We start from the raw sequence: 57,023 nt of genomic DNA, 5'->3' as shown, positions 1-57,023 counted from the left end.
GTTGGTGCCCTTTTCGTACTTCTGGATCTGCTGGAATGTGATGCCGAGGCTTTCGCCAAGTTTTTCCTGGCTCATGCCCAGCATTGTTCGGCGAAGACGAATACGGCTGCCAACGTGGATGTCGATCGGATTCGGCTTCTTTTTGTTTTCAATCATGGTCGTGCCCTAGCTAAGAATTTCAACCTGTTTAACCGGCATGCCCCTGATCCATCCCAAACGCCACGTTGCAAGCGGTGAGAACCCACCTTTGAACATACGTCCGGAACGCCGATTGTCATCACTATGCAATTTTAGGGGTTTTTGGTCAATTCAACCCGGAAATAAAACCTCTACGAGAAACCAGCGCAATCAAAATGAGCAGCGCCTCGGTCAACCAGAAGTATGTTTGCCGGGGGAATGCCGTCCCCGCTTCTACGCCTAACCTATCAAGAGTTGCATCAATAAAGCCGGTTTGTTCGAGATCGAGGCCGGCAATAATTTCCCCTGTGCATTCACAATTGCTGAAATACCGCTGTTGGCGTCGCGAATCAGCGGCAGTCCGGTTTCAACAGCTCGCACCCGCGCCTGCTGGAAGTGCTGATAGGGGCCTGGCGTCGCACCGAACCAGGCATCATTGGTGATATTGAGGATCGCATTGGCGTCTTCGATGTCGCCGGTCATTTCATCGGGGAAAATGATCTCGTAGCAAATCAGCGGATAAAGATTGAGCCCGCCGGGCAGCGCCAGCAGGTGCCGGCTCACTGCTGCCGAAAACCCTCCTGGTATTTCGACGACGTTCTGGATGCCGAATTCGGTGAGCAGGTCCTCGAAGGGCAGGTATTCGCCGAACGGCACCAGATGCACCTTGTCGGAGGCGGCGATGATCTGGCCGCGGCCGTCGATCACATAGATGGAATTATAGTAGCGCGTCGGCGTGCCGGGCCCCATCTCCTCGGCGCGCACGGCTCCGGCAATCAGGATCTGGTTGTCGTCGAGCGTATCGGCGATCCGCGTCAGCGCATCCTGATTGTCGGTCAGTATGAAGGGGATGGAGGTTTCCGGCCAGACGATAATGTCGGGCTTGCGCCCGCCATTTCTCGGTGCTTCGGCCGACAGCTTCAGATGCGTCTCGAAGATCGCATTGCGATCGGCGTCGTTGTCCATCTTTGCCGCCTGGTCGATATCAGGCTGCACCAACCGCACCACCGGCCGCTTATCTTCAGGCAAGGCTTCGGCCCGCGGCGCGACATAGAGGGCATAAGCGCCATAACCGAGATGGGCGGCAAATAGCAGGACGGCGAGCGCGATGCCGGTGCGTGCGCCTTGCCGGGTGCCGACAAGGGCCGGCGCGGAAAAGACGAATACGGCAAGGGTAGTCACCCCCATCGCCCCGATCACATGCGCCGACTGCATCATCAGTGGAACCGGCATCATGCCATAGCCGATGGCGTTCCAGGGAAAGCCAGTCAGGACAACGCTTCGCAGCCATTCCATCAGCCCGAAGCCGGCCGCCAGTGCGGCGATCCGTCCCATGCCGTCGGACCAGAAGATGCGGGCAAGGGCCACCGCCAGCCCGTAGAAAATCGCCAGACAGGCCGGCAGCCCGAGAATGGCGAGTGGCAGCGCCCAGGCGAATTCCTCCTGATCGACCAGCAGCGCATGGCCGAGCCACCACAGGCCGGCGACGAAATAGCCGAAGCCGAACAGCCAGCCGGTGGCAAATGCCGGCCACAGCCTGCCGATGAGGCCGCTGTCAGGCGAAGCCGCGGCCCCGTCGATCAGCCAGACGAGCAGCGTGAAGGAGACGAACATTGCCGCGAAGAAGCCGAAGGGTGGCAGCGCCAGCACGGCGAATGCTCCGGCGGCAATGGCCAGCAGCGACCGTTTGAAACCCCAGACGAGGATAACCCTGTCCGCAAGCCGCTCCATGCGCACTCCCATCAAACCGCGAATCAACCCATGCGCAGTCTTTCAAAAAAGCGGCTCTTTGTCCTGTTAATGAAGATCGCCCGGAACCGCGCAGCGGGTTCCGGGACAGCATTAATTGGCGGTTGATTCCGCTGGCCGGTCGTCGCCGGCGTCGGAGCCGGGGGAATGTCGCCATCCACCTTGGCGCGGCGGCGGATCGCATGGCGCTTGCGGGTGATGCGCAGCCGCTTGATGCGGCGCGGATCGGCGTCGAGGATGTGGAATTCGAAGCCCGGCAGCGCCTGCACGACCTCGCCGCGCACCGGGATGCGGCCGAGTGCGGAGAAGATCAGACCGCCCAGCGTATCGACCTCGTCGACCTGCTCGCTGATGTCGAAATCCGGCCCGATCGCCGCGGCGATCTCTTCCAGTTCGACGCGGGCGTCGGCAATGAAGACGTCTTCGGCAACCCGCTTGAACATCACCTCTTCGTCGTCGTGTTCGTCGTCGATGTCGCCGACCACCATTTCGACGATGTCCTCATGCGAGGCGAGCCCGTCGGTGCCGCCATATTCGTCGATGACCAGCGCCATCTGCGTGCGGTTCACCTGCATGCGGCGCAACAGGTCCGAGGCCAGCATCGACGGCGGCACGAACAGGATCTTGCGGATGATGCCGGCTTCCGTCAGCGTCTTCTGCAAGTCGACGCGGGCGAGATCCAAATTCGGCTTGGCCGGCCGCGTGGTCTTCTGGATATTCTCGGGCGCAACCTCGATCGCCGGCAGCGCCGGCAGGGCTGCGGCCGGTTTCGCCGGGCCGCGGCGCTTGTTGCGCGCCTGCTTGGCGACATAGGAGAGCAGATCGCGGATATGCACCATGCCGCGCGGATCGTCGAGCGTGTCGGCATAGACGGGCATGCGCGAGCGGCCGGATTCCTCGAACAGGATCATCAGCTCGCCGATGGTGATGTTCTGGTCGACCGCCTCGATATCGGCGCGCGGCACCATCACGTCGGCGACGCGCACCTCGCGAAAGCGCAGAATGTTATGCAGCATTGCCCGTTCGTCGGGTGAAAATGCGTCATCGCCGGCCGCATCGGTCATCAGCGCGTCGGCAAGATCCTCGCGCAGCCGCGAGCCCTGCTGCGGGCGAAGGATGCGCGCGGCGCGCGACCAGAAGGATTGGGATCGGCCGGATGGCCGACTACTACTGCCCGCCTCGTCGGAAGAGGAGGATGGCTCGGAGTCCTTGGCGTCTGCCGCCGGCTTCGTCGTAAAGTCGCTCATGGTTCCATTTTAAGGTCTTGACCCTCGTAAGGATCAGATAGGCCGAGCTGCGCCAAAATGCGAGTCTCCAGCCCCTCCATAATTTCGGCTTCATCACTATTCATATGGTCGTAGCCGAGAAGATGCAAGAAACCGTGCACCAGAAGATGGGTCAGGTGGTCATCGAAACTCTTTTCGAGCTCGATGGTTTCCCGCTCCACCGTCTCCCGGGCGATGATGATGTCGCCGAGCATCGGACCGGGCATTTTACCGGGCCGAACCGGAAAGGCTGGAAAGGAGAGCACGTTGGTCGCCTTGTCCTTCCCCCGCCATTCGGCGTTGATGTCCTGGATCGAGGCGTCGTCGGTGAAGACAAGCGAGACCTCGGGCGGCATCGTCGGGAAGGGCTGCTTCTCGCTGTCGCGGAGATAGACCAGGGCAGCGCCGAGCACGCGCTCGCAAAAGGACAGCAGCGTCTCCTCGCCCGGCCAGCCGATGTCGTCGACGCTGATCTGGATGTCGAGTTCTGCCATCAGTCCTGCCGGCTGACCGCTTCGGCTTCGGCATAGGTGGAATCATAGGCCCTGACGATGCGCCCGACCAGCGGATGGCGGACGACGTCGGTATCCTTGAAGCGCACGATCGAGATGCCCTCGACACCGTTGAGAAGCTGCAGCGCCTCGACGAGGCCGGATTTGACGCCGCGCGGCAGGTCGATCTGGCTCGGGTCGCCGGTGACGATCATCCGCGCATTCTCGCCGAGACGCGTCAGGAACATCTTCATCTGCATCGATGTCGTGTTCTGTGCTTCGTCGAGGATGATGGCGGCGTTGGCGAGCGTGCGGCCGCGCATGAAGGCGAGCGGCGCGATTTCGATGACGCCGGCGGTGATCGCCCGGTCGACCTTGTCGGCGGGAATCATGTCATAGAGCGCGTCATAGAGCGGGCGAAGATAGGGATCGACCTTTTCCTTCATGTCGCCGGGCAAGAATCCGAGGCGCTCGCCCGCTTCGACGGCCGGGCGCGACAGGATGATCTTTTCGACCGCGCCGCGCTCCAGCAGTTGGGCAGCGTGGGCGACGGCGAGATAGGTCTTGCCGGTGCCGGCCGGGCCGACGCCGAAGACCAGCTCGGCCCGCTCCAGCGCCCGGATATAGGCGTCCTGTGTCGGCGTGCGAGCAATGATCGTCTTCTTGCGGGTGGAAACCTGCGCCATCGTCAGCTTGGCCTTGCGCTCCATGGTGGGAAGGCTGAGCTGATCGTCGGCGGCGACCGCCATGCGGATTGCGCCCTCGACGTCGGATCGTTCCACGCTGCCGCCTTTCTGAAGTTTTTCATAGAGATAGTCGAGCGTGCGCCGCGCCTGGTTGGTGGTCACGACATCGCCTGTGATGACGACCGAATTGCCGCGGGCCCGCGCATCGATGTTGAGCCGTTCCTCGAGCAGCTTGAGGTTCTGATCGAATTGACCGAAGAGCTCGCTGGCGAAGCGGTTGTTCTCGAACGTCAGGACGAAGTGATTGGTATCGCTCGGCGTGCGGGGGTGGCGCGGTGAAGAAGAAACCAATTCTTGTCCGTTCAAGCGGTCGGGCTCCTTGAGTTAAACCGCAGCCTCTGCGCGTTCGGCAAACAGGCTGTTGTTTCCGGTTCCTGTGATTCGCACTTTAATAATGTCACCGATTTGCGATGCTTTTGCATCAACATTCACGGATTGAAGCCAGGGAGAACGTCCGATCAGCTGTTCCGGCATGCGACCGGGCTTTTCCAGCAACAGGTCGATCTCTTTGCCGACGCAGGATTCGGCAAATTCCTGCTGCTGCTTCACGAGAAGCGCTTGCAGGCGTTCCAGCCGTTCTGCCTTGATCTCTTCCGGCACCTGGTCCTTCAGTTCCGCGCCGGGGGTGCCCGGCCGTGTCGAGTATTTGAACGAGAAGGCCTGCGCATAGCGCACCTTCTTCACAAGTTCTAATGTATCCTCAAAATCTTCGTCTGTCTCCCCGGAAAGCCGGTAATGAAATCGCCGGACAGGGCGATGTCGGGCCGCACCGTGCGAATGCGTTCGATCAGCGAGAGATATTCGGCCGCTGTATGGCGCCGGTTCATCGCCTTCAGGATACGGTCGGAGCCCGATTGCACCGGCAGGTGCAGATAGGGCATCAGCGCCCGAAGATCGCGATGGGCGTCGATCAGCCGGTCGTCCATGTCGCGGGGATGGCTGGTGGTGTAGCGCAGCCGCGCAAGGCCGGGGATCTCGGCAAGCCGGTAGAGCAGGTCGCCGAGGCTCCACGCCTCGCCCCTCGGCCCGGCGCCGTGCCAGGCATTGACGTTCTGCCCGAGCAGGGTGATCTCGCGCACGCCGCCTTCGACCAGCTTTTCGGCTTCCTCGACGATCTGGGCAACCGGCCGCGACACTTCCGAGCCGCGGGTATAGGGCACGACGCAGAAGGTGCAGAATTTGTCGCAGCCCTCCTGCACCGTCAGGAAGGCGGTGACGCCGCGGGCTCGGATCTTCCGGCTCTCGGCGATCGGCAGATGCTCGAACTTGTCCTCGACCGCATATTCCGTATCGACGACGCGCTGGCCCTGCTTGGCCCGGCGCAGCGCCTCCGGCAGGCGGTGATAGGTCTGCGGGCCGATGACGACGTCGACGGCGGGCGCCCGGCGCAGGATCTCCTCGCCTTCGGCCTGGGCGACGCAGCCGGCAACGCCGATCATCATCTCCCGTCCGTCCGCCGCCTTCTTCTTTTTCATGTCGCGCAGCCGCCCGAGCGCCGAATAGACCTTCTCGGCCGCCTTCTCTCTGATATGGCAGGTGTTGAGCAGAACGAGGTCCGCCTCTTCCATATCCTCAGTCGGTTCGTAACCGTCGCGGGCGAGCGCATCGCTCATGCGCGTGGAATCATAGACGTTCATCTGGCAGCCATAGGTCTTGATGAAGACCTTGCGGCTGTTGGAACCGTCGCGGCGTGTCGGCTCCGGAGCCTGGAGAAGGGCGCTGTCCTGTGTCATGGCGCGCTATTTAGTGGTTTTTGCCGCCTGAGAAAATCGAAATCTTCTTTTAGGAGATTTCGCGCCCGCGCAGGCGGCTGTTCAACAGGTTGCGGATGCGTGAGGCGATAGTCGCGCTCACTTCCTTGCGATTGGTGTCGGCGCGGTATTCCACCGCCTCGCCGAAGGAAACCTCTGCGTCGATGGCGCCGCATCGCACGATATCGATCAGGTGCGGCAAGAGCTCGATATCCCCCGGCCAGGCGGCGAGCGGCCGGTGATAGCGGCCCATGGCGATGCCGTGCACCCTGGTATAGGCAACCGCCACCGGCTGCACCACCACGGTTCCTGTGGGCGAAGCGGGCACGGCCATGGCGGCAGCGCCGAACAGCGAGGACTTGACCTCCAGCAGCCGGTTGCCGTCCGAGGTCGTGCCCTCTGGGAAGAGCACGACGATTTCGCCATCGGCCATCCGCCCGGCGATCTCGTTTGCCTGATGGCCGGTCTTGCGCCTCTCCTCGCGTACGACGAAGACGCTCTTCTGCAGCTTGGCGAGCGTGCCGAAGATCGGCCATTCGGCCACCTCGATCTTGGCGATGAAGGCGACGTCGGCAACCGCCGACAGCACCATGATATCCATCCAGGAGGAATGATTGGAGCAGAGCATCAGCGGCCGGCGCTCTTCCAGCTGGCCGGTGACGCGGACGCGGATGCCGAGGCAATAGCAGATGATACGGTGCCAGACGCGCGGCAGCCGGCGCCGCAGCCGCCAGTCGAAACGGAGGGCGAGCAGTTGCAGCGGCACGAGCACGATGCTGACGGTCAGGATGACGACCGCAGCACAGGCAATGCGCAGCCAGGCGATCAAATGCTGGTCTCCCCGGCGGCCATTGCTTCAGAGGTCTTCCTTCTTCAGCGGAACGCCGTAGAGTTCCAGCCGGTGGTCGACCAGCTTGAAGCCGTGCTCGCGAGCGATGCGCTCCTGCAGCGCCTCGATCTCCGGCGAGCGGAATTCGATCACCGTGCCGGTTTTCAGGTCGATCAGGTGGTCGTGATGCTCTTCCGGCACCGTTTCGTAGCGCGAGCGCCCGTCGCGGAAGTCGTGGCGGGCGATGATGCCGGCATCCTCGAACAGTTTCACCGTGCGGTAGACGGTCGAGATCGAGATCTTCGCATCGACCTTCACCGAGCGGCGGTAAAGCTCTTCGACATCGGGATGGTCTTCCGAATCTTCGAGGATGCGCGCGATGACGCGGCGCTGCTCGGTCATGCGCATGCCGCGTTCGGTGCAAAGCTCCTCAAGGGTCTTGGCTACATCAGGCATGGCCCGCCTTCAAAAGATATTCGTCTTGCGACAATGCCGAAGGGCTTTGGCGCCGATCAGCAAGTCATCTCTCTGTCAGGGAACTAGCGAAGAACGCGCTTCATGACAAGCGCCGTGGAGAGAGCGCCGTTTTCCTGCTTGTAATAACCCTTGCGTTCCCCGACCTTTTCGAAGCCGAGCTTGCGATAGAGGCCAAGCGCTGCCGTATTGCCGTCGTCGACTTCGAGAAACATGCTCTCGCCGCCGCGTGCGCGTGCTTCCCGCATCGCTGCCTGCATCAGTCGCCAGCCGAGCCCGGCGCGAGCGACCTTCGCCTGCACGGCGATCGTCAGGATCTCCGCCTCGCCGGCGACATGGCGGGCGAGAATGAAGCCGGGAAGCGGCTTTTTCAGGATGGCATTGGTCTGGCGGGCGACGAAGCCGAACACGGTGTCCTGCATCAGCAACCCGTGAAATTCACCATCGCCCCAGGGCCGGGCAAAACGTTCGCCGTGCAGGACGGCGACATCGCGGCAATCCTCGCGCTCCATGGCGATGATCTCGAATTCCGGCTTCAGCGTCAGATAGGCTTCCAGCATCGTCATACTCGTCGGGCAATCGCATACCCGGCCTGCGGCTTGGCATCGGGTCCGCGCAGATAAAGGGGCTTCGGCTTTCCGGCATCGGGGGAGGCGGCAGCACCGAGGCGCGCCACGACGGAGATCGGGAAATTGTTGCTGTGATCGCCATGGGCGTCCGCCTTCAGCAGCGGCGTTGCCGATCCGGTGATCTCGCCGTCGAAGCCTGCGGCAAAAGCCTGCGCTTGCGCCACGCTTAACGCCCGTGGCGCGTCGAGGGGCGAACCATCCGATGAAAAGGACTGGAGGTAGATTTCGTCCCGCTTGGCATCCATCGCTGCCAGCACGGCGCGGCCGGGCGTTTTTTCGCGCTGGGCTGATGCCATGACCTCGAGCGTGGTGACGCCGACGGCGGGCACATTGAGGGAAAGCGCAAAACCGCGGGCTGCGGCAACGCCGACCCGGATACCGGTAAACGAGCCGGGGCCGATGGCGACGGCAATGCGGTCGATATCGGAAAGCGCCATATGAGCCTGATCGAGCGCGCGATCGACGATACCGATCAGATGTTCAGCATGCCCCTTGCCGATCATGTCCGATGCCTCCCCCAGCATCGTATTCCTGCCGCTGTCGTAAACGGCGGCAGCGCAGTCTACACCTGCCGTGTCGAGCGCCAGAACAATCATGCCATCAATTTCCGAAAAATCTATTGTCGCCTGATCATAAATTCGTCTGGCCGAACCACAGATGAACGGCCGGACGAACGCCAGAATTTTTAAGCGGCAATCACTTCCTGCACTTCCGGAACGAAATGGCGCAGCAGGTTCTGGACGCCATGCTTCAACGTCGCCGTCGAAGAGGGGCAGCCGGCGCAGGAACCCTTCATGTTCAGATAGACCTTGCCGTCCTTGAAGCCGCGGAAGGTGATGTCGCCGCCGTCCTGGGCAACGGCGGGGCGCACGCGGGTCTCCAGAAGCTCCTTGATGGTCAGCACGATCAACTCGTCGCCTTCGTCAAAAAACTCGTCGCTGGCGTCAACGTCTTCGGAGAGGATGGAAGCATCGCCCATGACAGGCTTGCCCGACATGAAATGCTCCATGATCGAGCCCAAAATAGCCGGCTTAAGATGCTGCCATTCGGCATCGTCCTTGGAGACGGAAATGAAATCATAGCCGAAATAGACACCGGTCACACCCGGTATTTCGAACAGGCGGGCAGCGAGCGGCGAAGCTTCGGCCTCCTCGGCACTGCGGAACTCGGCCGTGCCGCTTTCCATCACCACCTTGCCCGGCAGGAACTTCTGCGTGGCGGGGTTTGGCGTGGCTTCGGTCTGAATGAACATCTGGGTCTCCATGCGGCCGGCCCATGCCTCGCCGTCTTTAGAATTCTTCAAAAGAAGATAAGCCGATTGCCGGTGCCATTCAAGAGATTTTTACTCAAGAAATTGTCAGCAGAGGGCGTCGATTTCCTCATTGGTCAGCGTATCTGGCAGCACGGTGACCGGGATCGGAAACGCCGCCGCGCGGCCGGCGATCGACGAAACCAGCGGTCCCGGGCCTTCCTTCGCCGAACCGGCGGCCAGAACGAGGATCGCCACATCGCGGTCGTCCTCGATCACGGCGTTGATTTGTTCGGCCGCACCACCTTCGCGGATGACGATCTCCGGCTCGATGCCGATCGTCTCGCGCACGATCTGGGCGATCTTGGCAACGACCGCCTCGGCCTCCTCGCGCGCCTCGGCCCGCATGATCGCCTCGACGCCGAGCCATTGCTGGAAATCCCCGTCGGGAATGACGTAGAGCAGCACCAGCCCGCCATTGGAATTCTTCGCGCGCCGGCCGGCATAATGAACGGCGCGCTGGCATTCGGGTGTACCGTCGATCACCGCCATGAATTTGCGGCGATGACCTTCGAGCCGTGAGAGTCGCTTCGATACCATGGCGCGGACTCTGACACCCGAAGCGGAAAATTTGCAAGCCCAGTTTTTTCCTCTTCTCCTCCACGTGGGAGAAGAAGAGATCACTCTCAGTAAAGGAAGCCGATCACATCGCGGACTTGGCGCATCGTCACCTCTGCGCGGGCCCTGGCCCGTTCGCCGCCCCTGCGCAGGATAGCGTCGATATGGCTGGTGTCGTCCATCAGCCGGCGCATTTCGCCGGTGATCGGCGCCAGCACGTGGATCGCCAAATCGACCAGCGCCGGCTTGAAGACGGAGAACTGCTGGCCGCCGAATTCGGCCAGCACGTCCGCCTTCGATTTATCGGCAAGCGCCGCATAGATCGCCACCAGATTGTCGGCTTCCGGCCGGCCCTGCAGACCTTCCACCTCGCTCGGCAAGCCGTCCGGATCGGTCTTTGCCTTGCGGATCTTCTTCGAGATCGCCTCCTCGTCATCCATCAGGTTAATGCGCGAGAGGTCGGAAGGGTCGGATTTCGACATTTTCTTGGTGCCGTCGCGCAGCGACATGACCCGCGGCGCCGGTCCGCCGATCAGCGGCTCGACCATCGGGAAATAGGCATGCACCGGCTCGTTGCCGACGGTGATGTCGACACCGTAACCGGTCTTGCGAATATGCTCGGCATAATCGAGGTTGAACTTCATCGCTATATCGCGGGCAAGTTCCAGATGCTGCTTCTGATCCTCACCGACCGGCACATGGGTGGCGCGGTAGACGAGAATATCGGCGGCCATCAGGCTCGGATAGGCGTATAGGCCGAGCGAGGCCTGCTCGCGGTCCTTGCCGGCCTTGTCCTTGAACTGCGTCATGCGATTCATCCAGCCGATGCGGGCGACGCAATTGAAGATCCAGGCAAGTTCGGCATGCTGCGGCACGGCCGACTGGTTGAAGACGATATGTTTTTCCGGATCGATGCCGGCGGCGATGAAGGCGGCGGCGATCGAACGCGTCTGGCTCTGCATGTCCTCGTGCACCAACTGGGCAGTGAGCGCATGCATGTCAACGACGCAGTAGATGCAGTCATTGCCTTCCTGCAGCGCCACGAAGCGGCGGATCGCGCCGAGATAATTGCCGAGATGCAGATTGCCGGTCGGCTGCACGCCGGAGAATACGAGTTTCTTGAATTCGCTCATGTCGTCCTCAATAGGCTGGTGGAGGGCCCCAGGGCTGTTCGCCCATGTTGCTAACGCCGCGGCTTATGCACGGGCAGCCGATCGCAATCAAGAGGTTCAGGCAGCGTGATGCTGTATCAGATCGAAGCTGTTGCCGTAGGGATCGGCAAACACCGCGACCGTGCCGTAAACCTCATGCCGCGAGCTCCTCCAGAAAGCGCACGCCGGCGGCGCGCATTGCGGCATGGTCGCGGGCGAAATCGTCGGTCTTCAGGAAGAAGCTGACCCGGCCGCCTGTCTGGTTACCGATCGCCGCCCGTTGCGTGTCGTTTGCGGCCTGCGCCAGCAGAAAGGCTCCGCCATCTCCTCCTCTGGGCTTCACCACCACCCAGCGCTTGCCCTCCGGCTGCGGCTCGTCCTGAAGGCAATCGAAACCAAGGGCGCCGCAGTAGAATGCCTTGGCGCGGTCGTAGTCGTCGACGACGAGGGTGACGAGGAAAAGCGACTGGGTCGTCATGTCATATCTCCCGATTGAGATGTTTATTCCAGGCTGGATCGGCAATGTCCGTTATTTTAAGCCGAAGTGATCAAGTCCGTTACTCACAATTGAGTATAAAATTTCACAGAAAAGCTTTTATTGAACTGAAAATCCTCGACCGCGCAGGGGCGTGCGATGGCCGCCCTGTCAACCGCCAGGAGGAACCATGCAGACCGCCAGTTTGCTCGCCATGGCAGGCCTTTTCGCCCTACAATCCGCAACCAGCGCCGTCGGTCAAGACAGCAAACGGCCGGTCATTCATCTTCCCAAGCAGGAGGCACGCCCAGCCTACACCGTCCAGACCGTCAGTGTCCGCACCGGCTGTTTTCCCGCGCGTCTTCAGGCGGTGCTGTCGCATATCGCCGCAAAAACCGGACGCCGGCCGATGATCACCTCCGGCCTCCGGGCGCATCCCCGCCGCCATGGCTCCCTGCATGGAAAATGCCTGGCGGCCGATATCAGGATGCCGGGCCTGTCGGAACGCACCATCATCGCAGCCGCCAGGAGCGCGCCCGGCATCGGCGGCATCGGCACCTATTGCAACGGCATCGTTCATGTCGATGTCGGACCGCAGCGGCGATGGGTGGATTGCTAGACCTTGACGGCGCTACGCATCCTCCGCCGCCGCCGGCTTGCGGTTCAGATTGCGGCGGATCATGCCGAGATCGGCGCCGCCGATCAGGAAGGCGGCGGCGAAATAGACCAGCATGGAAATCGCGATCAGCAGCCCCAGCGTGCCGATCTTGGTTAGAAGCGGCGAGCCGGAGGCGAGCCAGGGTGCGAAATACTGCTTGAGAAAGACGATGGCCGCCCCCATGACCGCCGCCGCGACGATCAGCAGGGCGGTGCGTTTTGCCAGCGCCCATTCCCATGTCAGATGGCCGCGGCGCAACAGCGTGGTGAACAGCAACACGGTGCTGATCCAGCCGGCAGTGGCTTCGGCCACGGCGATGCCGGGCGCGCCCATAAAGGGAAAGAGGGTGAGCGCCGTGGCGCAGTTGGTGGCAACGGCGATCGCCGAAAAGCGCATCGGCGTCTTGGTGTCCTCGCGCGCGTAGAAGCCCGGCTGCAGCGCCTTGATCAGCACGAAGGCCGGCAGGCCGATGCCGTAGATCGCCAGGATCGCGCCGACGACGGCGGTGTTTTCCTGATGGAAGGCGCCGCGCTCGTAAAGCACGCGGATGATCTCGTCGGAGAGGATCCACAGCGCGAATGCGGCAGGGATCGTCAGGAACAGCACGAATTCGATCGAGCGGTTCTGCAGGTTTCCGGCTTCGCGCAGATTGCCGCCCTTCAGCGCCCGGGCAAGTTCCGGCAGCAGCACCACGCCGACGGCGACGCCGACGACGCCGAGCGGCAGCTGATAGATCCGGTCGGCATATTGCAGGGCTGCGATCGCGCCGTCGCGGGAGGAGGCGATTGCCTGGCCGATCAACTGGTTGATCTGGGTGATGCCGCCGGTCACGGCGGCCGGCACCGCAAGGATCAGCAGCCGCTTGACGTTCGGCGTCATCTTCGGGAAGCGGAAGCCGATGCTCATGCCGGCCGCAAGCACGCCGATATAGACGACGGCGAGCTGCAGCACGCCGGCGGCAAGAACACCCCAGGAGAGATACCAGGCCGTCGCCAGCGGATCGGCGCCGGTATAGAGTGCATAAAACAGCGCCCCGATCATCACCACGTTGAGGAAAACCGGCGCGATAGCGGCGGCGAAGAAATGATGCAGCGAATTCAGCATGCCGCTCATCATCGCCGTCAGCGACATGCACATCAGATAGGGAAACATCACCGCCGCCATGCGGATGGTGATCGAGAACTTGTCGGGATCGTCGGCAAAACCCGGCGCGATGACGAAGCGCACCAAAAGCGGCATGGCAAGCTCCATCACGATGGTGATGAGGAGCAGCACTGAAAACAGCACGCCGAAGACTTCCTCGGAAAAGCGCTTGGCCCCTTCCGTGCCGTTCGCTTCGATCTCCTTGGCAAAAAGCGGTACGAAGGCGGCGTTGAAGGCGCCCTCGGCAAACAGCCGGCGAAACAGGTTCGGGAAGCGGAAGGCGGCGTAGAAGACGTCGGCCATCGGTCCGGTGCCGAGTGCGGCTGCCATCAGCGTTTCGCGGGCGAAACCGAAGATGCGGCTGCCGAGGGTGGCGCCGCCGACGGTTGCGAATTTCTTGACGAGGCTCATGCTTGCGGGCTCATGCGGGCGAATCGGCTTTCTTTTCGGCTGACGGCGATGTCCGGGCGGTGGCGGCCGGCGCGATGATGCCGGAGGGCATGCGCTCGCGCAGTTCGTCTTCCTCCTCGGCCATGACTGCCTTCAGCCGGGCGGTGATGTTGGCGCGCTTGCTGTCGCCGGAGATTTTCTGGCCGACCAGGTCGGTGACGTAGAAGGTGTCGATCACCTTCTCGCCGAAGGTGGTGATGCGGGCCGACTGGATGTCGAGCGACAGATCGGAGAGCACGGCGGTGATCTCAGACAAGAGACCCGGCCGGTCGAGGCATTCGACCTCGATGACCGTGAACTTGTTCGACAGGCTGTTGGTGATGTTAACCGACGGCGGAATGACGAAGGCCTTGCTCTTCTTGCGGTTGCGCGCCCGCGTGGCGATGACCTCGGGCAGCCGCTTGCGGCCGGACAGCACGTCCTCGATCATCCGTCCGATCGTCGCGGCCCGGCGCAGCTCGTCGGCATCGTCGGTAAATTCGCGGCTGACATGGATGGTGTCGAGCGCCCGACCGTCCGACGTCGTGAAGATCTGCGCGTCGACGATGTTGGCGCCGGCCGCAGCACAGGCGCCGGCGATAACGGCGAGCAGCCGCGGATGGTCGGGCGACAGCACGGTGATTTCGGTGATCGCGTGGAAACTGTCGGTGCGCACCGTGGTGGCGAGCGCCTGGCCGGCTTTGTCGGCCTGGCGGATGAAATGGGCGTGACGGATCTGGTCTTCCAGCGGCACCGAGAGCAGATAGGGCTGGTAGTGCAGCTTGGTATAGGTATTGCGGTCCTTCTGGCTCCAGTCGGCAAGGGCCGCATGCAGCGCCTCGGCGGCGGCATTGGCGCGCTCTTTGCGGGAGACTTCCGAAAAACCGCCGGCCAGCAGCAGCTCGGTTTCATAATAGAGCGTGCGCAGAAGCTGGCCTTTCCAGCCGTTCCAGACGCCGGGGCCGACGGCGCGGATATCGCAGATCGTCAGGATCAGCAGCATCTTCAGCCGGTCGAGCGACTGCACCCGGTCGGCAAAATCGGTGATCGTCTTGCGGTCGGTGAGGTCGCGGGTCTGCGCCACCATCGACATCGTCAGATGTTCCTCGATCAGCCAAACGACGATTTCCGTCTGCTTCTGCGACAGGCCGAAGCGGCCGCAGAGCTTGCGGGCGACGCGGGCGCCGGCAATCGAATGATCCTCCAGGCGGCCCTTGGCGATATCATGCAGGAGAACCGCGACATAGAGCGCCTCGCGGTCTTCGATGCCTGAGAACAGCTTGTTGGCGAGCGGATGCAGATCTTCGGCGCGTGCCTGATCGATCTCGGAGAGAACGTCGACGGTGCGGATCAGATGTTCGTCGACCGTATAGTGGTGATACATGTTAAACTGCATCATCGCGACGATCTTGCCGAATTCGGGGATGAAGCGGCCAAGCACGCCGGCCTCGTTCATCCGCCGCAGGATCAGCGCCGGATCGCGCTTCGAAGTCAGGATCGACATGAACAGCCGGTTCGCCTCGTCGTTTTCCCTGAGCCGGTTGTCGATCAGGGCAAGCGAGCGAGTGACGCGTTTCAGCGCGTCCGGATGGAATTCCAGCCCGTTGATGTCGGCGACGTGGAAGAGCCGGAGGATGCTGACGGGATCGCGCTTGAACACCTCGGCGTCGGCAAGCGCGATGCGGCCGCGGTCCTCGACGAATTCGACGCTGCCGGCGATCTTGCGGTTGCGATGGGTGAAGCGGCTGATGACGCCGGTCAGGCCCGGGATCGACTTCGCCTGCTGGTCTTCAAGCGCAGCGCAGAGGATGCGCGTGAGATCGCCGACATCCTTGGCGACGAGGAAATAGTGCTTCATGAAGCGCTCGACGGCCGAAAGGCCGGGGCGGGTGTGATAGCCGAATGCTTCGGCGATTTCGCGCTGGATGTCGAAGGACAGGCGCTCCTCGGCCTTGCCTGTCAGGAAGTGCATATGGCAGCGTACCGCCCAGAGAAAATCGTCGGCTTTCTCGAGCAGGCGGTATTCGTGCTTCGACAAGACGCCGAGCTTGACCAGCTCGGCCTGGTCGCGCACGTGATAATAATATTTCGAGATCCAGAACAGCGTGTGCAGGTCGCGAAGCCCGCCCTTGCCTTCCTTGACGTTCGGCTCGACGAGATAGCGTGTATCGCCTGCCTTGCGGTGGCGCTCGTCGCGCTCGGCAAGCTTGGCGGCGATGAACTCAGGGCCGGTACCGGTGACGATTTCCTTGTCGAAGCGGGTCTCGAGTTCGGTTTCCAGCCGCTGCAGGCCGCAGATGTAGCGCATTTCCAGGATGGCGGTGCGGATCGTCATGTCGGACTTGGAAAGCGCGATGCATTCTTCCACCGTACGGGTGGCGTGGCCGACCTTGAAGCCCATGTCCCAGAGCACGTAGAGCATGAACTCGACGGCCTTGTGCGTCTCCTCGGTCGGGCGCGGCGGGAAGAGGAAGAGCAGGTCTATATCGGAGCCCGGCGCCAGCGTGTCGCGGCCGTAGCCGCCGACGGCGGTGACCGCAAACTTGTCCTTCTGCTGCGGAAAGATATGGGCGGTGGCGAAATTGTAGAGGACGGTGATGATCTGGTCCTGCAGCCAGGAAATCCGGTAGGCGCAATTCAGCCCGCCGCCGTCGGCCATAAGTGCGGCCCGCGCCTTCTGCCGGCCTTCCGTGCTCGCCTTCTTGAGCACCGCAAGCAGGTCGGCGCGCAGCACGTCGGGCCGGTTGCGGTTGGCCTCGGCAACGGCGTCGCACTGCTTCTGCAACAACTCGACGTCGAGAATATGGGAAAAATCAAGCTCGCGCATCGCTGTCGCCGGGGCGGTTTCCTGTTCATGCCGGGCGGCCGCATCCGGGCTCGCCTCGTGTTTCGTCCGCATGCGCTATAACCCCTTTATCAGGCGATTGACACGGGCCCTCATACTGCAAGAACCTTTAAATTTGGCGAAATGGTGTTGGTAAGCCGCGCGACGGCTTTCCTGAAAACTCAGGCGGTGGCCCGCGCATTCAGCAAATGCAGCACCTGCCGCGTCTCTCTCATGATCTCCTCAAGCGACTGTCTGTCGCACTCGCGATAGCCGGCCTTGGCGATCGAAGTTCCGAGTTCCGAGATCATAGCGCAGCAGCGGGTAATTTTCAGCATGCCGATCGGCGACGTCCAGCCGCGCGCATTGCGATCGGCGTCGGCGCGCCGCATCGTGTCGAGCATGGAGCAGATGAGCGAGAGGCGCTCCGTTTCGCGTATCAGCTTTTCCATGAACATCGCGTGCCGCTGCCCTATTTCAATTTTTTCTTGAGGTCGTAAAGCGCGTCCATTGCCTCGCGCGGCGTCATATCGTCAAGGCTCATCGCCTTCAGCGTCTCCTCGACCTTGGACGGTCCGCGGGCCGTGTCCTCGCGGCGCACCGCCACCTGGAAGAGCGGCAGGTCGTCGATCAGTTGGCTCGCCGGGTTCTTGCGGTCGGCATCTTCGAGGCGAGTGAGCACATCGCGGGCCCGCGTCACCACCGAGGCCGGAAGCCCGGCAAGGCGGGCGACCTGGATGCCGTAAGAGCGGTCGGCCGCGCCCGGGCCGACCTCATGCAGGAAGATGACGTCGCCGTCCCATTCCTTGACGCGCATCGTCGCGTTCGATAGCCGGCCCAGCTTTTCCGAAAGCACGGTCAGCTCATGGAAATGCGTGGCGAAGAGGCCGCGGCAGCGGTTGGCCTCGTGCAGATGCTCGACGGAGGCCCAGGCGATCGACAGGCCGTCGAAGGTGGCGGTGCCGCGGCCGATCTCGTCGAGGATGACGAGCGAACGGTCGCTCGCCTGGTTGAGGATCGCAGCGGTCTCGACCATCTCGACCATGAAGGTGGAGCGCCCGCGCGCCAGGTCGTCGGACGCGCCGACGCGCGAGAAAAGCCGGTCGACGATGCCGATATTGGCTGAGGTCGCCGGCACGAAGGAGCCCATCTGCGCCAGGATCGCTATCAGCGCGTTCTGCCGCAGGAAGGTCGATTTGCCGCCCATGTTCGGGCCGGTCAACAGCCAGATCGCGCCGTCCTTGTCGCCTGCCTTCGGCGAGAGATCGCAATTATTGGCGACGAAGGGACCGCCCGCCTGCCGCCGCAGCGCCTGCTCGACGACCGGATGGCGGCCGCCCTCGATGGCAAACATCTTCGAGCTGTCGACCTGCGGACGGCAATAGGCCTGCTCTTCGGCGAGCAGCGCCAGGCTGGCTGCAACGTCGATGACGGCAAGCGCCCGGGCGCCGGATTTGATCGCCTCGGCTTCCGCAACCACGGCCGCCGTCATCTTCTCGAAGGCGGCAAGCTCGATCGTCAGCGCCCGATCGGCGGCATTGGCGATGCGGCTTTCGAGATCGGCAAGTTCGGTGGTGGTGAAGCGCATCGCGCTCGCCATCGTCTGGCGGTGGATGAAGCGGGCCTTGGCTTCGGCCGTGTCCGTCATCGGCGAGGCATTGCCGGCGGTCACCTCGATGAAATAGCCGAGGATGTTGTTGTGCTTGATCTTCAGCGACCGGATGCCGGTCTCTTCGGCATATTGCAGTTGCAGCCCGGCGATCACCCGGCGCGACTGGTCGCGCAACGCCCGGACCTCATCGAGTTCGGGGCTGGCGCCGTCGCGCAGGAAGCCGCCGTCGCGCTTCAGCAGCGGCAATTCGTCGGCAAGCGTTTCGGCCAGCAGGGTTTCGAGCGCTGCGGGAAGGGCCTGCAGCCCGGACAGCGCCTGGCCAAGCTCTTCCGGCAGCATCGCATTGGCAAGCATGGCTGCCACGTCGTTTGCCGCTTGAAGGCCCTGGCGAATGGCTGACAAATCGCGCGGGCCGCCGCGGTCGAGCGCCAGGCGCGACAGCGCCCGCGGCATGTCCGGCACATGTTTCAGCGTGTCGCGCAGATTGCCGCAGAGCGAGGGTTCGTCGATCAGGAAGCCGATCGAATCGAGCCGCGCATTGATGCGGGCGGGGTCGGTCAGCGGCGACAACAGCCGCTCGGCCAGAAGCCGCGCGCCGCCGCCGGTGACGGTGCGGTCGATCGCTTTCAGCAATGAGCCGTTGCGGTCGCCCGACAGCGTGCGGGCCAGTTCCAGATTGGCGCGGGTGGCGGGATCGATGAACAGCGTTGACGCCGCACTTTCCCGCTCCGGCTTGCCGAGCGCTGGCCGCTCGGCGATCTGAGTCTTCTCGACATAGGCGACGGCGGCGGCAGCCGCCGCCAGCTCGGCGCGCGAGAAGGTGCCGAAGCCGTCGAGCGTCGCAACGCCGAAATACCGCGCGATCCGACCTTCGGCGCTGGCGCTGTCGAAGAGCACGGCAGGCTGCGGCACGGCGGTGCGACCGAGCACGTCGAACACCGGCTTGAGTTCCGGATCGTGGAAGATCGTCTCGGGCAGGATCAGTTCGCGCGGATCGATGCGCAGGATATCGGCAAGCAGTCGCGAGGCTTCGGTTTCGGCCAGCCGGAAGACGCCGGTGGAAATGTCGATCCAGGCAAGCGCCAGCAAAGGTTCGGCCCCGCCGCGAATGCGGGTCAGCGCCATCAGATAGTTGGATTCCGAGGGCGAAAGCAGCTTTTCTTCGGTGATCGTGCCCGGCGTGACCAGGCGGACGACATCGCGCTTGACGACGGATTTGCCGCCACGCTTTTTCGCTTCGGCCGGATCTTCGACCTGCTCGCAGACGGCGACGCGGAAACCGAGCGAGATCAGTTTCTGCAGGTAATCGTCGGCCGCATGCACCGGAACGCCGCACATCGGGATATCCTGGCCCATGTGCTGGCCACGCTTCGTCAGCGTGATGCCGAGCGCGCGGGAGGCTTCCAGCGCATCCTCGAAGAACAGCTCGTAGAAGTCGCCCATGCGATAGAAGAGCAGCGAACCCGGATTGTTCGCCTTGATCTCTATATATTGCTCCATCATCGGCGTCGCCGAGGCACGACTTTCCGCCGTGGCAAGCTCGGCAGCCGAAAAGGCTTCATTCTCTGTGTCTATTCGTGCGTTCACGGAGGTGCAGTTTTTCCCAAAAAAACAGGTGCCAACCCTATCCGCGCGCCGCTATAGATGACAACAGCATTTGAGGAAGAGCGAAGCGTCGCCCACAGGACGTTGGAGGATTTATGCCCGATATCGATAAGAAGGACCGGCCGGCGACATCAGTTACCGACCAGGAGGCGCTCGATTTTCACGCCACGGGCCGGCCCGGCAAACTGGAAGTCGTCCCGACCAAGCCGATGGCGACGCAGCGCGACCTGTCGCTCGCCTATTCGCCGGGTGTCGCCGTACCGGTGAAGGCGATCGCCGCCGATCCGCAGACGGCCTACGATTATACCGCCCGCGGCAACATGGTCGCCGTCATTTCCAACGGCACGGCCATTCTCGGTCTCGGCAATCTCGGCGCGCTGGCCTCCAAGCCCGTCATGGAAGGCAAGGCGGTGCTGTTCAAGCGCTTTGCCGACGTCGATTCCATCGACCTCGAAATCGATACGGAAAATGTCGACGAGTTCATCAACTGCGTGCGCTTCCTCGGTCCCTCCTTCGGCGGCATCAATCTCGAGGATATCAAGGCGCCGGATTGTTTCGTCATCGAAAGCCGGCTACGCGAGCTGATGGATATTCCCGTCTTCCACGACGACCAGCACGGGACGGCGATCATCGCCGCCGCCGGCCTGATCAACGCGCTCGAACTGACCGGCCGCGACCTGAAGACGACCAAGCTCGTCTGCAACGGCGCCGGTGCTGCGGCGATCGCCTGCATCGAACTCATCAAGGCGATGGGCTTTGCGCCGGAGAATATCATTCTCTGCGACACCAAGGGCGTCATCTACCAGGGCCGCACCGAGGGCATGAACCAATGGAAATCGGCGCATGCGGCAAAGACCGATACACGCACGCTTGAGGAGGCGATGGACGGCGCTGATGTCGTTTTCGGCCTGTCGCAGAAGGGCGCCTTCTCGGCAGAGATGATCCGCTCGATGGCGGATCGGCCGATCATCTTCGCCATGGCCAATCCCGATCCCGAAATCACCCCGGAAGAGGTGGCCCGCATCCGCGACGACGCCATCATGGCGACCGGCCGCTCAGACTACCCGAACCAGGTCAACAACGTTCTCGGCTTTCCCTATATCTTCCGCGGCGCTCTCGACGTCCGCGCCTCCACAATCAACGACGCGATGAAGATCGCCGCCGTCAAGGCGCTGGCAAACCTTGCCCGCGAGGATGTGCCGGATGACGTGGTTGCCGCCTATCAAGGCAACCGGCCGCGCTTCGGCTCGCAATACATTATCCCGGTTCCTTTCGACCCGCGGCTGATCTCCGCGATCCCGGTCGCGGTGGCGGAAGCGGCGATCGAAACCGGCGTCGCCCGCAAGGTCATCACTGATATGGCCGGTTATGCCCGCGAGCTTTCGGCGCGCCGCGATCCGATCGCCTCGACGCTCGCCAGCCTCTATGAGCGGGTGCGCCGCCGCCCGAAGCGGATCGTCTTTGCCGAGGCCGAGGAAGAACAGGTCCTGCGCGCAGCACTCTCCTACGCCAACCAGCAGCTCGGCACCGCCATCCTGCTCGGCCGCGAGGACCTAATCCGGTCGACGGCCGAACGCGCCGGCATCGATCTCAACCGGCCGGGGCTTGAAATCGTCAATGCCCGTATTTCCACCCGGGTCGAAGCCTATATTGACTATCTCTATGCCAGGCTGCAGCGGCACGGTTATCTCCACCGCGACGTTCAGCGGCTAATCCATAACGACCGCAACCACTTCGCCGCCACTATGGTGGCGTTGGGCGACGCCGACGGCATGGTGACGGGTATCACCCGCAACTATTCCACCGCGCTGGACGATGTGCGCCGCTGCATCGATGAAAAGCCTGGCCACCGCGTCATCGGCGTGTCGCTGGCGCTCTGCCGCGGCCGCACGGTCTTCGTGGCCGATACCGCCGTCCACGACATGCCGACGGCCGAGCAGCTTGCCGATATTGCCGAAGAGGCCGCCGGTCTGGCGCGGCGCATGGGCTATCAGCCGCGCGTCGCCATGCTCGCTTATTCCACCTTCGGCCATCCCTCGGGCGAACGTTCGGAGCGGGTGCGCGAGGCGGTGAAGATCCTCGACAAGCGTCGCGTCGATTTCGAATATGACGGCGAGATGGCGGCCGATGTCGCATTGAACCGCAAGGTGATGGAGCAATATCCCTTCTGCCGCCTTTCCGGCCCCGCCAACGTGCTTGTCATGCCGGCCTTCCACTCGGCCTCGATCTCGACCAAGATGCTGCAGGAGCTTGGCGGCTCGACGGTAATCGGCCCGATCCTCGTCGGTCTCGACAAGCCGGTGCAGATCACCTCGATGGGCGCCAAGGACAGCGACATCGTCAACATGGCGGCGATCGCCGCCTATGGGGCGGGTTCGTAACCTGTCCTGCGTTTCTGAGACGCCTTTTGGCCCGGCCGACTGTGCGTCGGCCGGGCATTTATCCGGCTTTAGACTGGCGCCAAGGGGTGAAGCATCATGTGCGCCAAAGCCTGCCAGCCATTGCCGGCCGATCGTGCCTGGCCTCGAGCGCGCCTCCTGAAGATGAGATCAAGTTGAGAAACAAACTTGTCGTTTTAGCCATCGTGGTCGCCAGCTGTTTCGCTTATACGAAATTGATGGCCAGGGTCGGCTCAGGCTCGCCGCCTCCGGATGCGCCATTGGAACAACAGGCTGACCTCATTCGCGTTTATAAATCCGAACGCCGCATGGTCCTTTTGAGAGGCGATGTTCCCATCTCTACATACCGGATTTCTTTAGGCACGGCTGCCGATGCCGGGCCCAAGCAGCGAGAAGGTGACGAGAGAACACCTGAAGGGCGTTATGAAATAGACTGGCGAAATCCAAAGTCCATGGCCTATCTGAGCCTGCACATTTCCTATCCAAACCCGGATGATCGGCGCAACGCTGAAGCAGGAGGTTTTCCTGCCGGGGGCGATATCATGATCCACGGGCTTCCCAATGGCTGGGGCCTCTTCGGAAACGTCCATCACCTGTGGGATTGGACGGATGGCTGTGTTGCAGTAACCAACTCGGAGATGCGCGATATCTGGGCTCGCGTCCCCAACCATACACCGATAGAGATCATGCCCTGAAACATTGCCGGGGCCTGGCGACTAGGAAAGGCTCTAGCTCGCGAAGCGGCCGGCGTCGGCGCCGTAATAATTCAGGTAGCGGTCGGAAATGCTGGAGATCGGCAGCACGATCAGCACGTCGGTCGTGTTGAAGGCGTGGTCGACGACGGCGCTGGAGCCGACCATCGCGCCCAAGCGCATGTAACCCTTGATCAGCGGCGGCAGCGCCATCAGCGCGCGCTTCGGGTTGACGGCCTCGATCGGCATCAGATCCATGTTGCGGGCGAGATGCGGCAATGCGCTGACGGCCCATTCGTTCTTCGCCAGCACATTGTGGTAGAGGAAGGACAGCGCCAGCGCATGGCTTTCCAGATAGACGCCGGGGAAAGAGGCGCAGCCGAACATGGCGCTGACGCCGTGCTTCAGCGCATAGGCCCAGTTGCCCTGCCACAGAAGCTCGACGGTGCGTTTGGTGCGGTATTCCGGCAGTACGCAGGAGCGGCCGAGCTCCATGAAGCGCTTATCCGGATGTTTGGCGAGGAGGCCCTCGATCTCGAATTCGGAAGCCGAGTAAAAACCGCCATTGGCCATGGCGACATCCTGGCGCAGCAGGCGGTAGGTGCCGACGATCTGGTCTTCCGGGTCGCCCTCGATCGTGCGGTCGAGAACGAGAAGATGGTCGCAAAAGGCGTCATAGGCATCGACATCGCGCTGGCGGCGCATGGCGTCCAGCGGCAGTTGCGCCTTCATTTCGTCGACGAAAACGCGGTAACGCACGGCTTGGGCGGCATCGATCTCGCGCGCCGTGCGGGCAAGCCGGGTTTCCAGATTGCCGATGCGGCCGAGGATGTCGCCGTCCGTCTGCGCAGCCGCCGTCAAGGGCGGTGCAACCTCGGTGGTGTCACGATTCAGGATGTCGATGGCGGACATGGCGATTCTCCCGTTGCCGGCTTATCGACGCCATAAAACACTTCTCTGCGACAGGAAAGTGACATATTGAATTTGTGAACGCAAGAAGCATGCCGGCCCCGCGGCACGTTATCGCGCCTCTGCCCGGCGGGCGGAAAGTGCGGCCACCGCCTGCACTTCGGTCAGCAGCCGCACCGGGTCGACCGGCTTTACCATCACCCGGTTGGCGCCGTTCAGCAACACCTGGCGGCGCGATTCGTCGCTCTTGTCGGCGGTCAGCACAATCACCGGCACCGAGGCCAGATCGAGCCGTCTTTCGTGGCCGCGCAGGCGTCCGAGCATGTCGATGCCGTTGCCGCCGGGCATCGACAGGTCGCTGATGATGATATCGGGCCGGGCATTCGCCTCGCAAAGGGCGCAATCGAGCAGCGCCTCGAAATCCTCGACATGGCGCACCTTATGCCCGCCCTTCTCCAACACGACGCGCACCAGCATGGCGTTGATCGGATCGTCCTCGCCAAGCAGGATGTTGAGCCCGCTGGCGGCAACCATCGGCTCCGCCGCCGAAAGGCCAAAGCCCGGCTGGTTGTCGTTCAGCGCGTCGCGCTTCTCCATGCCGCGCATGCGCCCGCGCAGCACGTCGATCAGCGACTGTTCGCGCAGCGGCCGGATGAGCCAGGCATCGAAGAGGTCGAGCGGATGGGCGCTGCGCTCTTCCGGATTGACGAGCAGCACCTTGCGCAGGCCAAGGGCGGCGATTTCGGCGCGATCGGCAAGATGGGCGGCAAATTCCGCCGACATGCGATGGTCGATGATGATATCGGTCGGCCGCTTTCCGCTATTGGCCAAGCCGAGCAGCGTCGTCCGCGCGCTCTCGCCGTCGCTGACCAGATGGCAGAGGCCGCCGAGCGCGGTGATCGTCTCGGCGATGGCGGTGCGTGCAGCACCCGTCGGCGCCAGGAGCACGACGCTGTTGCCGGCAAGCAGCGTATTGCGCCGGTCAGGGCGCTCGCTGCCGATATCGACAGGGAAGCGGATGGTGAATTCGCTGCCTCTGCCCTTTTCGCTGGCAACCGTCAGCGTGCCGTTGAATTCGCGCATGATGCGGGCGGAGATGGCAAGGCCGAGCCCGGTGCCGCTGCTCCTGTCGGCAACGGTCCCGCCCTGTTCGAATTCGCCGAAGACTCGCGCCTGCTCCTCCGCCGTCATGCCGGGACCGCTATCCGTAACCGTGATCGACAGGTCGTCCGCATCGAGCGAGACGCGAATGAAGACGCCGCCGACCTGGGTGAACTTCACCGCATTGCCGATGACGTTGAACAGAACCTGGCGCAGCCGCGCCGGGTCGAAACTCATATTCTCCGGAACGTCTGATGACACCGTGGCGCCGATCTCGATGCCTTTTTCATGCGCCCGATGGGCGAGCATCTCGACGACGCTTTCCAGAAGCTTGCGCAGCGATTCCGAGCGCGGGTGCAGCGCGAAGCGGCCGACCTCGATGGTGGAGAAATCGAGCAGATCCTCGACGAGCTGCGTCAGCGCGTGGCCGGACTGGCGGATATTGGCGAGATAATCCTGCTGCTCCTGCGTCAGCCGCGTCTCGGCGAGGAGATGCGTCATGCCGAGCAGGCCGGAAAGCGGCGTGCGCACCTCGTGGCTGACGGTGGCAAGCAGCCTCGACTTGGCGGCGCTGTTATATTCGGCCTTCTGGCGGGCCTCCTCGCGGCCCTGCGCGATCAGCCGCTCGTCGGTCACATCGCGCGCCACGCTCTGCAGCAGCAGCCGGCCGTTTGCCGGGTCGCGGGTGACGACGTCGCGCCAGAGAAAGATGCGCTGGCCGTCCGGCGTCGAGATCTCGACATCGAAGCAGTGGGGTATCGGGCCGGGCCGAAAGGCAAGCCCGATCTCCTCGCAACTGTGCCCTTCGGGACGCAGGCGCCCGGTCAGCCGGCGAAACGTATCGTTGGCGGAAATGATGCGCCGGTCCATGCTGCGGCTGACGGTGATATCGCCGAGCACGTCGTGGACGTCTGCAAACAGCTTGGCGCCGTCGTTCCAATCCGGCAGCGACTTGCCGCCGCTGGGGGGCCTGCGCCGGCGAAACATCAGGACGGCATAGCTGGCGATGACGGCAAGGCCGAGGACCACAAGACCGCCCGAAAGCAGCAGAGGATCGCCGGCATGGGCAAGCAGAGTCAGGATCATCGCGGCAAGCAGGCCAGCGCCGCCAAGCCAGTAGACCAGCAGGCGCCGTGTCGCTGCAGGCCCCATCTTGCCGTCATCGGCCGCCTGAGGCGCCGATGTGCCGGGTCGCGAGAAGAACTCCGCCATCCGCTCTTCACGCGGCTTGGCGGCGGGTCCGCCGAAGGCGGCGGACAATCTTTCCTGCAACTGTCCCAGATTCTGCATGCAATCTGGCTAACATGAGGCCTCTTCCGAATGCCTTCAGGAATTCGATAAGATTTTAGCGGCCGGCCTTTTTCGGCAGCAGCAGCTCGTCGAGAATGACGCAGCCAGCCCCGATGGTGATGAAACTGTCGGCGAGATTGAACACCGCGAAAGACCAGCTGTCGGTGTAAAACAGGATGTAATCGATCACGTGGCCATAGGCGAAGCGGTCGACGAGATTGCCGATCGCGCCGGCGATGATCAGCGCGTAACCGAGATGGGCAAGCCAGCGGTCCTTCGCCGTGCGGTACCACAGCCAGATGACGAAGGCGACGATGACGAGGCGCATGCCGACGATGAACCAGCCATCCATGCCCTCCAGCATCGAAAAGGCAACGCCGAGATTGTAGGTGCGGTAGAGCGCCAGCATCGGAATAACCGGCACGGCCTCCTGCAGCGGCAGGTAATGATCGACAGCGATCTTGACGATCTGGTCGAGGAGAACGGCGACGATGATGAAGAAGAGGATCGGCGCCGGGCGCGAAAACAGCGCGGGGCGGGCAGGCGTCTGTTCGGTCATTTGCCCTCGGCAAGTGAGAGGAGATGGCGGCGCGCCTCGAAAAGCATGACAGCGGTGGCGACGGCGAGATTCAGGGAATCGGCGCGGCCCTGCTGCGGAATGCGGGCAAGCGCGTCGGCTTGCCCGGCCAGTTGGTCCGGCAGGCCGGATTGCTCGTTGCCCATCAGCAGCACGACGGGCTTTTTCCGGTAGTCGATGGTGCGGTAGTCGACCGCGCCGGCAAGATGCGTCGCGACCACGGAAACGCCGCCCGATTTCCGCCAGGCGATGAACTCTTCCAGTGTTGCCCGCGCCACCGGAACGGCAAAGACCGAGCCCATGGTGGCCCGCACCGTTTCGAGCGAAAAGGGATCGGTCGTCTCTCCGATCAGAATGATGCCGGAAGCGCCGGCCGCATCGGCTGTGCGGATAATGGTGCCGAGATTGCCGGGGTCGCGCACCCGGTCGAGCGCCACCCAGGTCTCGCCATCCCTCGGCCGAATGTCCCGAAGCGGCATCCAGCGCTGCTCGAAGATGCCGACGACCATCTGCGGATTGTCGCGCCGGGTGATCGAGGCGATCACCTTTTCGCTGACTTCGAGCACCAGCCCACCCGAGGCGACGGTCTTTGCCGCCATCTGCTCGACCAGCGGCTTGCCCTTGGCGGCCTTGGCATAGACCAGCGTCCGGATTGTCCAGCCGAGTTCGATCGCATCGATGACGAGCTTCAGTCCTTCGGCCAGGAAAGTCCCGCTTTCCTCCCGCGACTTCTTGTTCGTCAGCGCCTTGATGTCCTTGATGATCGGATTGGCAAGCGAGGTGACTTCCTTCACCTGTCCGACCCTGCGCGGTCCCTGATCGTGGAAGTCCTTGCTCATTTCGGCACCCAGCGGGAAAAGAGGGAGGTGGAAAGCGCGCGGCCCGGCGTCTTGCCGTCGAGGCCGGCTTCGCGGATGACCAACTCGCCGGATTCGACCACGCCGCCGGCGCCCCGCATCGTCTCGCGCATCAGCTCGTGGATCGAATAGAAGCTGGCGCGGATCGAATAGGCGGTCAGCACCAGGCCGACGGCCTTCGGCGACAGGATCTCGCGGCAGACATCGAGCATCAACGGCAGATGCTCGAAAAGATGCCAGACTTCGCCGTTCGGGCCGCGGCCGAATTTCGGCGGATCGGTGAGGATGATGTCGTACTGGCTGCCGCGGCGTTCCTCGCGCAGGATGAATTTCATCGCGTCTTCGCAGATCCAGCGGATCGGCAGCTTCTCCATGCGCCCGAGCGCCTGGTTTTCCCGCGCCCAGCCGATCGCCTTCTTCGAGGCGTCGACATGGGTGACTTCGGCGCCGGCTGCGGCGGCAACCAGCGAGGCGACGCCGGTATAGCCGAAAAGGTTCAGCACTTTCAGCGGCCGGCCGGCCTTTTCGACCTGCTCCTTCATCCAGCTCCAGTGCACGATCTGCTCGGGGAAGACGCCGACATGACGGAAAGAGGTGAAACGGCCGAGGAAATCGACGCCGAGCAGGTTGAGCGGCCAGGTCTCTCCCAGCGCCTCCTTCGGGAAGCGCCAGCGGCCGCTGCCTTCCTCGTCGGTATCGCCGGTGAAGACGGCATCGACCTTTTCCCAGACATGCGAGGGCAGCGACGGCCGCCACAGCGCTTGCGCCTCGGGACGGATGATACGGTCAGGGGCCGTATTGCTCAAGCTTTTCGCCGTTGCCGCTGTCGATCAGGTGGAAGTCGCCGGCCCCGAGCGATTCGAGGATCACGGGCACGCGCTCAGCCGGGCGCTCGCCGCTGCGCGTCATCAGCGGCCGTTCGGGCGCGGCAGGCACGGCAGCCTCGCGCACCGTCTCGCGGGCAGCCGCAGGCCGCGCGACCGGCTTCGGCGGCCGGCCGACCCGGTCGTCCCTGCGGCTTTCCCCGGAAGGACCTGATGTCTTCTTCTGGCCCGGCCGGCGTTCTCTTTGTTTCAACGTGCTCTTCCGCGTGTCTGTCGGGATATGGTGAGAGCGTCTGCATCTTCTGCAGCGCCCTTTGAATTATGCAGTAGCCCAGAAAAGCGTGCCGGATCAACTGCGCGCCGGCGCGGCATTTATTTCAAGCCTCCGATGACCGCCGGCGAAGCCAGCTTTCCGCCGCATAAAGGGCTGCGACATGCATCGACTGCATGATGACCGCGCCGGACTGCAGGTCGCCGAGGAGGGCGGCAAGATCCTCAAACAACAGCTCGACCTTCTCGCCCGGGTCGAAACGCGGTTCACCGGCTCGGCTGAGGTCGAGTGCAAGCCAGCTCGTCACCGCGTTGCTGTGGCTTGCTGCATTCGGGTAGGAGGTGAGCAGCTTGACGAAGGTCGAGGCTTCATAGCCGGTCTCCTCCCGTAGTTCGCGCCGGGCTGCCGCCATCGCCGCATCGCCGGTCTCGCTGTCGCCGCGCTCGACACCGCCGGCGACGAGCCCGTGGATGATCTCGCCGCGTCCATGCCGGTATTCCCGCGTCAGCAGCACGCGGCCGTCGGGCATGACAGGCACGACGTTGATCCAGTCGGGATAGTCGAGCACATGGAAGGGCGCGACGACGGTCCCATCGGCGGTGACGCAGTCGTCGCTTCGCAGCCGGATCCAGCGATCCTCATAGGTGATGCGGCTTGCCGCCACGCTCCACGGCCTCAATTCGTCACTCATCGCCAATTCCTTGCCCCGGAACGAGCGGGATAACATTCCTCTCCGCCTGGCAAAAGCCTTTCCCGCTGGGATAAAGTGAGCGAATCGGAGATGGGGTTATCGAATGGATTTCACCGGCGAAGAACGCATCGCCGCGCCGCGGGATGTCGTCTGGGCAGCGCTCAACGATCCCGAGATCATGCGCGGCTGCATTCCAGGCTGCCAGGCCATCGAGCGGCTGTCGCCGGATACCTTTGAGGCGACGATCAAGGTCAAGTTCAGCCTGCTGTCGGCTACCTTTCATGGGCTGCTGACACTGTCCAATGTCGATGCGCCGAACAGCTACACGCTGTCGGCCGAAGGCAAGGGTGGTCTTGCCGGCTTTGCCAAAGGAGCCGCCGATATCGTGCTCGAAGAAAGCGGTGCCGAGACCATCCTGCATTTTCGGGCAAAAGCCGAGCTCGGCGGCAGGCTTGCCCAGTTCGGCGCACGTCTGCTCGATGCGACCTCACAGAGGCTCGCCGAAGGGTTCTTTTCGGATTTCAATGCCGCCGTCGTCGCGAAGATGGCGGCTGGCTGATCCGGGCCCGACGCCACGCGCTTTGGGCTTGGCGTGGGTTGGGCCATGGGCTACATCCACGTCATGACGTGGACAATCAGGCCGCCGCGGGCGGAAGACCAGGAAATGCTCGCGGAGATTTATCTTTCCGTGCGCCGCGAAACATTCGTCTGGGTCGATCCCGGCAAATTCCACCGCGAAGACTTCGCCGCCCATACGAATGGCGAGACGGTCTTCGTCTGTGAGCATGAAAACGGCGGAGTAGCCGGCTTCCTGTCGCTCTGGCCGGCCGATGATTTCATCCACATGCTCTATATCAGCCCGGACTTCCAGGGCTTTGGCGCCGGTACGGCGCTGCTGCAGGCGCTGCCGGAATGGCCAGGCCACCGCTACCGGCTGAAGTGCCTGGTGAAGAACCGGCGGGCGAAGGCTTTCTACCTCGCCCACGGTTTCCGTGTGACCGGCAACGGCACGTCGCCGGAGGGCGACTATCAGGAACTGAGCTTTTTTCCGGTTTGACCGCTGCCGAAGCATCGCCGAAACCGAGCCGGTTTATCGTGCCGGAAGCTGCCCGGCGATTTCCTCGGCGCGGCTCTTGTGGCGGTCGGCCTCGCCCTGCCAGCGGATGGCTTCCTTGGCCTCGATGCGGGCGCGCTTGCGGTGTTTACCTTGGCTGAACCAGGTGGCGGCCGAGCCGATCAGCATGCCTGCGATCAAGGCAACGACCAGGAAGACGAAGAAGGGCGCAGAAACCGCAAGCACCTGATCTTCCGGCCGGAACGGATTGAAGGCGAGCGTGACGCTTTGCCGGTTGGCGACGCAGAAGACGATGAGGATGACGCCGAGCGGCAGCAGAATCAACAGGTTGACGATCTTCTTGGCCATTGGAGTTCTCCATGCGTCGGATGGCGCCGCCCTTTCTGAGCGGCGCGTTATAACTACGCATCGGCCCCGAAAATCGATTCCGATTTTCGGGGCCGATGCGTTAGCAGAATAGGAAAACGGTCTTCGAGATCAAGTGCGGATTCGCCGCAGGCGGCGTGCGGCGCTCAATCCTCTTCGTCGGCCTGGCCGGGATTGAGCCGCTCGCGCAGCTCCTTGCCGGTCTTGAAGAAGGGAACCCACTTCTCCTCGACGAAGACGGTATCGCCGGTGCGCGGGTTGCGGCCGGAGCGGGACGGGCGGTTCTTGACCGAAAACGCGCCAAAGCCGCGCAATTCGACTCGGTTGCCCGCAGCCAGTGCATCCGTGATCTCGTCGAGAACCGCGTTGACGATATTCTCGACGTCGCGATGATAGAGATGCGGGTTGCGTGCTGCAACAATCTGCACCAATTCGGACTTGATCACGTTCGCCCCCTTAAATTATTGATTTCTTATCAATCGCGGCCAACCTGCCAAACTGAAAGCAGCCCGTCAAGAAGCAACTTTGGGGGCAGGATTCCATTGATATCCTGGCCTTTCAAGAGATCATCATAACCGAAGATCGTAATCAACCGCGAAACAGCCCCAGCGAGCAGAAAGGGCGTGTTGCTCTTCTTGTCCCAGTCGACCATCGGCAGGTCGGCGTCGACGCCGCGCGATTTGAGATAGGCCCGGATTTCCGGCTCGCCGCCGATCGTATCGACGAGTTTCACCTTGAGCGCCTGGCGGCCGGTATAGATCGTGCCGTCGGCGAGCTTCAGCACCTCGTCGCGCGGCAGCTTGCGCCGGTCGGCGACCAGATCGACGAACCAGTTATAGCTGTCGACCACCATGTTGCGGATCATTGCCTTGGCCTCCTCGCTCGCTTCGTGGAACGGCGAGGGTTCGGCCTTCAGCGGCGAAGATTTGATCTCCTGCAGCGAGACGCCGATCTTATCGAGCAGCGGCTGGATCTGCGGATACTGGAAGATGACGCCGATCGAGCCGGTGATCGAGCTGTCGCCGGCAATGATCGTGTCGCCGGCGGTGGCGATCATATAGCCGGCGGAGGCGGCAAGCGTGCGCACATCGGAGACGACGGGTTTCTTGGCTGCGATCGCACGGATCGCCTTGAAGATCTTTTCGCCGCCATAGGTCGTGCCGCCGGGCGAGGAGATCGAAATCACTGCGGCCTTCACCTGATCGCTGGTCTCGACTTTCTTCAGCCGCTCCAGAAGCTCGTCGTCGTCGACGATCAGTCCCGAGATCGTCACGTGGGCGATATGCGGGCGCTCCGTCCCGCCATTGCCGAAGGCGAAGCTGTAGAAGGCCAGACCAAGTGCCACGAAGAGGGCGACCGCGACGATACGCCAGAAGCCGAGCTTGCGGCGCAGCCGCCGGCGATCGGCGATGATCGAACTGTCCATGAGAAACCTCCAGCGCTGGCCCGGCTTCGGCATGCCGCCGATCGATCCGGTGAAATAGGTGGCAGCGGCGCGTACGAATGCCACTTTTTGATGTTTTTCCGTTTTGTTGCTTGTTGCAGAAAAAATTCCATATTGGCAAGCCAATGTAATAATGCGAAACGAACTGTGATTGGCGGCCGGCTTTGTTGCGAGGCGCGGCAATCACCGCACATGGAACGAGACCTATGCTCGATACCCTGAAGAACAACGGAAATGCCGCCTATGCGGGCTCCGGCCGTAGCGCCTATGGCGATGCGTTGTTCCATTCCGCCCGCGTGCGGCGGCTGAAGATTTTGCTGCCGGTGGCAGCCCTCATCGTCGCGGCTGCCCTCCTGGCGGTGGCGTTGGTCAGCATCTATCTGCCTGAGAACGTCAAGTTCGAAGGCGCCAAGATCGAAAACGGCAAGGTCGTGATGGAAAAGCCGGCGATCGCGGGCCGCAATTCCGACGGCATCAATTATTCGATGCTCGCCGAACGGGCGTTGCAGGATATCCGCAATCCCGATCTCATCACGCTGGAGACCATCAAGGCCGCCGTGCCGATGAATGACGGCCTGATCGCCCGCGTCGTCGCCTCGACCGCCGACTACAACCGCGCCACCGACAACCTGCATATGACCGCTCCGTTCACCCTGGTGCTGAGCAGCGGCCTCAACGCGAATTTCCAGTCCGCCCGCCTCGATATCAAGGGCGGGAACATGCGCAGCGACGACCCCGTCACCATCACCAAGGACAATGCCTCCATTGTTGCGAAGACGCTCCAGATAACCGATAAGGGGCGGGTGATCACATTCGAGGGGAATGTTCGCATGAATGTCGATCCATCCACCATCCATAAACAGGGCACTTAACCAGCCGGGTCATCCATGACAAAAGATTGTCGCATTTCCACTTGCAAGACTGGCTTGGCGTTCATTGCCGGCGCATTTGCCCTTGTTCTGACGGCCGCGGGCGCGGGAGCGCAGCAGGCGGCCACGATGTCGGGCATGAAGCTTTCCAACGACCAGCCGATCCAGATCGAAAGCGACAAGCTGGAAATCCACGATCAGGAACACACGGCTTTGTTCACCGGCAAGGTCAAGGTCGTCCAGGGGACGACGACGATGCAGTCCGGCAAGATGACCGTCTATTACAAGGACAAGGCGGCAAAGCCGGCCGCCGACGGGACGCAACCCGCCGCCCAGCCGCAGCAGTCGGCCTCGCTGGCATCGGGCAGTGCCGATATCGACAAGATCCTGGTGACCGACAAGGTCCTGCTGACATCGGGCACGCAGACGGCGACCGCCGATGACGGCAAGTTCGATATGGCCTCGCAGACATTCATCCTCACGGCGGATCAGGGCAACAAGGTTATTCTGTCGGATGGACCGAACGTCTTCACCGGCTGCAAACTGACCGTTCACATGCAAACCGGTCAGGCGGAGCTTGAAAGCTGCGGCGGGCGTGTCCAAATTCAGCTCGATCCAAAATCGCAGCCGAATGCGCAGCAGAAGCAGAACTGAGAAGCCGGCCTCCCACGTGAAATTATCATCGCTATCCACCATGTTCGGCCAGCCCGGGCCACAAGCTGCGGGCGCCGCCGACAAAAGCCGTTATCAGGGAACGCTGATCGCACGCGGTCTGACGAAGACCTATGCGACGCGGCGCGTCGTCAATGGCGTCTCGCTGGTGGTGCGCCGTGGCGAGGCCGTCGGCCTGCTCGGCCCGAACGGCGCCGGCAAGACCACCTGTTTTTACATGATCACCGGCCTCGTGCCGGTGGATGAAGGCACGATCGAGATCGACGGCAACGACGTCACGACCATGCCGATGTACCGCCGCTCCCGTCTCGGCGTCGGTTACCTGCCGCAGGAAGCCTCGATCTTTCGCGGCCTGACGGTGGAAGAAAATATCCGCGCCGTGCTTGAAGTGCACGTCAAGGACAAGGCCGAGCGCGAGCAGAAGCTGAACGAGTTGCTGGAAGAATTCCATATCCAGAAGCTGCGCAAGAGTGCTGCAGTTGCCCTCTCGGGCGGTGAGCGCCGCCGTCTCGAAATCGCCCGTGCGCTGGCGACCGACCCGACCTTCATGCTGCTCGACGAACCCTTCGCCGGCGTTGACCCGATCTCGGTCGCCGACATCCAGAATCTCGTCCACCACCTGACGGCGCGCGGCATCGGCGTTCTCATCACCGACCACAATGTGCGCGAGACGCTGGGTCTGATCGACCGGGCCTACATCATCCATGCCGGCGAAGTGCTGACCCATGGCCGGGCGAACGACATCGTCAACAATCCGGAAGTGCGCCGGCTTTATCTCGGCGACAATTTCAGCCTCTGAACGGTCGATGATGCTAAAGACGGGGACGCTGCCTCAGTCATCCTGAAACGGCGCAAACCTTTCGCCGGCACCTGTCCCACCGCAGAAATTAACCGCGCCGACATAGTTCCGCTTGACCAAATGAGATAAAAAAGCAATTTTTGGGCCAGTTGGATTTCCGTCGCCTGAAGTGTGATCGGACGCGGTTTCCCGGAGGAATCGAGGGAGTTTCGCGTCCGTCATGGCACTGTCCGCCAGTCTTTTCCTGCGCCAGAACCAATCGCTGGTGATGACACCGCAGCTGATGCAATCCATCCAGCTGCTGCAGATGACGCATGTCGAGCTCACCCAGTTCATCGCCCAGGAAGTGGAGAAGAACCCGCTGCTCGAATTTCCGTCGAATGACGGCGAGGCGGGCGCAGAACGCGGCGAATCCGAGGACGAGCCTTATGGTCATTCGCCGGAGGATGCGGGCTCGGACGATGGTTACGACAACCGCACCGACGCGCTTTCCAGCGACTGGTACGACAATGGCGGCAGCGCCAGCACCAGCCGGCTGAACGACGAGCTCGACGCCAACTACACCAATGTCTATCCCGATGACAGCGCGCCGCAGCGCCTCGATGCGCCGGAACTCGTCGGCCAGTGGAAATCGATGCCGGGCAGCGGCGGCGAGGGCACCGATTACGATCTCGACGATTTCGTCGCCGGCCAGGTGTCGCTGCGTGATCATCTCGCCCAGCAGATCCCCTTCGTCCTGCCCGACATGGCCGATCGGCTGATCGCGCAGAACTTCGTCGATCAGCTCGACGATGCCGGTTATCTGCAAGTCGATCTCGTCGAGACCGGCGAGCGGCTGGGCACGAGCCTGACTGCGGCCGAGCGTGTGCTTGCCGCACTTCAGACGCTCGATCCGCCGGGGGTTTTCGCCCGCAGCCTCTCCGAATGCCTGGCGATCCAGCTCAGGCAGAAGGACCGGTATGACCCCGCCATGCAGGCGCTTGTCGAAAACCTCGAACTGCTGGCACGGCGCGATTTTGCCACGCTGAAGCGGCTCTGCGGCGTCGACGAGGAAGACCTTCTCGATATGCTCGGCGAAATCCGGCAGCTTAATCCCAAGCCTGGCAGCGGTTTCGAGACCGGCGTTTCCGAAGCGATCATGCCCGATGTGGTCGTCAGGCCCTCCCTGGAGGGCGGTTGGCTGGTCGAGCTCAATCCGGATACGCTGCCGCGCGTGCTCGTCAACCAGTCCTATTTTTCCCGTGTGACCAGGAATGGCGATGATCACGCCTTCCTGTCCGAATGCCTGCAAAGCGCCAACTGGCTGACGCGCAGCCTTGACCAGCGGGCAAAAACCATCATGAAAGTGGCAAGCGAGATCGTCCGCCAGCAGGATGCCTTCCTGCTGAACGGTGTCGACCACCTGCGCCCGCTGAACCTGAAGACGGTCGCCGAGGCGATCAAGATGCACGAATCCACCGTCAGCCGCGTCACCTCGAACAAATACATGCTGACGCCGCGCGGCCTCTTCGAGCTCAAATATTTCTTCACCGTCTCGATCAGCGCCGTTGCCGGCGGCGACAGCCATTCGGCCGAGGCGGTGCGTCACAAGATCCGCGCGCTGATCATGCAGGAGAGCCCCGACGCGGTGCTCTCCGACGACGATATCGTCGACATGCTGAAGAAAGGCGGTGTCGATCTCGCCCGCCGCACGGTTGCCAAGTACCGCGAGGCTATGAACATTGCCTCCTCGGTCCAGCGCCGGCGCGAAAAACGGGCGCTCGCCAAGGTCGCCGGCTTCTGACGCTGCAATGCTTCGGTCTTGATCGAAGCATCCAGCTCCAAATCCCCGTTATTTCTCTGACGTCTTGAACGAATTGGGAAAGCCGACCATGACGCCGCAAAATCCGAAGCTTGCCAGGGAGCTTCTCCTGCTGCTGGCGCTGGCAGCCCTCTGGGGGTCGTCCTACACTTTCATCAAGATCGGCGTCGAGACGATCCCCCCGGTGACTTTGATCGCCGTCCGCACGCTGATTGCCGGCGGCATTCTGCTCGCCGTCCTCCGCTACCGGCGAATCCGTCTGCCCACTGACGGTGGGACGTGGCGGCGGTTTTTTGTCCAGGCCTGTCTGAACAGCGTCATTCCCTTCACGCTGATTGCCTGGGCGGAACAATCCGTCGATGCCGGGCTGGCGGTGATCCTCAATTCGGCAACGCCGATCTTCACCTTCCTGCTGACCGTGCTGATAGTCCGCCACGAGCAGGTGACGGCGCGAAAGCTTTTCGGCGTCATATCAGGAGTTGCCGGCATCTGCCTGGTCATCGGCGTAGAGGTGCTCGGCGGTCTCGGCGAAAGCCTGATGGCGCAGCTCGCCATCATCCTGGCGACAGCCTGCTATGCCGGTGCGGCGATTTTCAGCAAGAACTTCAAGGGGCTCGATCCCGCCGTGCCGGCGGCCGGCTCGTTGATCTCGGGCGCGGTCATTCTCCTGCCGGTCAGCCTCGTCGTCGACCGGCCGTGGACGCTCGATCCCTCGGCCGCATCGATTCTGGCGCTGCTGGCTCTGTCCGCCTTTTCGACGGCGCTTGCCTTTGCGATCTATTTCCGTCTCGTCCAAACGTTGGGCTCGGTCGGCACGACGTCGCAAGCCTATCTCAGAGTGCCGATCGGTGTTGCGATCGGCATCCTTTTCCTCGGTGAAAGGCTGAGTCCGACGGCCTGGATTGGACTCGTTTGCGTCATCTTCGGTGTCGCAGCCATGACGATCCCGGCGCGGGTTATGGCAACCACAGCGAGAATCCACTAAAGGTCATTGGTAAGTGGCCGGTGAAATATGCTGTAATTACCGTGTTTTCGATGCGTGCGTCGCGTGTATTAGTGATGCCGATTTTTCGCCCTATTGACTTTTCAACAGCGGCTGGCTAGAAGCCCGCCGCAATCGATGCCGCAAACGGCGTCTGGAGTTATCCCCAGCATCAGAAGGGCACCAAGGACCAGCAGGCTGACGCCGATCTTGCTTGAGATTGCGCGAAGTGCTTGGATGAACCTGAGGCTTGGCGTAAACTGATACCCGCAAACGACGATAAGAAGGGAAACTCCATGAGTGTGCGTGTGTCCGGTAAACATATGGAAATTGGTGACTCGTTCCGTCAAAAGATCGAGGACCAAATTGGTATGGCCATCACGAAATACTTCGACGGGGGATATTCGGGTCAGGTGACCGTGGAAAAGGCGAGTTCTCGTTACTCGGCAGACTGCAAGCTTCATCTCGACAGTGGGGTGGTGCTGCATGCGGCCGGCGAGGCGACGGACCCGCTGCTGGCTTTCGACGCCGCTTCGGAGCGCATCGAAAAGCGCCTGCGCCGCTACAAGCGCAAGCTGAAGGACCATCATGCCGGAAACCATCTGAACGGTTTTGCAGAAGTCTCCTACACGGTCATGGATTCCGTTCCTGACCACGAAGATGAGATCCCCGACGATTTCGCGCCGGCCATCGTCGCCGAAAGCACGAAGCAGCTGAAGACCATGTCGGTCGCCACCGCCGTGATGGCGCTCGACATGACCGACGAGCCGCTTCTCCTGTTCCGCAGCCCCGGCAAGGAACACTTGAACATCGTTTACCGTCGGCACGACGGAAATATTGGCTGGATCGATTCCGCCAATATCAAAGGCTGAGATCAGGCGGTGAGCGGCGGTATCGCCGCCGCTCGTTGCATTTGATCCCGGCGACAGAAGGAAAAAGAAATGGCATTGGCAGATTTGCTCCATCAGGATGCGATCATTCCCGCCCTCAGAGTAAATTCCAAGAAACAGTTGCTTCAGGAATTGGCCGCAAGAGCCGCCAGGATCACCGGGCTCTCCGAACGGGAGATCTTCGACGTCATCCTGCAGCGCGAACGCCTTGGCTCGACCGGCGTCGGCAACGGCATCGCCATTCCCCACGGCAAGCTGGTCAACATCCATTCGATCGTCGGCATCTTCGCCCGGCTGGAGCAGCCGGTCGATTTCGAAGCCCTGGACGACCAGCCTGTCGACCTCGTCTTCCTGCTGCTGGCGCCGGAAGGTGCCGGTGCCGATCATCTGAAGGCCCTGTCGCGGATCGCCCGCGTGCTGCGCGATCACGATCTGGTCGCCAAGCTGCGCGCCACGGATTCCGCTTCGGCAATCTACGCTTTCCTCAATGAGGAACAGACGTCGAACGCTGCCTGAGCGTCATTTATGTCTGAAATGCGAAAGGCGCCGGCTCATCCCGGCGCCTTTTGCATGATAATGCATGGCGCCGGGAAGTGTGCAGCGGTTCCCGGATAACGACATGCATAAAAACAAAGAGCCAAAGCGCGTCGCATGAATCAAGTTAGCCGTGACGCGCTTTAGGGAACTGATGCTCAGAACTCTTCCCAGCTATCCTGCGCCACGGCAGCCGAGCCTCGCGATGGAGCTGCCACGCGGCGGACCGCGGGGGTGGCACGAGGCGAAGCGGCCGGGGCAGCCGGCGCCCGCATCTGCTGGGCAACCGAGGTCAGTGCTGCGGCATTGCCTGAGCCTGCGACGCTGAAACGGGTAGCAAGCGCCTTCAGCGTCTGTGCCTCGTCGTTGAGGGCGACGCTGGCGGCGGTGGCTTCCTCCACCATCGCCGCGTTCTGCTGCGTCACCTGGTCCATCTGGTTCATGGCCTGGTTGATTTCCTTCAGGCCGACGGCCTGTTCGCTGGCCGATGCCGAGATCTGGCGGATGAGATCATTGATGCTCATCACCTGTTCGGCGATCTTGTGCAGCGTGCCGCCGGCCCGCCCGACCAGATCGACACCTTCCTTGACCTGGACGGCCGAGGTGTTGATCAGCGTCTTGATTTCCTTGGCGGCATTGGCCGAACGCTGCGCAAGTTCGCGCACCTCCTGGGCGACGACGGCAAAGCCCTTGCCGGCTTCCCCGGCACGCGCCGCCTCGACACCGGCGTTCAGCGCCAGCAGGTTGGTCTGGAAGGCGATCTCGTCGATGACGCCGATGATCCTCGAAACCTCCGTCGATGACTGCTCGATCCCTTGCATCGAGGCGATCGCCTTCTGCACCACTTCGCCGGACTTTTCGGCGTCCTGGCAGGCGAGGTTGACGTTGTCTGCGGCCGTGCGGGCGTTGTCGGCGCTGGAATCGACCTGTGCGGTGAGTTCGTTGAGTGCGGCCGCCGTCTCCTCAAGGCTTGCCGCCTGCTGTTCGGTGCGCTTGGCGAGGTCGGAAGCGCTGTTGCTGATTTCGCCGGTGCCCAAGCCGATATTGGCGACGCTGAGGTTCATCGTGTTGATGGTCTCTTCGAGGCTCGCAAGGGCGGCGTTGAAGTCCTGTTTCAGCTTGCCATATTCGCCGGGGAAATCGTCGATAATGCGGTGACTGAGATTGCCCTGCGACAGCGCCGAAAGGCCATCGCCGACGATCGAGACGATATGGCGCTGAAGCGATACCGATTGCTGGCGTTCCGATTCCGAACGGCCGCGCTCGGTCTCCGCCGCCTGCCGCTCTCTGGCGGCCTCGTCTTCGAGGCGACGGCTGTCGGCGAGCGTGAAGCGGAAGCCTTCGAGCGCCTTGGCGACCGAACCGATTTCGTCGGTACGGTCCTGGGCGGCGACCGGTTCGTCATACTTGCCGTCGCCCAGCGCTCCGACGCTGGCAACCAGCCCGCCGAGCGGTCGCTGCACCAGCGAGCGAACGGCGAAATAGAGCGCCAGCATCACTGCGCCGAGCACGATCAGGCCGTTCACGATCATCATGGTGGTCTGATCCTGCACCGGTGCGTTGATCGCCGTATGCGGGACATCGACGAGCACGACCCAGGTGGCGTTGACGCCGGGAACCGCGAACGGATAGACGACGCGGTCGAAAGGATCGAGGCCGTCATAGGCGAGGTTTCTGACGAGGCCCGGCTGTTTGCTTGACAGCGCCGATTTGACGGTGTCGGCGCCTTCGCCGTCATACTGCTTGGTCATCAGGTCGGGGATCGGCGCGACGATCCAGTTGCCGGTCTGCGACAGCAGCGTGACGCGGCCGGAGCCGAACGGATGCAGCGCCTGCAGCTTATCGGTCAGCGATTTCAGCGAGATGTCGACGCCGCCGACGCCGATCATCTTGCCACCCGACATCACGGGATAGGCGATCGAGGTCAACAGCGTCGGAACGTCGGTACCTTCGGCCATATAGGGCGTGGTGATCGCGCCCTTGCCGCTGTCGGCGGCGAGCTTCCACCATTCGGCGGTATAATCATTATCGAAAGTCGAATATTGGATGCCGCCATCCTTGGTTTTCGACCAGTAAGGCGTGAAGGCGCCGTTCTTGTTCGTGCCTTCGTCTTTGTCGTTGGCGATCTCGGTGGTCTTGCCGTCGAGCGCGCCGAGCTTGCTCGCAAAACCAGCTGCCGAAGGCGAAGGCGTTCTGCTCGAGATTGGCCTTCAGCACGTTGATCATGCCCTTGCGATCGAGCGCCTTGCCTTCATGGCCGCGGCCGATGACGCCGGACATGGTGCGCGCGGCGCTGGCGAGTTCGCCGACATTGGCGGCGATTTCATTTGCGATCGATTTCGCCTCGAGGTTCGCCTGATCCATCGTCAGCGTCTGGACGCGGTCCCGGGTCTGGCCGATGAGGAAAAAGTTCGAAACGACAAGGACAAGCGCGATGGCGATGCCGGTGATGACGATGAGCTTCGCGGCAAGCGATTTCATGCGGAATATGGACATGGGAATCCTCGGGCAAGGATGCGCCGAACGGGCATTTTCCGGCGCAGGAGCAAAGGCATCGCCCCGTCATGGAGCCGCCGCCTGCAGCGCCGTGCATCTGTTAAAGACGCGCAAAGGACGCCGCAGCATTTTGAATTATGCAATGGACGGCCGGATCAAAGGCATGCGTCACCGGCGACCAGGAGCAACATCGCTGGGGATCTGTTAAATTTGAATGAAATTTGGGCCGTGCGCCGCGGTAAAAAGGCAGGAATTCCCCTTAAAATTAAGGGCCCTGCCGGCGGCTTCGCAAAGAGACGCAGCTTATATCCTGGCTGCGACGTCCTCACCCCAAGGGATCGAAGGCTGCGCCCCGGATTTGAGGCAGGCGAGTGAACCGGCAACGGCCGCACGGCGCAGCGCCGAGGCAAAATCCAGGCCCTCGTCGAGGCTCGCCGCGAAATAACCGCAGAAAGTGTCGCCGGCGCCGACCGTATCGACGGGTTCGATCTTCAGACCCTGCGCCCTTAAGATCGCTCCGTCGCGAATGGCGATGACACCGTCGCCGCCAAGCGTCACGATCAGCGTCTGGCCGGTTTCGGCGTGCAGGCGCATCAGGGCTGCCTCGCGCGCCGGTGCGTCCATGCCGTCCTGTCCGGCTAGCCGCTCGAACTCGGTCTCATTGGCAATGACGATATCGGCAAGCCGGCCGAGGCGCGGCGCATCGGAAATCAAGGGCGCAAGGTTGAGGATACTGGTGACGCCCTTGGCGCGGGCGGCCGACAGGGCGCGTTCGACGGCATCAGCCGGCACTTCGAACTGCAGCATCAAGATATCGCCTTCCTTCATGCCGCCGATCGCCGTCTCGGCATCGTCAGCGGTGACCACGCCGTTGGCACCGGGAACGACGGCAATCATGTTTTCACCGTCGCCGCCGACAAGGATCAGCGCCGTGCCGGTGGGACCGTCGACATGCTTGACCAGAGAAAGATCGGTTCCCGCATCATCGAGCAGGGCAAGGGCATCGGCGGCGAAGCTATCCTTGCCGACAGCGCCTGCCATATGCACGTAGCGGCCGGAGCGCCGCGCAGCCAGTGCCTGGTTGGCGCCCTTGCCGCCGGCGGCGGTGGCAAAACCGTTGCCGGCCACCGTCTCGCCGGGCTTCGGCAGACGCTCGGTGGTGGCGATGAGATCCATGTTGATGGACCCGAAAACTGTAATCATCAGGGGTGTCCCGTCCTTTGGCGCATGCGGGCGAGACACTGCCCGAAGCGGTCACTCCTCGTCAACCACCCTGAGCTTGAGAAGCCCGGTGCGGCTTTCCACCGATTTGGCTGCGGGTTCGGTGTCGCGGCCCGGTTTGCTGTCGCCGCCGGCCTCGAATTCCAGCGCTTCGATCTTGGCGCCTCGCTTGGTCAGTTTGTCGGCCGAGGTGACGACCATGTCGATATCCTTCTGCGCCATGGCGAAATGGCCCTGCAGCTTGCGCACCCGCTCGTCGAGGCGGCCGAGGTCGTCCATTAGGATCGCCACTTCGCCTTGGATCAGATGTGCCTGCGCCCGCATGCGCTGATCCTTGAGCACGGCCTGGATGACCTGGATCGACAGCATCAGCAGCGATGGCGAGACGATGACGATGCGCGCGCGGTGCGCTTTCTGCACCACCGGCTCGAAGTTTTCGTGGATCTCGGCGAAGATCGATTCCGACGGCACGAAGAGAAAGGCCGTATCCTGGGTTTCCCCCTGGATCAGATATTCTCGGAAATGTCCCTGATATGGATCTCCATGTCGCGGCGGAACTGCTGGCCGGCGATCTTGCCCGCCTCCGGGCTGCCGGCGTCGCGGATCGCGTTCCAGGCCTCGAGCGGAAATTTCGCATCGATCACCAGCGGCGGCGCACCGTTCGGCATGCGGATCGTGCAGTCGGGCCGCGAGCCGTTGGAGAGCGTTTGCTGGAAGGCATAGGCGCCCATCGGCAGGCCGTCGGCGACAATGGTTTCCATTCGCGACTGGCCGAAGGCGCCGCGCGTCTGCTTGTTGGAAAGAATGGCCTGCAGCCCGACGACATCCTTGGCGAGCGTCTGAATATTGTTCTGCGCCGCATCGATCACCGCCAGCCGCTCCTGCAGCCGCTGCAAATTCTCATGCGTCGATTTGGTCTGCTCGGTGATCGTCGAGTTGACGCGCTGCGACATGCCGTCGAGGCGTTGGCTGATCGCCTGGTTCAGCTCGCTCTGCCGCGCGCCGAACACCTCGGTCATCACAGCGATCCGGCCCTGCATCTCCGCCTGGATCTTCAAAAGCTCGGCCATGCGCGCCTCGCTTTCAGCGGCACGAAAGCTTGCCTCCTCCGCCTGCTCGCGGCGAAGGCTTGCGCCGCGCAGCAGCAGCACGATCACCAGCAGGATAAGAGCCAGCAGAACCCCGCCGGCAAGCGCCAGCATGGCCGGGCTGATCGAGGCAAGCGACAAACTGAACGAATCGGAACTAGCGGTCATGCCGTAACCATAACAGAAGAGGTGGCAATATATAGATCAAAACGTGAACGGACATAGCGCCCCCAATGTCCTCGCAGGCCGAGGCGCTTGCTGGCCAAAAGGGTCGTTCCGGTACCGCTGCCGGCCAGCGGCCCGCGGCGAATATGGCGAAATTCCGGGCGGGGATGCAAAAAAGCGTCTTCCCTGCCTGCCGGATAATTCCATAGTCGGAAAAGATGGGTTATGGGAACGCCATGACCATCAAGCCACTCATCATTCTTCCCGATCCTATTCTCCGCCAGGCCTTCGAAGCCGATCGAGCGGGTCGATGCCGACCTGCAGCGTCTTGCTGACGATATGCTGGAAACCATGTACGACGCGCCGGGCATCGGCCTTGCGGCGATCCAGATCGGCGTGCCGCGCCGCGTGCTCGTCATCGACGTGTCGCGCGAAGGCGAGGAAAAGCAGCCGCAGGTCTTCATCAACCCGGAGATCGTCAAATCTTCCGACGAACGCTCGGTCTATGAAGAAGGCTGCCTGTCTATCCCGGATTATTATGCCGAGGTCGAACGCCCCGCCGTCGTCTCGGTCAAATATCTCGACCGGAACGGCAAGGAACAGACGGTGGAAGCCGATGGCCTGCTCGCCACCTGCCTGCAGCACGAGATCGACCATCTGAACGGCGTGCTGTTCATCGATTATATCTCGCGGCTGAAGCGGGAGATGGTGATCAAGAAATTCACCAAGGCGGCGAAGTCGAAGGCGCTCTGAGCGTCGCGTTGAAATTTCGCCGGCGAGGCGCTATGATATCACTGATATCATAATGGAGGTGCCGATGGGTGACCTGCTTATTCGCGATGTTCCGGATGCAATGAAGCGGCAGCTTCAGGAAAGCGCGCAGCGCAATGGCCGCAGCCTTTCGGAAGAGGCGATCGAAATCATCCGCCGGCAGATTGCTGTCGGGCGTTCGGGGGCTTCCGCCGGACAGCGCTTTCGCTCGCTGATGAGCGATGAAAGATTGAGCGATGAGGAGGTGGAAACCATCGCCGCATCGCGCCACGAACCCGACCGCGAACCGCCGCGCTTCGACACATGATCGTCCTCGATACGAATGTGATTTCCGAAATGCAGGGGAGAACCCACAGCGAGCGGATATTGAACTGGCTTGATGGCTATGACGTCGAGACGCTTTTCCTGACGACGATTGCCGTCGCCGAAATGCGCTATGGTCTTGAACTTCTTGATGACGGCAGGCGGAAGGCAACGTTGATATCCGACTTTAATAAGATCGAGTTGGAATTTTCAGGCCGTATCCTCGGTTTTTCCCTGAGCGCGGCCAATCGCTACGGCCTCTTGGCGGCACAGCGCAAGAGGGCGGGCGGCCGATGGAGACCAAGGATGCGATGATCGCCGCCATCTGCCTTGCAAACGGCGCCACGCTCGCCACCCGCAACACCAGAGATTTCGAGGGGCTTGATCTCAAGCTCGTAAACCCGTTTGAAGACGGCTGATCCTCAATTGGCGAGATAGAATGTCTCTTAGCATCATTTTCATGGGAACACCGGAGTTCTCCGTTCCGACCCTGCGCCTGCTGGTCGATGCCGGACACAGGATCATCGCCGTCTATACGCAGCCGCCGCGGCCGGGCGGGCGACGCGGGCTCGATCTGCAGAAATCGCCGGTGCATCAGGCGGCCGAACTGCTCGGCCTGCCGGTTTTCACGCCGGTCAATTTCAAAGATCCCGAGGAGCGCGAGAGGTTCGCCGCTCTCAAGGCCGATGTCGCCGTCGTCGTCGCCTATGGATTGCTGCTGCCGGAGGCGGTTTTGAACGGCACCCGCGACGGCTGCTACAACGGCCACGCCTCGCTGCTGCCGCGCTGGCGGGGTGCGGCGCCCATCCAGCGGGCGATCATGGCGGGTGACGCAGAAACCGGCATGATGGTGATGAAGATGGACAAGGGGCTCGATACCGGCGCCGTGGCGCTCACCCGCACAGTCGAGATCGGCCCGAACATGACGGCAGGCGAACTGCACGACCGGTTGATGCAGGTCGGCGCCAAGGCGATGGCGGAAGCCATGGTGAAGCTGGAGATGAACGACCTGCCGCTGACGCCGCAGCCGGAAGATGGTGTGCTCGATGCCGCCAAGATCGACAAGGCCGAAACCCGCATCGATTTTGCCAGGGATGCCCTAGATGTGCACAATCATATCCGCGGTCTGGCGCCATTTCCCGGCGCCTGGTTCGAGCTCGAGATCGGTGGCAAGCCTGAGCGCGTGAAGGTGCTCGGCTCGGAGCTGGCTGAAGGCGAGGGGCCTGCCGGGCAATTGCTGAGCGACGACCTCGCGGTCGCCTGCGCCTCGGGTGCTGTGCGGCTGACCAGGCTGCAGAAGGCAGGCGGCAAGCCGCTGGCCGCGGCCGATTTCCTCAGGGGTACGCCGCTTGCCGTCGGCACGAGGCTTTCCTGATGCCGCGCTTCCGCATGACCGTCGAATATGACGGCGGCCCCTATGTCGGCTGGCAGCGGCAGGAGAACGGCCCCTCGGTGCAGGGCGCGATCGAAGCCGCAGTGCTGTCGCTGACCGGCGAGACCGTCTCGATCCGCGGCGCCGGCCGCACCGATTCGGGCGTCCACGCCATGGGCCAGGTGATCCATGTCGATCTGTCGAAGGCATGGTCGCCGTACCAGCTGCAGAATGCCTTGAACGCGCATCTGAGGCTTGCCGGCGAGCGTGTTTCCATTCTCGATGTCGAGGCGGTTGCGGAATTCTTCGATGCCCGTTTCTCGGCGTTGCGCCGCCATTATCTCTACCGGATCGTCAGCCGACGGGCGCCGCTGGCGCTGGAAGCCGGCAAGGCCTGGTGGGTACCGAAGGCGCTCGACCACGAGGTCATGCACGCCGCCGCCCAGAGGCTGGTCGGCCGCCACGATTTCTCCACCTTCCGCGCCGCTCATTGCCAGGCAAACAACCCGGTGCGCACGCTCGATCGGCTGGATGTGACGCGCAGCGGCGAGCTGATCGAGATCCGCGCCACGGCGCAGAGTTTTCTCCACAACCAGATCCGCTCCTTCGCCGGCACGCTGAAGCTCGCCGGCGAAGGCAAATGGACGCCTGACGATGTCGAGGCCGCCCTTGCGGCGCGCGACCGCAAGGCCTGCGGCCCGGTGGCGCCGCCCGACGGGCTCTATTTCCTGCAGGTGGATTATCCGGAGGTGATCGTCGACCGGCGCAGGCCGGTCAGCGAGACCGATGACGATCCATCGTAAGCTTGGTCAGACCGGATAGATGCCGAGGAAGTGCTGCAGATATTCCGAAAGGATCATCGACGGCACCAGCAGCACCAGCGTCATTGCCCCGACCATCAGCGGATGACCGTGGCAGATCATCCGCAGAATGCGCGCCAGCACGAAGACCTGAGCCAGCATGAAGGCAAGCAGCAGCAGCGAGACAAGGCCGACGGAGCCGGGAAGGAAGACAACCATCGCCAGCAGCAGCCCGTTGATATAGGAGAGCGGCACGCCGAGCCAGTTGACGCTGACGACGACAGGGGCGAAACGCTCGCCCATGCGGAAGGCAAGCAGCAGCAGCCCGGCAAAAACCAGCGGCACGAACCAGTTGGCGAGCTCGACGAAGCCGAGCCTGAGATAGAAGGCAAAGCCGACATCGGCTTCCGGCGGCATCGACCGCAGAAAGACCTGCCGCCACCAGAGCCAGGAAATGCCCATCGGCGGCAGGCACCAGGCGATCGCCCAGAACGAGCGGTTCACGCCGCGCTCGGACAAATCGAGGTAGCGGAAGCCGCGCGGATCCAGCCGGATCAGCAGCCAGAGGCCGGCCAAATAGTATTGGACTTCCCTAAGCCCCGGCATTGGCGAACCAGTGGGCAATGAAGGTCTCGTAGATCGCCGTCAGCATCTCCAGATCGGAAACGGCGACGCGCTCGTCGACCATGTGCATCGTCTGGCCGACGAGGCCGAACTCGACGACCGGGCAATAATCCTTGATGAAACGCGCATCCGAGGTGCCGCCGGTGGTCGAAAGCGCCGGCGAGCGGCCGGTGACACTTTCGACGGCTGAAGAGAGCGAGGCGATCAGGGCATTGTTGCGGGTGAGGAAGACATGGCTCGGCCGGTCGGCCCAGACGATATCGTATTTCACCGGTTCGCGGCCCGGCCGCAGCCGACCATCCCCGGCGGCGGCGTCGAGGCGCCGCAGGATTTCGGCGCGCAGCGTCTCGGCCGTCCAGCTGTCGTTGAAGCGGATGTTGAAGCTGGCCGAGGCCTTGGCCGGAATGACGTTGGTCGCCGGATTGCCGACATCGACCGTGGTCACCTCAAGGTTTGAGGGCTGAAAATCGTCGGTGCCGCCGTCGAAGGGCGGATCCATCAGCGCCTCCGTCAGCTGCAGCATGCCGCGCACCGGATTGTCGGCAAGATGCGGATAGGCGGCGTGGCCCTGGACGCCATGCACGGTGATCTTGCCCGACAGCGAGCCGCGCCGGCCGATCTTGATCATGTCGCCGAGCCTGTCCGGATTGGTGGGCTCGCCGACCAGGCAGGCATCCCAGCGTTCGCCGCGTTCGGCCGCCCACTGCAGGAGCTTGGTTGTGCCGTTGATCGCCGGGCCTTCTTCGTCGCCGGTGATCAGCAAGGAAATCGAGCCCTTGGGCGGCCCGCTCTTTTCGATATGGCGGGCGACGGCGGCGACGAAGCAGGCAATGCCGCCCTTCATGTCGACGGCGCCGCGACCGAAGAGTTCGCCCTTCGATATCTCGGCGGCGAAGGGCGGATGCGTCCAGGCGGCCTCGTCGCCGACCGGCACGACATCGGTATGGCCGGCAAACATCAGATGCGGGCCGTCCTTGCCAAGCCGGGCATAGAGGTTTTCAATATCGGCGGTTCCCGCTTCGCTCGCTTTCACCTTGTCGACAGTGAAGCCGAGCGGCGCAAGCATGGCGTCGAGCGCCGACAGCGCGCCGCCTTCGGCCGGTGTCACCGAGGGGCAGCGAATCAGCGTCTGAAGATTGGCGACGGGATCGGTAGCGGTCATGGCGTCGAACTATCCGGCGGGAATGGCAAAGACATGGCAAGGCGGCGGCCTCGCGCAAAAGACGCCGCCTGTTTACCGGATCAAAGTCCTGGTGTCATCAATCTCTGAGCAGCTCGTTGATGCCGGTCTTGGATCGGGTCTGTTCATCGACGCGCTTGACGATGACGGCGCAGTAGAGATGCGGCGCTGGCTTGCCGTTGCCCATGGTCGCACTGCCCGACGGCATCGAGCCGGCGACGACGACGGAATAGGGCGGCACTTCGCCGTAGCTCACTTCGCCGGTGGCGCGGTCGACGATCTTGGTCGACTTGCCGATAAAGACGCCCATGCCGAGCACCGAGCCTTCGCGGACGATACAGCCTTCGACCACTTCCGAACGGGCGCCGATGAAGCAATTGTCTTCGATGATCGTCGGGCCGGCCTGCATCGGCTCCAGCACGCCGCCGATGCCGACGCCGCCGGAGAGATGCACATGTTTGCCGATCTGCGCGCAGGAGCCGACCGTCGCCCAGGTATCGACCATCGTGCCTTCGCCGACATAGGCGCCGAGATTGACGAAGGAGGGCATCAGGATGGCGTTCGGGGCGATATAGGCCGAGCGGCGCACGACGCAGTTCGGCACGGCGCGGAAGCCGGCGGCGCGGAACTGGTTCTCGCCCCAGTTCTCGAATTTCGAGGGCACCTTGTCCCACCAGGTGGAATTGCCCGAGCCGCCCTTGACCACGTCCATGTCGTTGAGGCGGAAGGACAGGAGCACGGCCTTCTTCAGCCACTGATTGACCGTCCAGGCGCCGTCGGCGCCGCGCGTTGCGACACGAACCTTGCCGGCATCGAGCAGGTCGAGCGCTGCTTCGACCGCATCGCGAACCTCGCCCTTGGTCGACGTGTTCACATTGTCGCGATTGTCGAAGGCGGCTTCGATGGTCTTTTCGAGGGATGCGAGGTCGGTGGCGCTCATGAGAATTCCTTAAACTTCGATCTTTATCGTGGAGACGGCGGAGTCTCCGGAATGCGGTTGGCAGGGATTTAACCTGCTCTACAGCATGCAGCCGTAGAACGGAATGATTTTTCCAACAAGATCATACTTGGATTCAAGGCGTTATAGCGACATATCCGGCTTTGAAGCCGGCAAGACTGAAAGGCATTTCGACATGGCGAAGGGACGAAACGGCGGGTCGCGGCGCAAGGATGGCGTATGGGACCCGCTGAAGAGCAGCTCGACCGACAGGCAGCGCGCCGAGGCTGTGCCGAAGACGCCGCAGACGATGTCGCCCGCCTACCGCCTTGCCTATGTCGACGAAGATTTCCTCTGCCGTGAGGAGCTGCGGCCGATCCGCCTGCAGCTGGAGCTGCTGAAGACGGAGATGATGCTGACGGAGCGCGGCATCCGCTCGACCGTCGTCATGTTCGGCGGCGCCCGTATTCCCGCCCCCGGCCAGAGCGCTTGGGCGGCACGCAACGACATCCAGCGCGCCAATCTGGAGGCGGCCTCCGTCTATTATGACGAGGCGCGAAAATTCGCCCGGCTCTGCTCGAAATATTCGGCGACCCTCGGGTTCCAGGAATATGTCATCGTCACCGGCGGCGGTCCCGGCGTCATGGAGGCCGGCAATCGCGGCGCGGCCGACGAGGGCGCACCCTCGATCGGCCTCAACATCGTGCTGCCGCACGAACAGGCGCCGAACGCCTATGTGACGCCGGAACTCAGCTTCAACTTCCACTATTTCGCCATTCGCAAGATGCATTTCATGGTGCGCGCCAAGGCAATCGCCGTCTTTCCCGGCGGCTTCGGAACGCTCGACGAATTCTTCGAATGCCTGACGCTGATCCAGACCGGCCGCATGGAGCGGCTGCCGCTGATCCTCTTCGGCGAAGCCTTCTGGCGCCGCATCGTCAATTTCGATGCCCTGGCCGAATTCGGCACGATCGCGCCCGACGACGTCAAGCTGATCAGCTTCGTCGACACGGCCGAAGCCGCGTGGAAGATCATCCAGGATTTCTATGAGCATCGCGAATAGCGGCTCGGCATCCCGTTCGTAAGACGTGGCTCTTTCCCCGCCGGGCGGGGAAGAGCGGAGGCGATGGTTCGCCCAACCTTGCAGCCGCGGCCTACAGCAGCGGCCGGTCCGGCATGTCGTCGATCGAGATGACGCCGTCCTTGTTGCGGTCCATCCGCGCAAACAGCTTGTCGAAGGCGGCAACGGCTTCCTGTTTGGAAATCTGGCCGTTCTGGTCGGTATCAACCCGGTGCATCATCATCGAGGCGCGCATGAAGTTGCCGCCATGGCGCATCCAACGGTGCCCGTCATGACCATCATGCCCGCCGTGACCGTCGCGTGGCGGCCGGCCCTGGTCGTCATTGCCTGGCGTCGCGGCTGCGGTATCGGTATCCTTGTTTTCGCTGGCCTCCTGCTTGCGCTGATCTCTCATCGCCTGCATCTGCGTCTTCTGGTATGCGCTGATTTCACCGGGCGTCAGCGAGCCGTCATTATTGGTGTCGATCGCAGCGAAAACCTTGTCGAGGCCGGCGGTCGCTTCTTCTTTGGAGACCTTGCCGTCCTTGTTGGCGTCGAACTGCTTGAGCATCCTGACATAGGTGATTTCGCGGAAGGCGGCAGGCCCCGGACCGTGCATGCCGGGGTGCTGGCGCGGCGCGTCACCGGGTGCGGCATGGCCTGCCCCGGCGGCTGCGCCGAAGATGAGGGTGGAGGAAAGCGCTGCCAGTATCAGCTTGTTGCGGTACATCGTATTTGCCTTTCGTGAGGTGTCCCCTCACGAAGAAAGCTACGGCAGCAGGGCGGAAAGCCCCAGTTAAACATCGGTAAGCTGAATGAAACTTTGGTAATCCGTCAGTCGCCGCCAACCCAGGGGCCAGATCAGCTCCGAGCGGTAATCTTGCCGAGAAAGGCGGCGAGGTCGTCGGTGACGAAATCGATGTGATCCTCTTCGCCGCTGGTCTTTTCCCACCATTCGACGAGCGTGTCTTCCAGATTGCGCGGCACCAACAGCACTGTCTGCATGCCGAGCGCCTTCGGCACCGTCAGATTGCGCGGCAGATCCTCGAACATCGCCGCCTTGCTCGTTTCGACGCATTTTAACGCCGTGAACTTGTCGTAGGTCGCCTGCGCCGGCTTCGGCACATAGTCGGCGGCGACGATATCGAAGATGTCGTCGAAATGCTCGAGAATGCCGAGCGCACCGGCCGTCATTTCCGCATGTTTGACGCTGCCATTGGTAAAGATGAACTTACGCCCGGGCAGCGCCTTGATCGCCGCGGCGAGTTCCGGCTGCGGCGTCAGCGCCGTGTAGTCGATCGCATGCGCCTTTTCGAGGAAGTCGTTCGGGTCGATGCCGTGATGAATCATCAGGCCCTGCAGCGTCGTGCCGTGCTCGAGGTAATATTGCTTCTGCAGCTTGCGCGCCTCTTCCCGCTCCATCTGCAACAAGGCCGCGACATAGGCGGTCATGTTCTTGTCGATCTGCGCGAAGAGATTGACATGATGCGGATAGAGCGTGTTGTCGAGGTCGAAGACCCAGTCTGTGACGTGCGCGAAATCGGCTTTATCAGGCGTGCGGTCGATCTTTGTCATGGCGGTCTTATGGCATGGGCGCGGCCGCAAGGAAATCGACAAGAATAAAATAGACGCCCGATTTTCGGCGGACGGCGCATGCGCGGGATGCTAGAAAGCGGATATGCTTTTCGAACGCCCCGACGACGATACGCTCTATGACGCCTTGATCGCGCGCAGCGCTGATTATGAGGGGCAGGCCTATGTCTGCGTCAAGACGACGGGCATCTTCTGCCGGCTGACCTGCCCGGCGCGCAAGCCGAAGCGGGAAAATACCCTGTTCTTCGAGACGATCGCCGCTTGCATGCATTCCGGCTTTCGTCCCTGCCGGCGCTGCAGGCCGCTGGAACAGCCGGGCAGGGAGCCGATCGTCGACGAACTGCTTGCGGCACTCGACGCTCAGCCGGAGGTTCGCTGGACCGAGGAGGAGATTGTCCGCCGTGGCCATGATCCCTCGACGGTGCGCCGCGCCTTCAAGCGGGCGCTCGGCATGACCTTCCATGACATCGTCCGCTATCGCCGGCTCGGCGAAGCGGCCCGGCAGCTGGCCGACGGCGCGCGCGTCATCGATGCGCAGATCGACGCCGGATACGAGTTCTCCGAGCGGCTTTCGCACGGCATTCCAGCGGCTCGTCGGTAAAGCGCCGGCGCTCTCGCAAAACCGCGAATTGCTCGTTGCCGATTGGTTCGCCACCCCGCTCGGGCCGATGATCGCGGTTGCCGACAAGACGCATCTGCACCTTCTCGAATTTCATGATCGTAAGGCGCTGCCGACTGAGCTCGAAGCGCTGCAGAAGCGCGTCCGATCCTCGGTCGCAATCGGCCGCACCCCTGTCATCGACCAGATCGAGGCGGAGATCCGGGATTATTTCGAGGGCCGGCCCACCGTTTTCACGACGCCGCTGGCGCTTGGCGGTACGCCCTTCGAAAAACATGTCTGGGCAAAGCTGATGGAAATCCCTGTCGGTGAGACGCGCGCCTATGGCGATCTTGCCAGGGAGATGGAAAGGCCGGAGGTGGTGCGGGCCGTCGGCCGCGCCAATGGCGCCAACCAGCTTGCCATCATCGTGCCCTGCCATCGTATCCTCGGCGCGGATGGTTCGCTGACCGGCTACGGCGGCGGGCTCTGGCGCAAACAGTGGCTGCTGCGCCATGAAGAGAAAATCAGTACACAGGCGAAGATGGAGGAGACAGCATGAACCAGATTGAGAAGGCCAAGGCATTCGCCGCGCTGCATAAGAAGGGCGATCCGATCGTCCTCTACAATATCTGGGATGCCGGCACGGCGAAGGCGGTGACGGAAGCCGGCGCCAAGGCGCTCGCGACCGGAAGCTGGTCGGTCGCCGCAGCCCACGGGTTTGCCGATGGCGAGAAACTCCCGATGCAGGTACTTGTGGAGACGGCGAAATCCATCACCGCCGTCATCGACCTGCCGCTGTCGGTCGATTTCGAAGGCGCCTATTCGGCGGAGCCCGAGGGGGCGGCGGCCAATGCCGCCAGGCTGGTGGATGTCGGCGCCATCGGCATCAATTTCGAAGATCGGGTGGTTGCCGGCGAGGGGCTCTACCCCGCCGAGAGCCAGGCGGCCCGCATCCGCGCCATTCGCGCCATGGCCGACGGCAGAGACATCCCCTTCTTCATCAACGCCCGCACCGATCTCTTCCTCGCCGAAGGCGATCTTGCCAAACATGCCGGTCTGGTGGACGAGGCGATCGAGCGCGGCAGGGCCTATGCGGCGGCCGGCGGCAACGGTTTCTTCGTTCCCGGCCTGATCGATCCCGCCTTGATCGAAAAGATCTGCGCTGCATCGTCGCTGCCGGTCAATATCATGATGCGGGCGGGCGCTCCCGATGTGAAAACCCTGGCAAAGCTCGGTGTCGGCCGCATCAGCTATGGACCGGGGCCTTACCGGTCGATGATGGAAAAGCTGAAACAGGAGGCGGCGGCGATTTACAGCACGCTCTGAGGCCGAGATGTGCGCGGGCCGCAGCTCTCAGATGAAAGACTGCGGCCCGAAAATGACATCCCACTCCGCTCAGGAACGGAAGCGCAGATTGCGCCGTGTCAGCTGGTCGACCGAGGTGCAACCCATCAGCTTCATGTCCCGTTCGATCTCGGTGCGCATCGTCTCCAGCGCCCGTTCGACGCCGGGCCGCCCGGCGGCGGCAAGCGGGAAGAGATAATAGCGGCCGAGCCCGACCGCCTTCGCCCCCAGCGACAGCGCTTTAAGAACATGCGTGCCCCGCTGCACGCCGCCATCCATCATCACGTCGATCCGGTCGCCCACCGCGTCGACGATTTCAGCCAGCTGGTCGAAGGCGCTGCGCGAACCGTCGAGCTGGCGGCCGCCATGGTTGGAAAGCACGATGCCGGTGCAGCCGATCTCGACCGCGCGCTTGGCGTCTTCGACCGACATGATGCCCTTCAGGCAGAATTGCCCGCCCCAGGCCTGCACCATGTCAGCCACGTCGTTCCACGACATGGAGGGGTCGAGCATTTCGGTGAAATATCGGCTGATCGACAGGGCGCCGCCGTCCATCTTCACGTGGTTTTCGAGCTGCGGCAGCCGGAACGCCTCATGCGTCATCCAGTCGATCGCCCAGGACGGCTTGATCGCAAACTGCATCATGCCGGCGAGATTGAGCTTGAAGGGAATGGCAAAGCCGGTGCGCTTGTCGCGCTCGCGGTTGCCGCCGGTAATGCTGTCGACCGTCAGCATCATCGCCTGCACGCCGGCATTCTTCGCCCGCGCCATCATCTCGTGGTTGAGGCCGCGGTCCTTGTGGAAATAGAACTGATAGACCTGCGGCCCGGCGCTGATCTGCCGCGCTTCCTCCAGGCTGATCGTGCCGAGCGAGGAGACGCCGAACATCGTGCCGTATTTTCCCGCCGCCGCCGCGACCGCCCGCTCGCCCTGGTGGTGGAAAAGCCGCTGTAGCGCCGTCGGCGAGCAATAGACCGGCATCGCCAGCTTCTGCCCCATGACGGTTACCGACATGTCGACCTCGGCCACCCCGCGCAAGACGTCGGGCACCAGATCGCAAGCTTCGAACGCCGCGCTATTGCGCCGATAGGTCACCTCGTCATCTGCAGCGCCGTCGATATAATCGAAGATCGGCCCGGGAAGCCGCCGTTTGGCCATGCGCCGGAAATCGTGAAAATTATAGCAGTCTGTAAGGCGCATCTGTTTGCTCGACCCGTTAAGTTTCGGGGCGCAACCTAAAGCACGATTCGAAATCTTGCCAAGGCTAGATCGGGCGATTTGCGGCTTCTTCGAGCGGATATCGCAGTCAGGGGCGCGATTCCGCCTGATGTTGCGGCTGATTGCCACCGGAAGCGGATGTGTCGACGCGCTTCAACCCTCGCCGTGGCACGATCATGTGCGGGAGCTTGATCGCCGAAGCCAGGCCGATCCCCGCCAGCAGCCGGATGAAATACCAACCGAGGTCCAACTGCCCCGGCTCGATGCCGAGCCGCGCCGATTCCGGAAAGGCGTGATGGTTGCCGTGGAAGCTCTCGCCAAAGGTCACCAGCCCGAAATGCGGCAGGTTGTAACCCTGCACCGCGACGTCATCGACACGCCATCCCTGATGACCGGCCCGGTGGGCGAAATGACCGACCAGCCAGTGTCCGGTCAGCGACACCGATACCCGCACGGCAATGCCCCGTGCCTATCTCTCGGCATCCGGCTTGACCGCCGGCGAGATCGCAGACCGCTTCAGCATGTCCAAGCCGGCCGTTTCGCAGCATCTTTCCATTCTTGAAACGGCGGGGCTGATCAGACGGGAGAAGCAGGGCCAGTTCGTCCACTATTCCCTGTTTGGTCAATACGCTCAATGGCTTCGTGCAGGAGGTCTGCCCGGTCAGCCGGCCGATCAAGAAGGAAAGCCAGGCGCGCGTCCGCGCCAAAGAATTGCCTTGAGCATCGGGGCCGATCCTGTGCCGGCGTGATCGCGAGAAAGGATGGAAGAGGTCGGGCAGGCGCCTCTGACGCATGGGCGCTACTGACTGCTCTTCCCGATGGAAAAGCTGAAACAGGACTCACGAGCAGGAGGAGGGGAGACGCGCCCTTCGTTCCGATGAAAGGCGCACCCTCGATCAGGGAACGATCAGCGTCCCAATGCCGTGCTCGGTGAAGATTTCCAGCAGGACGGAATGGGCGGTCTTGCCGTTCAGGATGACGACGCCCTGGACGCCGGCCTTGATCGCATCGATGCAGGTCTCGACCTTCGGGATCATGCCGCCCGAGATCGTGCCGTCGGCGATCAGCGCATGCGCCTCGGCGACGGAAAGCTCCTTGATCAGTTGACCATTCTTGTCGAGCACGCCGGCCACATCGGTCAGGAACAGCAGCCGGGTGGCGTTGAGCGCGCCGGCAATGGCGCCGGCGAAGGTATCGGCGTTGATATTGTAGGTGGCGCCGTCGCGGCCGGGTGCGACGGGCGCGATCACCGGGATCATCTCCGAGCGGGCGAGCAGATCGAGCAGCGTGCGGTCGACCTCGACCACTTCGCCGACGAAGCCGAGATCGAGC

Annotated in this window: 47 protein-coding genes and 12 pseudogenes (2 of these 59 only partly in view); 21 read left to right on the top strand and 38 right to left on the bottom strand. The window is 62.6% G+C overall.

All coding sequences use genetic code 11. The features are described from left to right. From MF410_RS17275 to MF410_RS17210, 14 genes and pseudogenes are all read right to left on the bottom strand, one after another. Positions 1-156, bottom strand: partial view of a helix-turn-helix domain-containing protein gene (locus MF410_RS17275; protein WP_003589003.1) — the 5' portion only. Its footprint begins 264 nt before the window's first position; the window shows 156 of its 420 coding nt (coding positions 1-156); it begins with the start codon at positions 154-156; its stop codon lies beyond the left edge, outside the window. Positions 157-304: 148 nt separating this feature from the next. Beyond that, positions 305-1,908, bottom strand: a pseudogene (gene lnt, locus MF410_RS17270) (apolipoprotein N-acyltransferase). 111 nt (positions 1,909-2,019) lie between these two features. After that, positions 2,020-3,173, bottom strand: a pseudogene (locus MF410_RS17265) (hemolysin family protein). Continuing rightward, positions 3,170-3,685 (bottom strand): rRNA maturation RNase YbeY, encoded by a 516-nt coding sequence (gene ybeY / locus MF410_RS17260; protein WP_097624651.1) that lies wholly within the window; start codon positions 3,683-3,685, stop codon positions 3,170-3,172. Before ybeY ends, MF410_RS17265 begins: the two are co-directional and overlap by 4 nt. Next, positions 3,685-4,734, bottom strand: a complete 1,050-nt coding sequence (locus MF410_RS17255; RefSeq protein WP_088940002.1) for a PhoH family protein — start codon at positions 4,732-4,734, stop codon at positions 3,685-3,687. The genes ybeY and MF410_RS17255 overlap by 1 nt, the downstream gene beginning before the upstream one ends. Positions 4,735-4,752: 18 nt before the next feature. Next, positions 4,753-6,161 (bottom strand): annotated as a pseudogene (gene miaB / locus MF410_RS17250) (tRNA (N6-isopentenyl adenosine(37)-C2)-methylthiotransferase MiaB). A 49-nt stretch (positions 6,162-6,210) separates the two neighbouring features. Then, the gene (locus tag MF410_RS17245) at positions 6,211-7,008 is read right to left on the bottom strand and encodes a 1-acyl-sn-glycerol-3-phosphate acyltransferase (RefSeq protein ID WP_097624653.1); all 798 of its coding nucleotides are present in this window, start codon (positions 7,006-7,008) and stop codon (positions 6,211-6,213) included. 27 nt (positions 7,009-7,035) lie between these two features. Further along, complete coding sequence (locus MF410_RS17240) at positions 7,036-7,464, bottom strand: Fur family transcriptional regulator (RefSeq protein WP_012556376.1); 429 nt, start codon at positions 7,462-7,464, stop codon at positions 7,036-7,038. Positions 7,465-7,547: 83 nt separating this feature from the next. Continuing rightward, the gene (locus MF410_RS17235; RefSeq protein WP_003570810.1) at positions 7,548-8,048 is read right to left on the bottom strand and encodes an N-acetyltransferase; all 501 of its coding nucleotides are present in this window, start codon (positions 8,046-8,048) and stop codon (positions 7,548-7,550) included. Next, positions 8,045-8,707, bottom strand: a complete 663-nt coding sequence (tsaB, locus tag MF410_RS17230) for a tRNA (adenosine(37)-N6)-threonylcarbamoyltransferase complex dimerization subunit type 1 TsaB (protein WP_097624654.1) — start codon at positions 8,705-8,707, stop codon at positions 8,045-8,047. Before tsaB ends, MF410_RS17235 begins: the two co-directional genes overlap by 4 nt. A gap of 89 nt (positions 8,708-8,796) precedes the next feature. After that, positions 8,797-9,363: a NifU family protein gene (locus tag MF410_RS17225; RefSeq protein ID WP_239619909.1), complete on the bottom strand. Its 567-nt coding sequence runs from the start codon at positions 9,361-9,363 to the stop codon at positions 8,797-8,799. A gap of 105 nt (positions 9,364-9,468) precedes the next feature. Beyond that, positions 9,469-9,960, bottom strand: a complete 492-nt coding sequence (locus MF410_RS17220; RefSeq protein ID WP_003583845.1) for a universal stress protein — start codon at positions 9,958-9,960, stop codon at positions 9,469-9,471. Between the two features lie 86 nt (positions 9,961-10,046). Then, positions 10,047-11,111 (bottom strand): tryptophan--tRNA ligase, encoded by a 1,065-nt coding sequence (trpS, locus tag MF410_RS17215; protein ID WP_097624655.1) that lies wholly within the window; start codon positions 11,109-11,111, stop codon positions 10,047-10,049. A 96-nt stretch (positions 11,112-11,207) separates the two neighbouring features. Next, positions 11,208-11,607, bottom strand: a pseudogene (locus tag MF410_RS17210) (VOC family protein). A gap of 187 nt (positions 11,608-11,794) precedes the next feature. Between MF410_RS17210 and MF410_RS17205 the strand changes: the two are divergent. Continuing rightward, positions 11,795-12,223, top strand: a complete 429-nt coding sequence (locus MF410_RS17205; RefSeq protein ID WP_097624657.1) for a D-Ala-D-Ala carboxypeptidase family metallohydrolase — start codon at positions 11,795-11,797, stop codon at positions 12,221-12,223. A 12-nt stretch (positions 12,224-12,235) separates the two neighbouring features. On the opposite strand, the gene murJ is transcribed toward MF410_RS17205, so the two are convergent. The 4 genes from murJ to mutS all read right to left on the bottom strand — a co-directional run bounded on the left by murJ (position 12,236) and on the right by mutS (position 19,857). After that, the gene (gene murJ, locus MF410_RS17200) at positions 12,236-13,816 is read right to left on the bottom strand and encodes a murein biosynthesis integral membrane protein MurJ (protein ID WP_097624658.1); all 1,581 of its coding nucleotides are present in this window, start codon (positions 13,814-13,816) and stop codon (positions 12,236-12,238) included. A gap of 10 nt (positions 13,817-13,826) precedes the next feature. After that, positions 13,827-16,733: a [protein-PII] uridylyltransferase gene (locus MF410_RS17195; protein ID WP_097624659.1), complete on the bottom strand. Its 2,907-nt coding sequence runs from the start codon at positions 16,731-16,733 to the stop codon at positions 13,827-13,829. A 107-nt stretch (positions 16,734-16,840) separates the two neighbouring features. Further along, positions 16,841-17,116 (bottom strand): hypothetical protein, encoded by a 276-nt coding sequence (locus MF410_RS17190; protein WP_012556384.1) that lies wholly within the window; start codon positions 17,114-17,116, stop codon positions 16,841-16,843. Positions 17,117-17,130: 14 nt separating this feature from the next. Beyond that, positions 17,131-19,857, bottom strand: coding sequence for a DNA mismatch repair protein MutS (mutS, locus tag MF410_RS17185; RefSeq protein WP_097624660.1), 2,727 nt, complete (start codon positions 19,855-19,857; stop codon positions 17,131-17,133). 113 nt (positions 19,858-19,970) lie between these two features. Here mutS and MF410_RS17180 point away from each other — a divergent pair, with 113 nt between their 5' ends. Further along, positions 19,971-22,256 (top strand): NADP-dependent malic enzyme, encoded by a 2,286-nt coding sequence (locus MF410_RS17180; protein ID WP_097624661.1) that lies wholly within the window; start codon positions 19,971-19,973, stop codon positions 22,254-22,256. A gap of 173 nt (positions 22,257-22,429) precedes the next feature. Continuing rightward, positions 22,430-22,969: a L,D-transpeptidase family protein gene (locus MF410_RS17175; RefSeq protein WP_097624847.1), complete on the top strand. Its 540-nt coding sequence runs from the start codon at positions 22,430-22,432 to the stop codon at positions 22,967-22,969. A gap of 33 nt (positions 22,970-23,002) precedes the next feature. Here MF410_RS17175 and MF410_RS17170 read toward each other — a convergent pair whose 3' ends face one another. The 6 genes and pseudogenes from MF410_RS17170 to MF410_RS17145 all read right to left on the bottom strand — a co-directional run bounded on the left by MF410_RS17170 (position 23,003) and on the right by MF410_RS17145 (position 29,486). Further along, entirely contained in the window at positions 23,003-23,878 is an 876-nt protein-coding gene (locus MF410_RS17170) for a GNAT family N-acetyltransferase (protein WP_097624662.1), read from the bottom strand. A gap of 108 nt (positions 23,879-23,986) precedes the next feature. Continuing rightward, positions 23,987-26,266, bottom strand: coding sequence for an ATP-binding protein (locus tag MF410_RS17165; protein WP_097624663.1), 2,280 nt, complete (start codon positions 26,264-26,266; stop codon positions 23,987-23,989). Positions 26,267-26,321: 55 nt separating this feature from the next. Next, entirely contained in the window at positions 26,322-26,825 is a 504-nt protein-coding gene (lspA, locus tag MF410_RS17160) for a signal peptidase II (RefSeq protein WP_097624664.1), read from the bottom strand. Next, positions 26,822-27,682: an RNA methyltransferase gene (locus MF410_RS17155; RefSeq protein WP_097624665.1), complete on the bottom strand. Its 861-nt coding sequence runs from the start codon at positions 27,680-27,682 to the stop codon at positions 26,822-26,824. Before MF410_RS17155 ends, lspA begins: the two co-directional genes overlap by 4 nt. Next, a pseudogene (locus MF410_RS17150) lies at positions 27,679-28,777 on the bottom strand (class I SAM-dependent methyltransferase). The gene MF410_RS17155 and the pseudogene MF410_RS17150 overlap by 4 nt, the downstream one beginning before the upstream one ends. Positions 28,778-28,901: 124 nt before the next feature. Then, positions 28,902-29,486, bottom strand: coding sequence for an NUDIX hydrolase (locus MF410_RS17145; protein WP_097624848.1), 585 nt, complete (start codon positions 29,484-29,486; stop codon positions 28,902-28,904). A 103-nt stretch (positions 29,487-29,589) separates the two neighbouring features. Here MF410_RS17145 and MF410_RS17140 point away from each other — a divergent pair, with 103 nt between their 5' ends. Together MF410_RS17140 and MF410_RS17135 are read left to right on the top strand one after the other, a co-directional pair. After that, positions 29,590-30,045, top strand: a complete 456-nt coding sequence (locus tag MF410_RS17140) for a carbon monoxide dehydrogenase subunit G (protein WP_097624667.1) — start codon at positions 29,590-29,592, stop codon at positions 30,043-30,045. Positions 30,046-30,108: 63 nt separating this feature from the next. After that, positions 30,109-30,543 (top strand): GNAT family N-acetyltransferase, encoded by a 435-nt coding sequence (locus MF410_RS17135; protein ID WP_097624849.1) that lies wholly within the window; start codon positions 30,109-30,111, stop codon positions 30,541-30,543. Positions 30,544-30,576: 33 nt separating this feature from the next. Here the strand turns inward: MF410_RS17135 and MF410_RS17130 are convergent, their stop codons facing one another. From MF410_RS17130 to sppA, 3 genes are all read right to left on the bottom strand, one after another. Beyond that, entirely contained in the window at positions 30,577-30,909 is a 333-nt protein-coding gene (locus MF410_RS17130; RefSeq protein ID WP_097624668.1) for a LapA family protein, read from the bottom strand. A 164-nt stretch (positions 30,910-31,073) separates the two neighbouring features. Then, a complete protein-coding gene (locus MF410_RS17125; protein ID WP_003544934.1) occupies positions 31,074-31,373 on the bottom strand; it encodes an integration host factor subunit beta in 300 nt (99 codons plus the stop codon). A 29-nt stretch (positions 31,374-31,402) separates the two neighbouring features. Continuing rightward, positions 31,403-32,353 carry a signal peptide peptidase SppA gene (gene sppA, locus MF410_RS17120; RefSeq protein ID WP_239620439.1) on the bottom strand — a complete coding sequence of 317 codons (951 nt, stop codon included), beginning with the start codon at positions 32,351-32,353 and terminating at the stop codon, positions 31,403-31,405. Positions 32,354-32,577: 224 nt separating this feature from the next. Between sppA and lptC the strand changes: the two genes are divergently transcribed. The 7 genes from lptC to ptsN all read left to right on the top strand — a co-directional run bounded on the left by lptC (position 32,578) and on the right by ptsN (position 38,900). Then, positions 32,578-33,243 carry an LPS export ABC transporter periplasmic protein LptC gene (lptC, locus tag MF410_RS17115; RefSeq protein ID WP_097624669.1) on the top strand — a complete coding sequence of 222 codons (666 nt, stop codon included), beginning with the start codon at positions 32,578-32,580 and terminating at the stop codon, positions 33,241-33,243. Positions 33,244-33,258: 15 nt separating this feature from the next. Continuing rightward, positions 33,259-33,894: an LptA/OstA family protein gene (locus MF410_RS17110; protein WP_097624670.1), complete on the top strand. Its 636-nt coding sequence runs from the start codon at positions 33,259-33,261 to the stop codon at positions 33,892-33,894. A gap of 40 nt (positions 33,895-33,934) precedes the next feature. Next, positions 33,935-34,711, top strand: a complete 777-nt coding sequence (gene lptB / locus MF410_RS17105) for an LPS export ABC transporter ATP-binding protein (RefSeq protein ID WP_003583867.1) — start codon at positions 33,935-33,937, stop codon at positions 34,709-34,711. A 220-nt stretch (positions 34,712-34,931) separates the two neighbouring features. After that, the gene (rpoN, locus tag MF410_RS17100; RefSeq protein WP_097624671.1) at positions 34,932-36,494 is read left to right on the top strand and encodes an RNA polymerase factor sigma-54; all 1,563 of its coding nucleotides are present in this window, start codon (positions 34,932-34,934) and stop codon (positions 36,492-36,494) included. A gap of 88 nt (positions 36,495-36,582) precedes the next feature. Beyond that, positions 36,583-37,497, top strand: a complete 915-nt coding sequence (locus MF410_RS17095) for an EamA family transporter (protein WP_097624672.1) — start codon at positions 36,583-36,585, stop codon at positions 37,495-37,497. Between the two features lie 293 nt (positions 37,498-37,790). Then, positions 37,791-38,366 (top strand): ribosome-associated translation inhibitor RaiA, encoded by a 576-nt coding sequence (gene raiA / locus MF410_RS17090; protein ID WP_003588952.1) that lies wholly within the window; start codon positions 37,791-37,793, stop codon positions 38,364-38,366. Positions 38,367-38,435: 69 nt separating this feature from the next. Next, on the top strand, positions 38,436-38,900 hold the full coding sequence (gene ptsN / locus MF410_RS17085; RefSeq protein WP_003570770.1) for a PTS IIA-like nitrogen regulatory protein PtsN: 465 nt from the start codon (positions 38,436-38,438) through the stop codon (positions 38,898-38,900). 176 nt (positions 38,901-39,076) lie between these two features. Here ptsN and MF410_RS17080 read toward each other — a convergent pair. The 3 genes and pseudogenes from MF410_RS17080 to MF410_RS17070 all read right to left on the bottom strand — a co-directional run bounded on the left by MF410_RS17080 (position 39,077) and on the right by MF410_RS17070 (position 43,891). After that, positions 39,077-41,414, bottom strand: a pseudogene (locus MF410_RS17080) (methyl-accepting chemotaxis protein). Positions 41,415-41,717: 303 nt separating this feature from the next. Then, positions 41,718-42,617 carry a ribokinase gene (locus tag MF410_RS17075; RefSeq protein ID WP_097624674.1) on the bottom strand — a complete coding sequence of 300 codons (900 nt, stop codon included), beginning with the start codon at positions 42,615-42,617 and terminating at the stop codon, positions 41,718-41,720. Positions 42,618-42,668: 51 nt separating this feature from the next. Further along, a pseudogene (locus MF410_RS17070) lies at positions 42,669-43,891 on the bottom strand (DNA recombination protein RmuC). Positions 43,892-44,124: 233 nt separating this feature from the next. On the opposite strand from MF410_RS17070, the pseudogene def reads away from it, so the two are divergent. The 5 genes and pseudogenes from def (at position 44,125) to truA (ending at position 47,137) form a co-directional block, all read left to right on the top strand. After that, positions 44,125-44,641 (top strand): annotated as a pseudogene (def, locus tag MF410_RS17065) (peptide deformylase). Positions 44,642-44,705: 64 nt separating this feature from the next. After that, positions 44,706-44,966 carry a plasmid stabilization protein gene (locus tag MF410_RS17060; protein ID WP_097624676.1) on the top strand — a complete coding sequence of 87 codons (261 nt, stop codon included), beginning with the start codon at positions 44,706-44,708 and terminating at the stop codon, positions 44,964-44,966. Continuing rightward, positions 44,963-45,381 (top strand): annotated as a pseudogene (locus tag MF410_RS17055) (type II toxin-antitoxin system VapC family toxin). The gene MF410_RS17060 and the pseudogene MF410_RS17055 overlap by 4 nt, the downstream one beginning before the upstream one ends. A 20-nt stretch (positions 45,382-45,401) precedes the next feature. Next, positions 45,402-46,337, top strand: coding sequence for a methionyl-tRNA formyltransferase (gene fmt / locus MF410_RS17050; RefSeq protein WP_239619908.1), 936 nt, complete (start codon positions 45,402-45,404; stop codon positions 46,335-46,337). Further along, entirely contained in the window at positions 46,337-47,137 is an 801-nt protein-coding gene (gene truA / locus MF410_RS17045) for a tRNA pseudouridine(38-40) synthase TruA (RefSeq protein ID WP_239619907.1), read from the top strand. Before fmt ends, truA begins: the two co-directional genes overlap by 1 nt. Positions 47,138-47,143: 6 nt before the next feature. Here truA and MF410_RS17040 read toward each other — a convergent pair whose 3' ends face one another. The 3 genes from MF410_RS17040 to dapD all read right to left on the bottom strand — a co-directional run bounded on the left by MF410_RS17040 (position 47,144) and on the right by dapD (position 49,878). Continuing rightward, a complete protein-coding gene (locus MF410_RS17040; protein WP_003588938.1) occupies positions 47,144-47,740 on the bottom strand; it encodes a hypothetical protein in 597 nt (198 codons plus the stop codon). Beyond that, a complete protein-coding gene (gene dapE, locus MF410_RS17035; RefSeq protein WP_097624680.1) occupies positions 47,727-48,920 on the bottom strand; it encodes a succinyl-diaminopimelate desuccinylase in 1,194 nt (397 codons plus the stop codon). Before dapE ends, MF410_RS17040 begins: the two co-directional genes overlap by 14 nt. Positions 48,921-49,017: 97 nt before the next feature. After that, on the bottom strand, positions 49,018-49,878 hold the full coding sequence (dapD, locus tag MF410_RS17030; protein ID WP_097624681.1) for a 2,3,4,5-tetrahydropyridine-2,6-dicarboxylate N-succinyltransferase: 861 nt from the start codon (positions 49,876-49,878) through the stop codon (positions 49,018-49,020). Positions 49,879-50,071: 193 nt separating this feature from the next. Between dapD and MF410_RS17025 the strand changes: the two genes are divergently transcribed. Continuing rightward, positions 50,072-50,938, top strand: a complete 867-nt coding sequence (locus MF410_RS17025; protein ID WP_097624852.1) for an LOG family protein — start codon at positions 50,072-50,074, stop codon at positions 50,936-50,938. A gap of 91 nt (positions 50,939-51,029) precedes the next feature. Here the strand turns inward: MF410_RS17025 and MF410_RS17020 are convergent, their stop codons facing one another. Beyond that, a complete protein-coding gene (locus MF410_RS17020) occupies positions 51,030-51,665 on the bottom strand; it encodes an EF-hand domain-containing protein (protein WP_097624682.1) in 636 nt (211 codons plus the stop codon). A 131-nt stretch (positions 51,666-51,796) separates the two neighbouring features. Next, positions 51,797-52,510 carry a pyrimidine 5'-nucleotidase gene (locus MF410_RS17015; RefSeq protein WP_097624683.1) on the bottom strand — a complete coding sequence of 238 codons (714 nt, stop codon included), beginning with the start codon at positions 52,508-52,510 and terminating at the stop codon, positions 51,797-51,799. A gap of 103 nt (positions 52,511-52,613) precedes the next feature. Here MF410_RS17015 and MF410_RS17010 point away from each other — a divergent pair. Continuing rightward, a pseudogene (locus tag MF410_RS17010) lies at positions 52,614-53,688 on the top strand (trifunctional transcriptional activator/DNA repair protein Ada/methylated-DNA--[protein]-cysteine S-methyltransferase). After that, positions 53,685-54,455 carry an isocitrate lyase/phosphoenolpyruvate mutase family protein gene (locus MF410_RS17005; protein WP_097624685.1) on the top strand — a complete coding sequence of 257 codons (771 nt, stop codon included), beginning with the start codon at positions 53,685-53,687 and terminating at the stop codon, positions 54,453-54,455. Before MF410_RS17010 ends, MF410_RS17005 begins: the two are co-directional and overlap by 4 nt. 69 nt (positions 54,456-54,524) lie before the next feature. Here MF410_RS17005 and MF410_RS17000 read toward each other — a convergent pair whose 3' ends face one another. Beyond that, positions 54,525-55,673, bottom strand: a complete 1,149-nt coding sequence (locus MF410_RS17000) for an alpha-hydroxy acid oxidase (RefSeq protein WP_097624686.1) — start codon at positions 55,671-55,673, stop codon at positions 54,525-54,527. 106 nt (positions 55,674-55,779) lie between these two features. Then, positions 55,780-56,154, bottom strand: a pseudogene (locus MF410_RS16995) (acyl-CoA desaturase); the annotation flags it as partial. Here MF410_RS16995 and MF410_RS16990 point away from each other — a divergent pair. Next, positions 56,150-56,411, top strand: a pseudogene (locus MF410_RS16990) (metalloregulator ArsR/SmtB family transcription factor). The pseudogenes MF410_RS16995 and MF410_RS16990 sit on opposite strands and share 5 nt — an antisense overlap. A 176-nt stretch (positions 56,412-56,587) precedes the next feature. On the opposite strand, the gene argB reads toward MF410_RS16990, so the two are convergent. Next, a protein-coding gene (argB, locus tag MF410_RS16985) for an acetylglutamate kinase (RefSeq protein WP_239619906.1) crosses the window boundary here: on the bottom strand, positions 56,588-57,023 show its 3' portion. 395 nt of this gene lie beyond the right edge of the window; 436 of the gene's 831 nt are visible here — the last part of the coding sequence; the start codon falls outside the window, past its right edge; it ends in the stop codon at positions 56,588-56,590.

The organism is Rhizobium sp. C104, assembly GCF_022354505.1.
In the GTDB taxonomy this organism is placed as follows: Bacteria; Pseudomonadota; Alphaproteobacteria; order Rhizobiales; family Rhizobiaceae; genus Rhizobium; species Rhizobium redzepovicii.
This window is presented reverse-complemented; position numbering and strand designations above follow the sequence as displayed.

Bases quoted from the DNA above. Each gene is read 5' to 3' on its own strand.
- ybeY (WP_097624651.1), bottom strand. From the start codon at position 3,685: ATGGCAGAACTCGACATCCAGATCAGCGTCGACGACATCGGCTGGCCG.
- MF410_RS17240 (WP_012556376.1), bottom strand. From the start codon at position 7,464: ATGCCTGATGTAGCCAAGACCCTTGAGGAGCTTTGCACCGAACGCGGC.
- MF410_RS17235 (WP_003570810.1), bottom strand. From the start codon at position 8,048: ATGACGATGCTGGAAGCCTATCTGACGCTGAAGCCGGAATTCGAGATC.
- tsaB (WP_097624654.1), bottom strand. From the start codon at position 8,707: ATGATTGTTCTGGCGCTCGACACGGCAGGTGTAGACTGCGCTGCCGCC.
- MF410_RS17225 (WP_239619909.1), bottom strand. From the start codon at position 9,363: ATGTTCATTCAGACCGAAGCCACGCCAAACCCCGCCACGCAGAAGTTC.
- MF410_RS17220 (WP_003583845.1), bottom strand. From the start codon at position 9,960: ATGGTATCGAAGCGACTCTCACGGCTCGAAGGTCATCGCCGCAAATTC.
- trpS (WP_097624655.1), bottom strand. From the start codon at position 11,111: ATGAGCGAATTCAAGAAACTCGTATTCTCCGGCGTGCAGCCGACCGGC.
- MF410_RS17205 (WP_097624657.1), top strand. From the start codon at position 11,795: ATGCAGACCGCCAGTTTGCTCGCCATGGCAGGCCTTTTCGCCCTACAA.
- murJ (WP_097624658.1), bottom strand. From the start codon at position 13,816: ATGAGCCTCGTCAAGAAATTCGCAACCGTCGGCGGCGCCACCCTCGGC.
- MF410_RS17195 (WP_097624659.1), bottom strand. From the start codon at position 16,733: ATGCGGACGAAACACGAGGCGAGCCCGGATGCGGCCGCCCGGCATGAA.
- MF410_RS17190 (WP_012556384.1), bottom strand. From the start codon at position 17,116: ATGTTCATGGAAAAGCTGATACGCGAAACGGAGCGCCTCTCGCTCATC.
- MF410_RS17180 (WP_097624661.1), top strand. From the start codon at position 19,971: ATGCCCGATATCGATAAGAAGGACCGGCCGGCGACATCAGTTACCGAC.
- MF410_RS17170 (WP_097624662.1), bottom strand. From the start codon at position 23,878: ATGTCCGCCATCGACATCCTGAATCGTGACACCACCGAGGTTGCACCG.
- MF410_RS17165 (WP_097624663.1), bottom strand. From the start codon at position 26,266: ATGCAGAATCTGGGACAGTTGCAGGAAAGATTGTCCGCCGCCTTCGGC.
- lspA (WP_097624664.1), bottom strand. From the start codon at position 26,825: ATGACCGAACAGACGCCTGCCCGCCCCGCGCTGTTTTCGCGCCCGGCG.
- MF410_RS17155 (WP_097624665.1), bottom strand. From the start codon at position 27,682: ATGAGCAAGGACTTCCACGATCAGGGACCGCGCAGGGTCGGACAGGTG.
- MF410_RS17145 (WP_097624848.1), bottom strand. From the start codon at position 29,486: ATGAGTGACGAATTGAGGCCGTGGAGCGTGGCGGCAAGCCGCATCACC.
- MF410_RS17140 (WP_097624667.1), top strand. From the start codon at position 29,590: ATGGATTTCACCGGCGAAGAACGCATCGCCGCGCCGCGGGATGTCGTC.
- MF410_RS17135 (WP_097624849.1), top strand. From the start codon at position 30,109: ATGACGTGGACAATCAGGCCGCCGCGGGCGGAAGACCAGGAAATGCTC.
- MF410_RS17130 (WP_097624668.1), bottom strand. From the start codon at position 30,909: ATGGCCAAGAAGATCGTCAACCTGTTGATTCTGCTGCCGCTCGGCGTC.
- sppA (WP_239620439.1), bottom strand. From the start codon at position 32,353: ATGGACAGTTCGATCATCGCCGATCGCCGGCGGCTGCGCCGCAAGCTC.
- lptC (WP_097624669.1), top strand. From the start codon at position 32,578: ATGCTCGATACCCTGAAGAACAACGGAAATGCCGCCTATGCGGGCTCC.
- MF410_RS17110 (WP_097624670.1), top strand. From the start codon at position 33,259: ATGACAAAAGATTGTCGCATTTCCACTTGCAAGACTGGCTTGGCGTTC.
- lptB (WP_003583867.1), top strand. From the start codon at position 33,935: ATGTTCGGCCAGCCCGGGCCACAAGCTGCGGGCGCCGCCGACAAAAGC.
- rpoN (WP_097624671.1), top strand. From the start codon at position 34,932: ATGGCACTGTCCGCCAGTCTTTTCCTGCGCCAGAACCAATCGCTGGTG.
- MF410_RS17095 (WP_097624672.1), top strand. From the start codon at position 36,583: ATGACGCCGCAAAATCCGAAGCTTGCCAGGGAGCTTCTCCTGCTGCTG.
- raiA (WP_003588952.1), top strand. From the start codon at position 37,791: ATGAGTGTGCGTGTGTCCGGTAAACATATGGAAATTGGTGACTCGTTC.
- ptsN (WP_003570770.1), top strand. From the start codon at position 38,436: ATGGCATTGGCAGATTTGCTCCATCAGGATGCGATCATTCCCGCCCTC.
- MF410_RS17075 (WP_097624674.1), bottom strand. From the start codon at position 42,617: ATGATTACAGTTTTCGGGTCCATCAACATGGATCTCATCGCCACCACC.
- MF410_RS17060 (WP_097624676.1), top strand. From the start codon at position 44,706: ATGGGTGACCTGCTTATTCGCGATGTTCCGGATGCAATGAAGCGGCAG.
- fmt (WP_239619908.1), top strand. From the start codon at position 45,402: ATGTCTCTTAGCATCATTTTCATGGGAACACCGGAGTTCTCCGTTCCG.
- truA (WP_239619907.1), top strand. From the start codon at position 46,337: ATGCCGCGCTTCCGCATGACCGTCGAATATGACGGCGGCCCCTATGTC.
- MF410_RS17040 (WP_003588938.1), bottom strand. From the start codon at position 47,740: ATGCCGGGGCTTAGGGAAGTCCAATACTATTTGGCCGGCCTCTGGCTG.
- dapE (WP_097624680.1), bottom strand. From the start codon at position 48,920: ATGACCGCTACCGATCCCGTCGCCAATCTTCAGACGCTGATTCGCTGC.
- dapD (WP_097624681.1), bottom strand. From the start codon at position 49,878: ATGAGCGCCACCGACCTCGCATCCCTCGAAAAGACCATCGAAGCCGCC.
- MF410_RS17025 (WP_097624852.1), top strand. From the start codon at position 50,072: ATGGCGAAGGGACGAAACGGCGGGTCGCGGCGCAAGGATGGCGTATGG.
- MF410_RS17020 (WP_097624682.1), bottom strand. From the start codon at position 51,665: ATGTACCGCAACAAGCTGATACTGGCAGCGCTTTCCTCCACCCTCATC.
- MF410_RS17015 (WP_097624683.1), bottom strand. From the start codon at position 52,510: ATGACAAAGATCGACCGCACGCCTGATAAAGCCGATTTCGCGCACGTC.
- MF410_RS17005 (WP_097624685.1), top strand. From the start codon at position 53,685: ATGAACCAGATTGAGAAGGCCAAGGCATTCGCCGCGCTGCATAAGAAG.
- MF410_RS17000 (WP_097624686.1), bottom strand. From the start codon at position 55,673: ATGCGCCTTACAGACTGCTATAATTTTCACGATTTCCGGCGCATGGCC.